This window comes from Nonomuraea antimicrobica, from assembly GCF_039536965.1.
GTDB lineage: Bacteria > Actinomycetota > Actinomycetes > Streptosporangiales > Streptosporangiaceae > Nonomuraea > Nonomuraea antimicrobica.
The window spans coordinates 1-57,284 of the sequence record NZ_BAAAZP010000226.1 but is presented as its reverse complement, the minus strand read 5'-3'; the positions used below and the strand labels follow the sequence as shown (position 1 = coordinate 57,284).

At 72.2% G+C, this 57,284-nt stretch carries 51 protein-coding genes and 1 pseudogene (1 of these 52 running past the window's edge); 32 read left to right on the top strand and 20 right to left on the bottom strand.

Features of this window, described 5'->3' with window-relative positions:
• The 5 genes from ABD844_RS48360 to ABD844_RS48340 form a co-directional block, all read right to left on the bottom strand.
• Positions 1-128, bottom strand: partial view of an RNA polymerase sigma factor gene (locus ABD844_RS48360; protein ID WP_344895325.1) — the 5' end (the start) only. 1,132 nt of this gene lie to the left of the window's left edge; only the first 128 of its 1,260 coding nucleotides appear in the window; it begins with the start codon at positions 126-128; the stop codon falls past the left edge of the window.
• A 116-nt stretch (positions 129-244) separates the two neighbouring features.
• Positions 245-1,162, bottom strand: a complete 918-nt coding sequence (locus ABD844_RS48355; protein ID WP_344895322.1) for a nitroreductase family protein — start codon at positions 1,160-1,162, stop codon at positions 245-247.
• Positions 1,159-2,256, bottom strand: coding sequence for a hypothetical protein (locus tag ABD844_RS48350; RefSeq protein ID WP_344895319.1), 1,098 nt, complete (start codon positions 2,254-2,256; stop codon positions 1,159-1,161). The genes ABD844_RS48355 and ABD844_RS48350 overlap by 4 nt, the downstream gene beginning before the upstream one ends.
• Positions 2,253-2,699 carry a DUF4188 domain-containing protein gene (locus ABD844_RS48345; RefSeq protein ID WP_344895316.1) on the bottom strand — a complete coding sequence of 149 codons (447 nt, stop codon included), beginning with the start codon at positions 2,697-2,699 and terminating at the stop codon, positions 2,253-2,255. The genes ABD844_RS48350 and ABD844_RS48345 overlap by 4 nt, the downstream gene beginning before the upstream one ends.
• A gap of 6 nt (positions 2,700-2,705) precedes the next feature.
• A complete protein-coding gene (locus tag ABD844_RS48340) occupies positions 2,706-4,244 on the bottom strand; it encodes a phenylacetate--CoA ligase family protein (protein ID WP_344895313.1) in 1,539 nt (512 codons plus the stop codon).
• 157 nt (positions 4,245-4,401) lie between these two features.
• Here ABD844_RS48340 and ABD844_RS48335 point away from each other — a divergent pair, with 157 nt between their 5' ends.
• The 3 genes from ABD844_RS48335 to ABD844_RS48325 are packed head-to-tail and all read left to right on the top strand — an operon-like array spanning position 4,402 to position 6,357.
• The gene (locus ABD844_RS48335) at positions 4,402-5,550 is read left to right on the top strand and encodes a winged helix DNA-binding domain-containing protein (RefSeq protein WP_344895310.1); all 1,149 of its coding nucleotides are present in this window, start codon (positions 4,402-4,404) and stop codon (positions 5,548-5,550) included.
• A 34-nt stretch (positions 5,551-5,584) separates the two neighbouring features.
• Entirely contained in the window at positions 5,585-5,986 is a 402-nt protein-coding gene (locus tag ABD844_RS48330) for a helix-turn-helix domain-containing protein (RefSeq protein WP_344895307.1), read from the top strand.
• 35 nt (positions 5,987-6,021) lie between these two features.
• Positions 6,022-6,357, top strand: a complete 336-nt coding sequence (locus tag ABD844_RS48325; protein ID WP_344895304.1) for a DUF4180 domain-containing protein — start codon at positions 6,022-6,024, stop codon at positions 6,355-6,357.
• 4 nt (positions 6,358-6,361) lie between these two features.
• Here the strand turns inward: ABD844_RS48325 and ABD844_RS48320 are convergent, their stop codons facing one another.
• The 4 genes from ABD844_RS48320 to ABD844_RS48305 form a co-directional block, all read right to left on the bottom strand.
• A complete protein-coding gene (locus ABD844_RS48320; RefSeq protein ID WP_344895301.1) occupies positions 6,362-7,141 on the bottom strand; it encodes a TetR/AcrR family transcriptional regulator C-terminal domain-containing protein in 780 nt (259 codons plus the stop codon).
• 164 nt (positions 7,142-7,305) lie between these two features.
• Positions 7,306-7,749: a hypothetical protein gene (locus tag ABD844_RS48315; RefSeq protein ID WP_344895298.1), complete on the bottom strand. Its 444-nt coding sequence runs from the start codon at positions 7,747-7,749 to the stop codon at positions 7,306-7,308.
• Between the two features lie 209 nt (positions 7,750-7,958).
• Entirely contained in the window at positions 7,959-8,588 is a 630-nt protein-coding gene (locus ABD844_RS48310; protein ID WP_344895295.1) for a GNAT family N-acetyltransferase, read from the bottom strand.
• 2 nt (positions 8,589-8,590) lie between these two features.
• Positions 8,591-9,031, bottom strand: coding sequence for a MerR family transcriptional regulator (locus ABD844_RS48305; protein ID WP_344895292.1), 441 nt, complete (start codon positions 9,029-9,031; stop codon positions 8,591-8,593).
• A 28-nt stretch (positions 9,032-9,059) separates the two neighbouring features.
• Here ABD844_RS48305 and ABD844_RS48300 point away from each other — a divergent pair, with 28 nt between their 5' ends.
• Positions 9,060-10,277, top strand: a complete 1,218-nt coding sequence (locus ABD844_RS48300; RefSeq protein ID WP_344895289.1) for an MFS transporter — start codon at positions 9,060-9,062, stop codon at positions 10,275-10,277.
• Between the two features lie 54 nt (positions 10,278-10,331).
• Here ABD844_RS48300 and ABD844_RS48295 read toward each other — a convergent pair whose 3' ends face one another.
• Complete coding sequence (locus ABD844_RS48295) at positions 10,332-11,543, bottom strand: Cmx/CmrA family chloramphenicol efflux MFS transporter (RefSeq protein WP_344895285.1); 1,212 nt, start codon at positions 11,541-11,543, stop codon at positions 10,332-10,334.
• Between the two features lie 135 nt (positions 11,544-11,678).
• Here ABD844_RS48295 and ABD844_RS48290 point away from each other — a divergent pair, with 135 nt between their 5' ends.
• Positions 11,679-12,257 (top strand): TetR/AcrR family transcriptional regulator, encoded by a 579-nt coding sequence (locus ABD844_RS48290; protein ID WP_344895282.1) that lies wholly within the window; start codon positions 11,679-11,681, stop codon positions 12,255-12,257.
• A 119-nt stretch (positions 12,258-12,376) separates the two neighbouring features.
• Complete coding sequence (locus ABD844_RS48285) at positions 12,377-12,721, top strand: winged helix-turn-helix transcriptional regulator (RefSeq protein ID WP_344895279.1); 345 nt, start codon at positions 12,377-12,379, stop codon at positions 12,719-12,721.
• A gap of 48 nt (positions 12,722-12,769) precedes the next feature.
• Here ABD844_RS48285 and ABD844_RS48280 read toward each other — a convergent pair whose 3' ends face one another.
• Positions 12,770-14,329, bottom strand: coding sequence for an endonuclease/exonuclease/phosphatase family protein (locus tag ABD844_RS48280; protein WP_344895275.1), 1,560 nt, complete (start codon positions 14,327-14,329; stop codon positions 12,770-12,772).
• A 232-nt stretch (positions 14,330-14,561) separates the two neighbouring features.
• On the opposite strand from ABD844_RS48280, the gene ABD844_RS48275 reads away from it, so the two are divergent.
• The 4 genes from ABD844_RS48275 to ABD844_RS48260 all read left to right on the top strand — a co-directional run bounded on the left by ABD844_RS48275 (position 14,562) and on the right by ABD844_RS48260 (position 18,288).
• The gene (locus tag ABD844_RS48275; RefSeq protein ID WP_344895272.1) at positions 14,562-16,283 is read left to right on the top strand and encodes a SpoIIE family protein phosphatase; all 1,722 of its coding nucleotides are present in this window, start codon (positions 14,562-14,564) and stop codon (positions 16,281-16,283) included.
• Positions 16,284-16,444: 161 nt separating this feature from the next.
• Positions 16,445-16,789: a hypothetical protein gene (locus ABD844_RS48270; protein ID WP_344895269.1), complete on the top strand. Its 345-nt coding sequence runs from the start codon at positions 16,445-16,447 to the stop codon at positions 16,787-16,789.
• Positions 16,790-16,803: 14 nt separating this feature from the next.
• Complete coding sequence (locus tag ABD844_RS48265) at positions 16,804-18,009, top strand: hypothetical protein (RefSeq protein WP_344895266.1); 1,206 nt, start codon at positions 16,804-16,806, stop codon at positions 18,007-18,009.
• Positions 18,010-18,087: 78 nt separating this feature from the next.
• A complete protein-coding gene (locus ABD844_RS48260; protein WP_344895263.1) occupies positions 18,088-18,288 on the top strand; it encodes a hypothetical protein in 201 nt (66 codons plus the stop codon).
• A 21-nt stretch (positions 18,289-18,309) separates the two neighbouring features.
• On the opposite strand, the gene ABD844_RS48255 is transcribed toward ABD844_RS48260, so the two are convergent.
• Complete coding sequence (locus ABD844_RS48255) at positions 18,310-19,698, bottom strand: APC family permease (protein WP_344895260.1); 1,389 nt, start codon at positions 19,696-19,698, stop codon at positions 18,310-18,312.
• Between the two features lie 499 nt (positions 19,699-20,197).
• On the opposite strand from ABD844_RS48255, the gene ABD844_RS48250 reads away from it, so the two are divergent.
• From ABD844_RS48250 to ABD844_RS48235, 4 genes are all read left to right on the top strand, one after another.
• Positions 20,198-21,646 carry a serine/threonine-protein kinase gene (locus tag ABD844_RS48250; RefSeq protein ID WP_344895257.1) on the top strand — a complete coding sequence of 483 codons (1,449 nt, stop codon included), beginning with the start codon at positions 20,198-20,200 and terminating at the stop codon, positions 21,644-21,646.
• Between the two features lie 123 nt (positions 21,647-21,769).
• Entirely contained in the window at positions 21,770-22,546 is a 777-nt protein-coding gene (locus ABD844_RS48245) for an LLM class flavin-dependent oxidoreductase (RefSeq protein ID WP_344895254.1), read from the top strand.
• Positions 22,547-22,965: 419 nt separating this feature from the next.
• Positions 22,966-24,174, top strand: coding sequence for a cytochrome P450 (locus tag ABD844_RS48240; protein WP_344895250.1), 1,209 nt, complete (start codon positions 22,966-22,968; stop codon positions 24,172-24,174).
• Positions 24,175-24,330: 156 nt separating this feature from the next.
• The gene (locus ABD844_RS48235; RefSeq protein ID WP_344895247.1) at positions 24,331-25,110 is read left to right on the top strand and encodes an aminotransferase class IV family protein; all 780 of its coding nucleotides are present in this window, start codon (positions 24,331-24,333) and stop codon (positions 25,108-25,110) included.
• Here ABD844_RS48235 and ABD844_RS48230 read toward each other — a convergent pair.
• The 3 genes from ABD844_RS48230 to ABD844_RS48220 form a co-directional block, all read right to left on the bottom strand.
• Complete coding sequence (locus ABD844_RS48230) at positions 25,107-27,089, bottom strand: APC family permease (protein WP_344895244.1); 1,983 nt, start codon at positions 27,087-27,089, stop codon at positions 25,107-25,109. The genes ABD844_RS48235 and ABD844_RS48230 overlap by 4 nt on opposite strands.
• 132 nt (positions 27,090-27,221) lie before the next feature.
• On the bottom strand, positions 27,222-28,139 hold the full coding sequence (locus ABD844_RS48225) for an RNA polymerase sigma-70 factor (protein ID WP_344895241.1): 918 nt from the start codon (positions 28,137-28,139) through the stop codon (positions 27,222-27,224).
• Positions 28,140-28,212: 73 nt separating this feature from the next.
• Positions 28,213-28,518 carry a hypothetical protein gene (locus tag ABD844_RS48220; RefSeq protein WP_344895238.1) on the bottom strand — a complete coding sequence of 102 codons (306 nt, stop codon included), beginning with the start codon at positions 28,516-28,518 and terminating at the stop codon, positions 28,213-28,215.
• An 83-nt stretch (positions 28,519-28,601) separates the two neighbouring features.
• Here ABD844_RS48220 and ABD844_RS48215 point away from each other — a divergent pair, with 83 nt between their 5' ends.
• The 3 genes from ABD844_RS48215 to ABD844_RS48205 are packed head-to-tail and all read left to right on the top strand — an operon-like array spanning position 28,602 to position 36,078.
• On the top strand, positions 28,602-28,982 hold the full coding sequence (locus ABD844_RS48215; RefSeq protein ID WP_344895235.1) for a YbaB/EbfC family nucleoid-associated protein: 381 nt from the start codon (positions 28,602-28,604) through the stop codon (positions 28,980-28,982).
• The gene (locus ABD844_RS48210; RefSeq protein ID WP_344895232.1) at positions 28,982-35,551 is read left to right on the top strand and encodes a hypothetical protein; all 6,570 of its coding nucleotides are present in this window, start codon (positions 28,982-28,984) and stop codon (positions 35,549-35,551) included. The genes ABD844_RS48215 and ABD844_RS48210 overlap by 1 nt, the downstream gene beginning before the upstream one ends.
• An 11-nt stretch (positions 35,552-35,562) precedes the next feature.
• On the top strand, positions 35,563-36,078 hold the full coding sequence (locus ABD844_RS48205; protein ID WP_344895228.1) for a hypothetical protein: 516 nt from the start codon (positions 35,563-35,565) through the stop codon (positions 36,076-36,078).
• Positions 36,079-36,104: 26 nt separating this feature from the next.
• On the opposite strand, the gene ABD844_RS48200 is transcribed toward ABD844_RS48205, so the two are convergent.
• Positions 36,105-38,162, bottom strand: a complete 2,058-nt coding sequence (locus tag ABD844_RS48200; protein ID WP_344895225.1) for an amylo-alpha-1,6-glucosidase — start codon at positions 38,160-38,162, stop codon at positions 36,105-36,107.
• An 89-nt stretch (positions 38,163-38,251) separates the two neighbouring features.
• On the opposite strand from ABD844_RS48200, the gene ABD844_RS48195 reads away from it, so the two are divergent.
• The 4 genes from ABD844_RS48195 to ABD844_RS48180 are packed head-to-tail and all read left to right on the top strand — an operon-like array spanning position 38,252 to position 42,252.
• Positions 38,252-39,241: a LacI family DNA-binding transcriptional regulator gene (locus ABD844_RS48195; protein ID WP_344895222.1), complete on the top strand. Its 990-nt coding sequence runs from the start codon at positions 38,252-38,254 to the stop codon at positions 39,239-39,241.
• Entirely contained in the window at positions 39,238-40,461 is a 1,224-nt protein-coding gene (locus tag ABD844_RS48190) for a sugar ABC transporter substrate-binding protein (RefSeq protein WP_344895219.1), read from the top strand. Before ABD844_RS48195 ends, ABD844_RS48190 begins: the two co-directional genes overlap by 4 nt.
• A 4-nt stretch (positions 40,462-40,465) precedes the next feature.
• Positions 40,466-41,449 (top strand): carbohydrate ABC transporter permease, encoded by a 984-nt coding sequence (locus ABD844_RS48185; RefSeq protein WP_344895216.1) that lies wholly within the window; start codon positions 40,466-40,468, stop codon positions 41,447-41,449.
• Positions 41,446-42,252, top strand: coding sequence for a carbohydrate ABC transporter permease (locus ABD844_RS48180; RefSeq protein WP_344895213.1), 807 nt, complete (start codon positions 41,446-41,448; stop codon positions 42,250-42,252). Before ABD844_RS48185 ends, ABD844_RS48180 begins: the two co-directional genes overlap by 4 nt.
• 135 nt (positions 42,253-42,387) lie before the next feature.
• On the opposite strand, the gene ABD844_RS48175 is transcribed toward ABD844_RS48180, so the two are convergent.
• Positions 42,388-42,822, bottom strand: a complete 435-nt coding sequence (locus tag ABD844_RS48175; protein ID WP_344895210.1) for a CBS domain-containing protein — start codon at positions 42,820-42,822, stop codon at positions 42,388-42,390.
• 415 nt (positions 42,823-43,237) lie between these two features.
• Between ABD844_RS48175 and ABD844_RS48170 the strand changes: the two genes are divergently transcribed.
• From ABD844_RS48170 to ABD844_RS48135, 8 genes are all read left to right on the top strand, one after another.
• Positions 43,238-44,242, top strand: coding sequence for a serine hydrolase domain-containing protein (locus ABD844_RS48170; RefSeq protein WP_344895207.1), 1,005 nt, complete (start codon positions 43,238-43,240; stop codon positions 44,240-44,242).
• A gap of 166 nt (positions 44,243-44,408) precedes the next feature.
• A complete protein-coding gene (locus tag ABD844_RS48165; protein ID WP_344895203.1) occupies positions 44,409-46,538 on the top strand; it encodes a PP2C family protein-serine/threonine phosphatase in 2,130 nt (709 codons plus the stop codon).
• A 20-nt stretch (positions 46,539-46,558) separates the two neighbouring features.
• On the top strand, positions 46,559-46,921 hold the full coding sequence (locus tag ABD844_RS48160; protein ID WP_344895200.1) for a DUF488 domain-containing protein: 363 nt from the start codon (positions 46,559-46,561) through the stop codon (positions 46,919-46,921).
• A gap of 210 nt (positions 46,922-47,131) precedes the next feature.
• Entirely contained in the window at positions 47,132-47,935 is an 804-nt protein-coding gene (locus ABD844_RS48155) for a putative protein N(5)-glutamine methyltransferase (RefSeq protein WP_344895197.1), read from the top strand.
• Between the two features lie 198 nt (positions 47,936-48,133).
• Positions 48,134-48,700, top strand: a complete 567-nt coding sequence (locus tag ABD844_RS48150) for an RNA polymerase sigma factor (protein WP_344895195.1) — start codon at positions 48,134-48,136, stop codon at positions 48,698-48,700.
• Positions 48,701-48,702: 2 nt separating this feature from the next.
• Positions 48,703-49,818, top strand: a complete 1,116-nt coding sequence (locus ABD844_RS48145; RefSeq protein ID WP_344895192.1) for a CU044_5270 family protein — start codon at positions 48,703-48,705, stop codon at positions 49,816-49,818.
• Between the two features lie 197 nt (positions 49,819-50,015).
• Entirely contained in the window at positions 50,016-50,192 is a 177-nt protein-coding gene (locus ABD844_RS48140; RefSeq protein WP_344895189.1) for a hypothetical protein, read from the top strand.
• Between the two features lie 202 nt (positions 50,193-50,394).
• Entirely contained in the window at positions 50,395-51,273 is an 879-nt protein-coding gene (locus tag ABD844_RS48135; RefSeq protein WP_344895186.1) for a glycosyltransferase family 2 protein, read from the top strand.
• 29 nt (positions 51,274-51,302) lie between these two features.
• Here the strand turns inward: ABD844_RS48135 and ABD844_RS48130 are convergent, their stop codons facing one another.
• On the bottom strand, positions 51,303-52,514 hold the full coding sequence (locus ABD844_RS48130; RefSeq protein WP_344895183.1) for an acyltransferase family protein: 1,212 nt from the start codon (positions 52,512-52,514) through the stop codon (positions 51,303-51,305).
• A gap of 286 nt (positions 52,515-52,800) precedes the next feature.
• Between ABD844_RS48130 and ABD844_RS48125 the strand changes: the two genes are divergently transcribed.
• Together ABD844_RS48125 and ABD844_RS48120 are read left to right on the top strand one after the other, a co-directional pair.
• Complete coding sequence (locus ABD844_RS48125) at positions 52,801-53,397, top strand: TetR/AcrR family transcriptional regulator (protein ID WP_344895180.1); 597 nt, start codon at positions 52,801-52,803, stop codon at positions 53,395-53,397.
• Positions 53,394-53,879, top strand: a complete 486-nt coding sequence (locus ABD844_RS48120; RefSeq protein ID WP_344895177.1) for a DUF6653 family protein — start codon at positions 53,394-53,396, stop codon at positions 53,877-53,879. Before ABD844_RS48125 ends, ABD844_RS48120 begins: the two co-directional genes overlap by 4 nt.
• A gap of 196 nt (positions 53,880-54,075) precedes the next feature.
• On the opposite strand, the gene ABD844_RS48115 is transcribed toward ABD844_RS48120, so the two are convergent.
• Together ABD844_RS48115 and ABD844_RS48110 are read right to left on the bottom strand one after the other, a co-directional pair.
• A complete protein-coding gene (locus ABD844_RS48115) occupies positions 54,076-55,059 on the bottom strand; it encodes a CU044_5270 family protein (protein ID WP_344895174.1) in 984 nt (327 codons plus the stop codon).
• Positions 55,052-55,642: an RNA polymerase sigma factor gene (locus tag ABD844_RS48110; RefSeq protein WP_344895171.1), complete on the bottom strand. Its 591-nt coding sequence runs from the start codon at positions 55,640-55,642 to the stop codon at positions 55,052-55,054. Before ABD844_RS48110 ends, ABD844_RS48115 begins: the two co-directional genes overlap by 8 nt.
• A 617-nt stretch (positions 55,643-56,259) precedes the next feature.
• On the opposite strand from ABD844_RS48110, the pseudogene ABD844_RS48105 reads away from it, so the two are divergent.
• A pseudogene (locus ABD844_RS48105) lies at positions 56,260-57,284 on the top strand (hypothetical protein); the annotation flags it as partial.

Below are 57,284 nucleotides of genomic sequence, written 5' to 3'. Positions count from 1 at the left end.
TGGACGGCGTCCTCGCACGTGTCGAACTGCTCGTAACGGCGTACGAGCGTGCCGAGGACCTGTGGCGCCAGCTCGCGCAGCAGGCGCTCGACGTCGTGGGCCCGCTCACCCTGCAGCACGTCGTTCACGGACCTCATCCTAGGGCCCGTGGGAGTGCGGCCACCCGGAAAAACCCAGCTCACAACCCACATGCCAGGCACTCCAGCGATCCGGGGCCGCGTCACAGGCCGGAGCGCCGAAGCGGTCAGGTCCTGAGGCGGGCCGACGGGGCGGCGGCCGTCTTCGGGCGGCCCACCCTGGCCACGTGCAGGAGCGTACGGGGGTCCGCCACGCCCAGCCGTGCCGCCAGCTCCCGCCGGGTCGGCGCGCAGTCGATGATCTGGCTGAGCGGATGCGTGGTGTAGCCAAGCGCCGACAGCCGCAGCCAGTGACGCATCAGCAGGCGTCCCGTCTCCACCTCACCGTCCGCCGGGCCGACCAGCACCAGCACGTCCCCGTCGTAGTCCAGCAGCCCGCGCGAGGCCCCGGCCAGCGCGCGGGGCAGCCCCAGCCGCCGCAGCGCCGGGTAGAGCGCGAGCGAGGCCCGCAGGCCCAGCGTCTGCGCCCTGGTCAGGGCCAGGGCCCGGTCGCTGAGCCCGTCGAGGAGGTAGCGGCGGTGCCGCCGGGTCAGCCGCAGCCAGTCGCGCAGCTCCCGCGTCACCTCCCTGTCCCCGAACTGGTGCAGGTCCGCGGCGTGCAGCAGGTCGGCCAGGTCGCGGCAGGGCAGCCGCCGGGTCCCCTCCAGCGTGGCGGCCAGCTCCTCCGGCAGCCGTCCCGCGTGGTATTCGCCGCGGTTGACGCCCCTCGCCCGCACGTCCGCCGTCGTGAAGGGCGTCTCGTACGGCCGCCCGGCCGCGTACAGGAAGCCCACCCGCTGCGGGCCGGGGTCGGGGCGGAAGGCGACGCCGAGGCCCGCGTCCGCGCACACGATGAGGCAGCACTCCACGAACGCCCCCAGGCTGAGCCGCAGGTCGCGGCCCGTGGGGTCGCTGATGGGCAGGGCCCTGGCCGGGTCCCAGCCGACGGCCGCCTCGTCCCCGGCGTAGGTGAGCGTCCACGGCTGGGTGTTGTGCGCGCTCGGCGCGCGCCAGAAGTCGGGCTCGAGCGCCCGCAGCTCTCTCACGGCAGTTCCCTGTCGTAGAACGTGTAGCCGTGCAGCGGGCGGCCGCCCATGGCGAGGTACTGGGCGGCCGAGCCGGGGTTGGTCCGCTCCACGTACGTGCTGCGCAGCGTGTGGTAGCCGCCCCGCCGCAGCCCGTCGTGCAGTTCGCGGGAGAGCAGGCGCATGTAGCCGCGTCCCTGCTCGTCCGGGACCGTGCCCTTGACGACGAGCACGGCCTCGCGGCGGTAGCGGGAGCGGGTGGCCAGGAGGCGGAGCTGGTGCAGCGGGTGCAGGTTCCCGCGGACCCTCGCCACGAACGCCGAGATGTCGGGCAGGCACAGCACGAACGCGATGGGCCGCCCCGCCTTGGTCAGGTACAGCAGCAGCGCCTCGTCCAGCAGGTGCGCCAGCCCGTCCGTCTGGGCCGCGAGCTGCTCGGCCGAGATCTCGGTGTAGTAGCCGAGCCGCGCGAAACTGGCGTTGAGCATGCCCCGCAGGATCGGCAGTTGCTCCTTCACCCGCCGCCGGTCGCCCCGGTGCACCTCCAGCTCCTCGGCCGCGATGCGCCCGTCGTCGAAGGTGAAGACCGGTTCGTCCGGCACCGGGCAGATCCAGGTGTCGGACTCGAAGCGGCGGCCGAAGCCGTACGCCTCGTACGCGGCCGGACAGTACGGATGGTTCCACGCGCTGTCGATGAACCCCCGCTCGCCGAACCCGGAGGTGATGACCCCGCCCGCCTGGTTGGGGAGCAGCGACACGGGCCCGAAGGCCGCCTTCCTGCCGTCGCGCGCCCCCGCCGCGCAGATCGCGTCGAACAGCTCCTCCGCCGCCTCCTCGGCGAACTCCGTCAGCCCGAACAACTGGGTCTCGCGGCCGAGCCTGGCGTCGAGCGCGGCGTCGGTGTGCAGCGTGGTCCTGCCGACCACCCGGCCGCCGCGCCGCAGCAGGAACATCGGCACGCCCCGCCGGTGCCAGGCGCGTACGGCGGCGTGCAGCGGCGGCACGAACCGTTCCCCGCCCGCTCCAGTCTCACGCGGATAGAGGCGGTCGGTCAGGGCGAGGAACTCCCGCAGGTCGCGGGCGGTCTCCACCCGCCGCAGGCCCGACGGGCTCACGTGCGCCTCACCCGCGGCCCCTCGCCCTCCTCCGTGGACAGCGGCGTGAACGTCTCGATGTGCGCCATCGGCCCGCCCTCGGCCCGCCACACGCCGTTGCTGTAGCCCTCGGGCTCGGCGTGGTAGAGCCGGATGTAGCCGCCGGTCGCGTTCCTGGTGCCGTCGGTGACCCACCGCATGAGCCGGCGGTGGTGGCGGCTGCGGGCGAAGCGCAGCAGCGCGTCGCGGTCCTCGAAGAAGGCCAGCGTGCCCAGCGTGTACGGGAACTCCCAGTAGACCTTGTGCCAGCGGTATCCGCGCATGCGCTTCATGTCGCGCACCATGCGGAACCACGTCAGCGTGAGCGTGAGAATCGACAATGGCCCGCGGTAGCGGGTCGCCCCGACGAACATCGCCGTCGCCTGCCCCTGCGGGGGCGCCTTGCTGAAGTCGGTGGTCCTCATGAGTGCCTATGCGTCCTTCACCAGGTAGACGTTCTTCGTCTTCGTCATGCTCGCGAACGGCCCCTCGCCCGGCCCGAACACCTTGATCCGCAGGTCGGCGGCCGTCGGGTCCTCCTTGAGCGACTCGGCGAAGTCGCGCGAGACGGCGCTCAGATGGGCCACGACACCCTTGCGGCAGATCGCCGCCAGCTCCCGCGCGTCGACGTCGCCGCGCACCTCGAGGTTGATCACCGGCCGGTACTCCAGGCCCGGCAGCTCCTCCAGCGACAGGCAGAAGCGGTTGATCGCGGCGGCGTACGGGTTGGCCTGGTAGAGGCCGTACTCGACGTCCTGCGGGTAGAGGTTGGCCCCCATGTAGGAGATCGTCGAGTCCTTCCTGCCGTACAGGAACAGCAGCGGCAGGCTCATCCGCTCGTCGGTCCACATGCGCTCGTAGCCGTCGTCGCCGAGCGCCCGCCTGACCTCGGCGAGGGTGTGTAGGCGGGCCTCGTCGCCGATGTTGTAGCGCAGCTTGGGCTGCAGGCAGTTCTTGGAGTTGATGGTGCACAGCAGCTCGCCGCCGGCGTTCACCTCCAGGAACGTCTCCAGCGGGTTGTAGTGGAAGATCATCGGTAGTCGCTGCTCGCCCGGCCCGAGCAGGCGGTCGCGCAACTCCCGGTCGGTGGCGAGGCGCTTGCGCAGCCGTACGCTGAACCCGCTCTCCGCCCCCATCCCGATCGTCAGGTCGCTGGCGCCGTAGCCGGAGCGGACCTCCTCGAAGCGCTCCTCCAGGTAGTCGCGCAGCGCCTCCGTCATGCCCTCGCCGCCGACCATGCCGCGGATGCGGTAGTCCGCCCACGGGAAGCCCGCCTCGTCGAGGCGGTCGCGCAGGTGCTTGAGGAACGGCGGGTACGCCGCCACCACGTAGTCGTAGCCCGGCCCGAAGTGCTCCAGCGTGTCGGCGATCTTCTCCAGGTCGGGGCCGGTGTTCTTGACCATCGCGACGCGGGCCATGGCGGTGCCGGTGGTGGTGCCGGTGGCCCACGCGCCCATCGAATACGCGTTGATCACGAACAGCCGCCTGCCAGGGAAGACCAGCTCGATGTACCCGGCGGCGTTGCGGTAGATGCCCTTCAGCTCGCGCGGCCCGCGTACCCAGTTGTACGGCTTGCCGCTCGACCCCGACGACTCGTCCACGATCACGCCGGGCCGGTGCAGTCTGCCCTCCTGGCAGCGGCTGGCCTCGTCGTACACGGCGGCGTAGCTCTGCTTGGCCGTCTCGGGGAAGTCGGTCAGGCGGCGGGCGTGCTCGGCGCCGCGCGTACGCAGGAAGTGCCGGTAGGCGGGCACGTCCACGGCCGCGAACTGGCAGGCCACCCGGGCGTGCCGGGCGGCCACCCGGTCGAGCGCGGGGTGGTAGCCGCGGGCGACCAGCCGCCAGATGGCGGGATGCAGGGCGCCCAGCCGGTACGCGCCGGTCAGCATCCAGGAGTACGCCTGGAGCCGGGCCCGTCGCCAGCGCTGGCGGGGGGTGAGCGGCCCGAGAACGGGGCTGAGACGGGTCATGACGGGTGACACTAGTGGGATTGAATAAAGAATGGCTTTATATCCGCTTTCACGGATAAGGCGGGAGTTGCGATCTTCCTGTGGTCCGGGCGTCAACGCGGCACGTCCTCTTCCGCGTTTCCCCCTACCGTGGGTGCGGAACCACGAGGAGGACTTGGTGATCGAACTGTCATGGCCGCAGGTCAGCGCGAGGCGGCTGGAACGCGCCGGGCTGGGCGCACGACCGGCGGGACCGGCGGAAGCCGCGGGCCCCGCCGAGACGGTCGCCGCCATGTGCGGGGCGCACGCCCAGGTGATGTCGGCCGGCGAGGCGTCCGTCGGACTGCGGCTCGACGGCGTCACCAGGACCGGCGTGCGGCGGGCCCTCTGGGAGGAGGGCAGCCTGGTCAAGACGTACGGGCCGCGCGGCACCGTGCACCTGCTGCCGTCCAGCGACGTGCCGATGTGGGTGGCCGCGCTGTCGACGGTGCCCGCCACGCACCGGGTCGCCTCCCCGGAGATCAGGATGACCGCCGAGCAGAGCGAACAGGTGGTGGCCGCCATCCGGGACGTGCTGGCCGGGGCAGAGCTGACGATCGACGAGCTGAGCGACGCGGTCGTCGCCGCCACCGGGCCGTGGGCGGGCGACCTGGTCATGCCCGCCTTCCAGGGCATGTGGCCGCGCTGGCGGCAGGTGATGCACCTGGCGGCGCACCGGGGAGCGTTCGTCTTCGGGGCCGGTCGCGGGCGCAAGGTCACCTACACGGCCTCGCCCGCCGCCGCGTCCGCGCCGTACGCGGGTGACGGGGCGGGCGATCTGGTCAGGAACTACCTGCGCGCGTACGGGCCCGCCACGCCCGCGCACTTCGCCCAGTGGGCGGGCGGGCCGGTGACCTGGGCGGCCCAGGCGTTCAAGCGGGTGGAGCTGGAGGAGGTGCGGCTGGAGGGGCAGCCGGCGTGGGTGCTCGCGGGTGACACGGAGGTGCCCGGGGAGCCGCCGCGAGGGGTGCGGCTGCTGCCGTACTTCGACGCGTACGTGGTGGCCGGGCGGCCCCGCGAGCTGCTCTACCCGGGTGCCGCGGCGGGGCGGGCGCTGGCCGGCGGGCAGGCGGGGAACTTCCCCGTGCTGCTCGTGGACGGCGAGGTGGCCGGCGTCTGGCACCAGCGGCGTTCCGGGAAGCGGATGGACGTCACGGTCGAGCCGCTGCGCGACCTCACCGCGGCCCAGTCGCGGGAGCTGGAGGAGCAGGTGGAGCGGGTGGGCGCGGTGATGGAGGCCACGCCGCGCCTGACGATCGGAACGGTCACCGTGGGGGCACATGCCTGATTGCTCCCTATCGCGGTGCATAATAGGGAGCGATATGGAGCAATACACCGTGGAACAGGTGGCCGGACTCCTGGGCCTGCACGTCAAGACCGTGCGCAACTACGTACGCGACGGGCGGCTGCCCGCCGTGCGCGTCGGCAAGCGCTACCTGATCGCCAAGGAGGACCTGGCGGCCTTCACCGGGCTGCCGGTCGCCGGGCCCGATCGTCCCCGCCGCGCCGAGGTGTCCGCGATCGCGCAGGTCGACGGCGTCTCCCGGAGCGAGATGGACCGGGTCAGCACGATGGTCCTGGGCTCGCTGTCCGGCCGGTCGAGCGGGCTGCGGGTGGAGTTCGCGTACGACGCGGAGCGCGAGCACCTCAAGATCATCGTGCTCGGCGGGCTGGAGGAGACCGCCCAGGTCCTGCGGATCATCGACGCCCTGGTGCGGCCGTGACCTGTTCCCCGGTCATCGACGTCTGGAGATCGCGAATGCCCGACATCCACTGGTACGACCAGCACGGCGAGCCCCTGCGGGAGACCCGCGACGTGCTCGACCTCATCGGCGAGGCATGGTCGCAGAAGGCCGCGTGGGTGGCCGTGCCCGCCGACCGGCTGCCCGGCGGGTTCTTCACGCTGAGCACCGGCGTGGCGGGCGAGATCGCGCAGAAGTTCGTCAACTACGGGATCGGGCTGGCCATCGTCGGCGACGTCGCCCACCACGCCGAGGGCAGCTCCGCGCTGCGCGCCTGGATGCTCGAATGCAACCGCGGCCGGCACATCTGGTTCGTGGCCGACCCGGCGGAGCTGACCGCCCGCCTGGAGTAGCGCTCTATCCGGCCGTGACCGCCGCCTCGATGCCGTCGAGCAGCAGGGCCAGGCCCGTCGAGAACGTCTCGCTGACCCGGTGCTCCGTGTATGACCCGGCCTCACCGGGCTCGTCGTCGGCCGACTCCACCCACGACACCATGGGGTAGCGGGCGGCGAACCCGGGCGCCACCTCCTCCAGCAGGTGCGAGCGCGCCTGCCACCACTCCTCGTCCGACACCCCGGTCGCCGACGGGGCCAGCCGCGACTCCGCGACCGTCGTGGCCGCGCCCCGGACGAAGTCGAACAGCAGCGCCACCATCCCGCGCACCCCGCGCGGCCCCGCCCCGGTGCCGCGCAGGATCGCCACCAGGCTCTCCAGCACGGCGAACTCGTTGGGCCCCAGCACCGGCCGCGCCTGCGACACCTGCAGCACCCACGGGTGCCGCAGGTAGAAGGCCAGCGTCTGCTCGGCCCACGACGCCACGGCCGGCCGCCAGCCCTTGCTCACGTCGTGGTCGCGGGGCAGCTCGGCCAGGGCCCGGTCGTACATGAGATCGACCAGCTCGCCCTTGCTCGGCACGTAGGTGTAGAGCGACATGCCCGTGCGGCCCAGCCGCTCGCCGACCCTGCGCATGGACAGCGCCGCCATGCCCTCGCCGTCGGCCACCGCGATGGCGGCGTCGACGATCGCGTCGACGCTCAGCCCAGGTTTGGGGCCCGGCCGCACCTCGCCCGGCTCGCCGTTGCGCCACAGCAGCGCCATCGACCGTCGCGCATCACCCTGGCCAGCGAAGACGACCAACGCGGAACTCCCCGTGCCGGACAATTCTTTGCGGAACAAGGCTATCAGCGGCTGAGGGCTCGATCGGCGATCGGCCCGGATCCGCGGGCGCGTGCCGGGGCGGGCCGGAAACGCGCCGGTCCCGGCACCCCACTGGGGCACCGGGACAGGACTGCGGCAAGGGGCTAGCCCAAGAGGCCGCCCGCGCCCGGGCGGTAGCCGTGGCCGATCCAGTTGCCGTTGCCGCTGGTGGGCCAGTTGCCCCGCTCCCACTTCCGCCACTCGTCCCCCCAGCCGTGGTGGTGGTGCCCGTGGTGGTGCCCGTCGTGGTGCCCGTCGTGGTGGTGCCCATCTTGATGGTGCCCGTCGTGATGGTGGTGCCCATCGTGGTGGTGGCCCCAGCGCCAGGCGTCGCCGTGCTTGCAGCCGTCGGCGTCGCGGGTGCCGGCGAAGACGCCGTGATCGGTGACGTGGTGATAGGTGACGTCCTCGTTCACACCGAGGCCGCAGTGACGCGGGTAGGTGTGGTTCCAGTCGGTCCAGATGTCGGCGGCCGCAGTGCCGGTTGTCCCGGACAGCGCGGCCGCGGTGAGCAGCGCACCGCCGGCGGCGATGAGGGTCCTTCTCATGATCTCCCCCTGTAATCACGAAGTGACATCGGCCATCACTATACGTAGCGATCTTGTGGTAAAGATGCAGCGCCACGTCCGCTTTCGCCCAACAGGGGGCCGTTGAGCAGCAAACTCGGAGGTGTCACCGGTCGAGGCCCTACGCCCGGACCGGCCGCAATGACTGCCTTGCCCCACCGGCGAACGGGACGCCCCGGCAGGCGCCGGTCTCAGGGATTTCCGGGAAGGAGCACCTCCGCGCCCACGGGGACGTACCCGGCCGCGAGGAACGCGCGTACGCTGGCCGCGTTGCCCGGCGCGATCTGCGCCCACACCGGCTCGGGGACCAGGTGCCTGGCGGCCCCGGCCAGCAGCCGGCCCAGACCTCGCCCGCGGTGCTCCGGCTCGACCTCGACCGCCGCCTCCCACCGGCCCGCCACGCCGCGCCCCAGCGCCAGCAGGCCGCCGTCCGCGGTCGTCCACACGCGTACGCCGTCGCGGTGGCGGTGGGCCCGCTCCACCCGGGGGTGCTCGCCATCGGTGATCTCGTCCAGCGCGACAGGCGGCGGGCCGGGCAGCGGCCCCGCCAGGCCGAGCAGGTCGAGGTCGCCGATGCCGCGGCCGGTCCGGCGGGCCAGCGCCTGGAGGAACGGCGGCGACAACGGCGCGGACAGGTCGCCGGGCGGGATCAGGCCGCGGATCCAGCCGGGCTCCACGTCGGCGAAGACCACCGCGTGGGCGGTGAAGGAGAGCACGCCCACGTCGCGGGGCGAGGGCTGGGGGACGACCGTCAGGCCCCCGTCCGACTCGGGGAAGCGTCCGCTCTGGGCGTCGGAGATCAGCTCTGCGAGGGGGCGCACGGTCAGCCCCGCAGCGCGCGTACGGCGGCGAGGTAGGCGTGGATGGCGTCCCGGTTGCGCGACAGGCACTCGACGCGCTGCTGGATGCGGGCCGCCTCCGCCTCCAGGAGGCCGGCCAGCTCGGGGGTGAGGCACTGGGGATCGAGGTGGATCGCGTCCGTCCGGTCCAGGAACGGCAGGATCCGGCGGATGATCTCCGTGGTGAGACCGGAGTCGAGCAGCCCTCGGATCTGCTGTACCCGGTAGACCGCCGACTCGGGATACTGGCGGTAGCCGTTGTCGGCGCGCTCGGGGTGGAGGAGGTCCTGCTCCTCGTAGTAGCGCAGCATGCGGGTGGGCACGCCGGTGCGTTCGGAGAGCTGTCCGATCCTCATGCCGCCGCCGTTCTGCCGCCGCCGTTCCCGGCCGGCCTCGCGCGGGCGTCCGGCCGGGCTTGCCTTCACACTGATGTGAAAGTTTGAGCATGGTCGCATGTCTGATGTGGTGATCGCCAGTGCCACCGGTACGCGCCGGATGCCCTGGGCGGGGTTGCTGGCGTTGTTCGCGGCGGCCTTCACGGCGGTGATGACCGAACTGCTGCCCGCCGGGCTGCTGCCGCAGATCGCGGGCGCGCTGGGCGTGCCGGAGGGGCGGGCCGGGTTCCTGGTGACGGCGTACGCGGTGGCGTCGTTCCTGTCGGCGGTCCCCGTGACGGCGCTGCTGCGCGGGTTCGACCGGCGGCCGGTGCTGATCGGGGCGCTGGCCGGGTTCGCCGTGCTCAACGGGGTGACCGCCGTCTCGTCGTCCTACGCGGTGACCTTCGGGGCGCGGGTGCTGGCCGGGGTCATGGGCGGGGTGCTGTGGGCCATGCTCGTCGGGTACGCGGCCCGGATGGTGCCCGTCGAGCGGCGCGGGCGGGCGATCGCCATCGTGTCGGCGGGGATCACCGTGGCGCTGTGCGCGGGCATCCCGGCGGGGGCGGCGCTGGCGTCGGTGTCCGGGTGGCGTGCGGCGTTCTGGCTGCTGGCCGTGGTGGCCGTCGTACTGATCGGGTGGGTGCTCTGGCGGGTGCCGAACTTCCCCGGCGAGCGGGCGGGGGCGCGGATGCCGTTGCGGCGGGTGCTGCTCGTGCCCGGGGCGCGTACGGTCCTCGGGGTGACGTTGCTGGTGCTGGTGGGGCACCAGGCGGTCTACACGTATCTGGCGCCGTTCGTGGCGGCGTCCGGGGGCGGGCGGGCGAGCGTGGTGCTGCTGGTGTTCGGCGTGGGCACGGTGGCGGGGATCTGGGTGGTCGGGGCGGTGATCGACCGCTTCCCCCGGGGGACGCTGCTGCTGGCGCTGGGCGTCGTGGCGGGCGCGATGGCGGTGCTGGGCGTGCTCGGCGGGTTCGCGGTGCCGGTCGCGGCGGCGGCGTGGGGGGTGGCGTTCGGGGGAGTGCCGACGTTGTTGCAGAGCGCGCTGGTGAACGTGGCGGGGGCGGGGAACGCGGACGTGGCGACGTCCTTGCAGACGACCGTGTACAACGCGGGCATCGCGGCGGGGTCGCTTGCCGGTGGGGTGGTGCTGGAGGGCGCGGGGGCAGGGGCGCTGCCGTGGACGGCGTTCCCGCTGGTGGCGGTGGCTCTCGCGGTCGCGGTGGCGGCGCGCCGCCACGCCTTCCCCGGCTCGCCGCCGGCCCCGGGACAGCGGCCGGTGCCCGACCTGCCCTGAGCGGCGCCGGGCGCGCGGCCGTCTCTTCCGGAGGCCGCCTCAGGAGTGGGCGCCTCAGGAATGGGCGGTGGTGTGGCTCCGCTGGGGAGCGGCGCTCAGGGAGTCGCCGCCACGGGAGGCGCGGTACTGCAGGTGACCCGCCCACAGCGCGCCGAGCAGGCCGACGGCGCCCAGGGCGGCGCCGACCCAGGCCACGGAGGCGTAGCCGAGGCCCGCGCCGATGGTCAGGCCGCCGAGGGCGGGCGCGAGGGTGTTGCCGACGTTGAAGGCGGAGGTGTTTCCAGCGCCGACGAGGGTCGGGGCGCCGGGCGCGACGACGAAGACGCGCGACTGCAGGATCGGATTGGTGACGTAGCCGGCCACGCCGAGCACGAACACCAGGACGACGGTGGCGACGGTGTTCTCGGCGAGGACGGCGAGCAGCGCGGAGGCCACGACGAGGACGCCGGTGCCGAGGACGAGGGTGCGGATGGGGTACTCCTGCGCGACCCTGCCCCCGATCGCCATGCCCGCGAGGCCGCCGGCGCCGAACAGCGCGAGCAGGACGGGCACCCAGCCGTCGGCCAGGCCGGTCACGTCCGTGAGGAGGGAGGCCAGGTAGCTGAAGGTGACGATCACGGAACCGAAGGCGAACCCGGTGATCGCGTAGGACAGCCACAGTTGGGGGCGGGCCATGGCGCGCAGCTCGGCGCGGACGGTCCTGGGCTCCTCGGCGGCGCCGTGTCCGGCGGGGATGGCGAACAGCGAGCAGACGAGGCTGATCAGGGTGAGGACGGCGACGGCCCAGAACGCGGCCCGCCACCCGGCGAACTGGCTCAGCACGGTGCCCGCGGGCACGCCGACGATGGTGGCGAGGGTGAGACCGCCGGCGACCACGGCGACGGCCTTGCCCTTGGCGTCCGCGGGAACGAGGGAGACGGCGACCGCGACGGCGACGGCCCAGAACCCGGCGTAGGCGAAGGCGCTCACCACGCGGGTGGCGAAGAGCAGCCCGTAGCCGGGGGCCAGGGCGCCGACGACGTGGGCGGCGATGAACACGGCCTGCAGCCCGGCCAGGGCGGTGCGCCTGGGCCAGCTCAGGGTGGCCACGGCGAGCAGGGGAGCGCCGACGACCATGCCGATGGCGAAGGCGGAGATGAGCAGCCCGGCGTCCGGGATGGACACGCCCAGGTCGTGGGCCAGGCCGGGCAGCAGGCCGGAGAGCATGAACTCCGAGGTGCCCTGGGTGAAGATTCCCAGGCCGAGGATGTAGACGGCGAGGGGCATGGACGCGCCTCCAGATGATGTGGGTGAGCAGCGGCTTTCCGAGCCGCCGGAGCGAGGCTAACATGTTTTGAAGTAGTCGCTCCAAAACGCCCCCACGTTTTTGTGCGATCGCTTCAAAACGTCTACAGTGCAGCCATGGCGAGGCCCAGGAAGTTCGACGAGACGCGCGCCGTGACCGCGGCGATGAACGCGTTCTGGCGGCAGGGCTACGAAGCGACGTCCACCCGCGACCTGACCGACCGCACCGGCCTGGGGCCCTCCAGCCTGTACAACACCTTCGGCGACAAGCGGCAGTTGTACCTGCGCGCCCTGCGCCGCTACTACGAGACCAACACGGGCGAGCAGACCGTCCTGCTGGCCGAGCCGGGCCCCGCCAAGGACCGGCTGCGCGCGTGGATGGTGCAGGCGATCGACGTCGACCTGTCAGACCCCGAGACCGCCGGGTGCTTCGTGCTCAACGCCATGGTCGAGAAGGCCGACCAGGACCCCGACATCAAGCAGGAGGTCCGGCGCCACGTCACCACCATCGAGCACGCGCTGCGCGAGACCGTGGCCCGCGGGCAGCGCGCCGGAGAGTTCGGCCCGGAGCGCGACCCGGCCGCGGTCGCCCGTCAGGTGCTCAGCGCCTACTACGGGCTGCGCCTGCTGACCCGGGTGTACGACGACCGCCAGGCCCTGCTCGACGTGGTCGACGGCACCCTGAACGCCTTGTAGGGCCGCCCGCGACGCCCTTCAGGGCCACCCGCGATGCCTTGCCGGGTCACCCGCGACGGCTTCAGGGCGCCCGCGACGCTTTGCAGGGCCACCCGCGCGCAGCCGATAGCATGAGTTGAGTGCGCAACCCGCCCTATATCTGTGCCCTCGACGCCGCGATGGACGTCGTCGGGGGCAAGTGGAAAGCACTGATCCTCTGGGCGCTCGACGTGCGCATCCACCGCTTCGGCGAGTTACGCAGAAACCTGCCGGGCGTCAGCGAGAAGGTGCTCGCCCAGCAGTTGCGCGAGCTGGAGGCCGACGGGATCGTCGAGCGGACCGTCTACGAGGAGACGCCGCCCCGGGTCGAATACTCCCTGACCGTCGAGGGCGCCGCCCTCTACGAGGCGCTCGGCGCCCTGGGCCGCTGGGGCACCGACCGCATGCGCAAACTCGACCTCGTCCCCACCCACGGCCAGGAGTGACCCCGCCCCCGGCCCGGGTCCGGAGGGGGACCCGGGCCGAGGCGGCGGTCAGGAGGTGCGGAACGTGGTCAGCACGGCGGCGTGGTCCGAGGTCCAGGCGTTGCCGCGGTGGTCGGGCACGGGCGCGGGCGTGCCCTCGACCAGGGCATCCGAGCCCGTCACGCGCAGCGGGCCCGCGTAGTAGACGAAGTCGATCCGGTCCTGCGGCTCGGGCTCGCCCTTGTGCGAGTCGTAGCCGTAGCCGCCGGTGAAGACCGGATAGATCGGCGACCAGGTGATGCCGGGCACGGCCACCGGGTCCGGGTGCGCGATCCTGAAGGAGTCCCGCAGCCCCGCCTGCGTCGGCAGCACCGAGGCCGGCCACGGGACCGCCGTGTACCCGCAGCGGCGGGTGGCCTGCGTCCAGTCCAGGTGTGACGGGGCGTTGAAGTCGCCCGTCAGCAGCACCGGCGTACGCCGCGCCGCCGCCAGGTCGGGCCGCATCTCCTCCAGCACGGCCTTGATCTGGGGCGTGCGCCCGGAACGCTCCTCATAGGCCAGCAGTTGTTCCTGCGTCAGTTTCCCGAAGCACGCGTCGTACGGGCCGTACGGGGTGTAGCCGAGGTGGACGTTCCACACCACGACCTCCTGGCGCTCGCCGATCCGCACTCGGACCTTCGTCGCCACCGACAGCGGGCCGCCCGTCACCGGCTCCTTGCGTTCGGTGATCGGGTAGCGGCTGATCACGCCCAGGTCGGTGCCCGCCTGGTGGTAGTCCCAGCCCAGCGCCTCGGCCAGCTCGCGGGTGGACGTGGCCGAGGTCTCCTGGAGCCCGACGACGTCCACGCCCGACCGGAGCAGGAAGCGCAGCTCCTTCTCCCGCCCGCCGTCGACCTGGCTGCCGCCGTGCCACAGGTTGAAGCTCATGACCTTGAGCTCGGGCACCAGGTCCTGGCCCGGCCTGCGGACGGTCACGCCGACCGTCGCCGTGCTGGTCTCGGCGCGGGCGTTGCGGGCCTCGACGCGCAGCGACGCCGGACGCAGCGCGTCGGGCACCCGGGGCGTCCCCGTGACCTCGCCGTCCGCCGACACCTTGATCCACTTGGGCCCGCTGACCTTGCGGAAGGTGAGCCCGTCGGTGTCCCCGCGGACCAGCCCGCCCACCGCCGCCCGGTACGGCTCCATGGCGCGGGCGTTGCGCAGGCCGAAGGCGTCGGTGACGAAGTGCAGCGGGGCGCTGCTGGTGATCCGTACCTTCACCGGCGTGGCCAGCCACCCGTAGCCGTCACGCGCCAGGGCGAAGACGATGTAGTCGCCCGGCTCCAGCCCGTCGGTCGGCAGCGTGGCCTCGCCGCGCTCCCCGGCGATGTACGTCCATCGCAGCGACGGGCCGACGTACTTCTCCTCCACCGGGCCGTTGCCCGGGTCGGTGTAGAGGCCGAGCCAGTTGGTCGGGTCGGGGCGGGGGGTGCCGTAGGTCAGCTTGATCGGCTCGCCGCCGCGTACCGTCGCCGAGGCCACCTCCAGCGTGCCGTCCGCGGACGCGGGAGCCGAGGGCGACGCCGACGCCGGTGTGACGTATGTGAACAGGACGAACATCGCCATCCCCAGCGACTTGAGCCAACGCATCCCTGCCTCCTTGACCGACACCGTGCAGCGTGAGCCGGACGGGTGACGATCATGTGTACGGACCGTGGCAGCAGACCGGCTGCCGGAGGACATGCTGGTGAGCCCTCCGGCACGGCGGGCGAGAGATCCCTTCAGGAGGCCGATGGGAAAGCCACCCTTCCCGATGACCGGACGCGTGACGCCGCCGCCGTTATCCGCGGGCGTTGTCCGGGCAGGTCAAAGGGGGAGTGCCATGGAGACCAGTGACAGAGTCGCCGACGAGGAGCGGCACGAGCTCAGCGGGGAGCTCGTGCGCGCGCTGTTCCATGGGCTGCGCGTGGGCATCTACATCGTGGACGCCGACGGGAAGATCATCATGGTCAACCCCACCGCCGAGCGGCTGCTCGGCCGCTCCGCGGGTGAGCTGATCGGGGCCGACTCGCACGACCTGCTCCACAGGAACGCCGACGGCAGCCCGATCCCGAGGGAGGACTGCCCCCATCTCGCCGCCGTCAGCGCGAACACGAGTGTGCGCACCGACGAGGCGTACTACACGCTGGGCGGCGGCGGGCTCATCGCGCTCGGCCTGTCGATCGCGCCGATGCGACTGGGCAAGGAGGGTGGCCGCGGAGGGGCGGTCCTGCTCTACGACCTGAGCAGGCACAAGGCCGTCGAGCGGGAACAGGCGGCCCACCTGACGGCCCTGGAACGGCTGACCGGGCGGCTGTGGCTGATGTCGGAGATCACCACCGTGCTCGCCTCCACCCTGGAGGTGAAGGAGGCGCTGCGGCGGCTCTCCCGGCTCGTGGTGCCCCGTCTGGCCGACTGGGCCGTGATCGACCTGCTCGACCAGGACGGGACCCCGCGCAGGGTCGCGGTCGTCTCGCGGCACGCGCCCGGCGGCGTGGGGGAGGAGGCGGAGCGCCCCCTGCCGCGGGCCACGGCCGCCAGATCACCGCTGGTACGGGTGCTGCACGGCGCCCCCGCGCTGCTGCTCGGCGCGCAGGACCTGGCCGGGCTGGACGACGACGCGATCTGCGCGCGCAGCGGGCTGCTGGCGGAGATCGAGGCCACCTCGCTGATCATCGCCCCGCTGGGTACGCCCCGCCGCGTGCTGGGCGCCCTCACCCTGGCCCGGTGCGGCCCCTCTCCCGCCTACGACGAGTCCGACCTGGCCTTCCTCCGCGAGATCGCCGCCCGCGCCGGGCTCGCCGTGGACAACGCCGAGATGTACGAGCAGCAGCGCCGCATCGCCGAGACCATGCAGCGCCACCTCATCGCCCCCATCGTGGACATCGAGGAACTGGAGGTGGCCGTCCGCTACCGGCCCGCGCCCCCCGGCTCCCAGGTCGGCGGCGACTGGTACGACGTCTTCCGGCTCCCCGGCGGCGCGACCGCCCTCGTCATCGGCGACGTGATGGGCCACGACCTCCAGGCGGCGGCCCAGATGTCGCAGATCAGGAACATGCTGCGGATGGTGGCCTGGGCCGAGCGCACGCCGCCCAGCCTGGTGGTCGGGAGGCTCGACGACGCCCTGCCGCACATCACCGACGGCCTGATGGCCACGCTGGTGCTGACGCTGGTCGAACAGCACCAGGACGGCACCTGGTGGCTGCGCTGGACCAGCGCGGGCCATCCGCCGCCGCTGCTGGTCGACGACGACGGGTCCGCCCGCTTCCTGGAGGAGGGGCAGGGCCTGATGCTCGGTACGGGGCTGCGTACCGACCGGCCCGACGCCGGAGTGCGGATCCCGTCGCGCGGCACCATCGTGCTCTACACCGACGGCCTGATCGAGACCATGGAGGCCCCTCTGGAGGTGGGCATGAACCGGCTGCGCATGCACGCCGGCTCGCTCGCAGGGGAGCCGCTGCCGTACTTCTGCGACGAGCTGCTCGCGCGGATGCGGCACGACGTGATCGATGACATCGCCCTGCTCGCCGTCCGCCTCCCGTGGCCGCCGGACGACCGCGGCTGACCCACCCGCCAGGCCAGGCCGCAAGAGGCCGATGATCTTGCTAATACGCATTATTACTGGGGTTTCACTCTTGACGGGGTGACCGGTGAGGTCGGAGACTCTCCCACTGATGCGCATGGCCGACGAGACCGGCCCTGGTGATCAGAGAAGGTGATGTGTCCGTGTTGTCCGATCCATCGCGTCGTGCCTTCGTCGCGCCGGCGGCGAGTGTGGCCGCCATCGACGAGGCGTCCAGGCGCGGCATCGCCAACAAGCTCGGCGACATACTGGGCGGCGCACGGGACTTCCCGTACGGTGACGGCGGCGGCGTCGTCCTCGTGCCGGAGGGCGTCTACCGGCTGTCGGCCGTCGTCAACGTGCGCGACTCCGTACGGGTGATCGGCTTCGGGCGCCGCCGGCCCCGGTTCGTCCTGGGCGCGAACACGCCGCCCAGCTCTGCCTGCTCCAGGACCTGGACATCGACGTCGGCGACGGCCGTACGGGCATCGACCACAACGCCAACCTGATCCACCGCGTACGGGTGCGCGGCGGCGACGTGGGCCTGTACGCCTACGCCGCCTCGGCCGGATGGGAGACCACGCTGCTGGACTGCCGATTCGAGGGCCAGCGCCGGGCCTCGGTGGCGATGTTCAACGACGCCAAGCTCGTCGTCGTCCGTGCCGTCTTCGCGGACGCGCCGCGGGCGTTCGAGTCGGCGCCCGACCAGTGGCAGCACCTCTACGTCCAGGACTCCTGCTTCCAGGACCTCGGCGACGTGGCCGTGGCGCTCAACGACAGCGCGTCGATCCCCGGCGCGGACGACGAGCGGATCCTGCGCAGCAACCAGCTCACCCTGCTGAACTGCGCGGCCTCCGGGACCCGCGACCTGCTCCTGCTGACGCGGAGCGGATCGCGCACCTCCGGCCCGGCGGCCTCGGCCAGGATCCGCGAGCTGACCTACGGCCTGCGCGTCGAACGGGCACTCGGCGCACGCGAGTCCAGGCGCGAGGGCGTGCACGCCGACGTCGTCCCCGGCGCTCCTGCCACATGGATCCGGTCGCTGCTGCGCTCCGACACGCCCGCGCCCCCGCCGACGGGGGAATGGGTGAGCGTCGCCGACGTCGCGGCCAGGATGGGCCGCACCATCGGCAAGGGGCAGGACGACCTGTCCGTCTTCCAGGCGTCCGTGGACCGCCACGACACGGTCTACGTCCCCATGGGGCAGTACGTGATGTCCGGCACGCTCAGGCGGCGCCGCACCTCCACGCTGATCGGCCTGCACCCGCGCCAGACCTGGCTGCCGGCCGTCGACGGGCACCCCGGCTTCAGCGACCCGGCCGCGCCGCGCGCCCTGGTGTCGACCCCGCGCGGCGGCCGGAACACGGTGACCGGCCTCGGCCTCGACACCGCCCGCCAGACCCCGGGCTCGGTCAACCTGCTCTGGCAGTCGGGCGCGGGCTCCTACCTCGCCGACATCACCACCCAGTTCGTCAAGTGGCACCCGGCGGACGCCCCGACCGGCAATCCCGGCTACACCTACCGGGGCGCCCACAAGCACGGCATCTGGGTACGCGGCGGCGGCGGCACGTTCGCGAGCGTGTGGAGCATCAACGGCTGGGCCGAGAACGGCCTGCTCGTCGAGGACACCGACGTCCCCGCCCGCCTGTACGAGCTGTCCGTCGAGCACCACGAGACCCGCGAGGTGGTGCTGCGCGGGGTGTCGGGCCGGCACTTCCTGGGCCTGTAGACCGAGGACCACATCTACGGCCGGCGTTCGCAGGCCGTCAAGATCGAGCGCGCCCGTGACATCCTGCTGGCCAACTCCGTGTTCTTCCGGGTGGCCACCGTCCTGGGGCCGCACCCGCACGCGGTGAGCGTGCGGGACGTCGAACGGGTCCTGCTGCGCGGCAACCGCGGCTACCGGGACAAGACCCCCGAGTTCACCCAGTGGGGCGTGGCCGTCATCGACCACGCCACCGGGCGGACGGTGCCCGAGATCGAGTTCACGCTGGTGGAGATCGGATAGCCCGCCGCAGGGCGCTGTCGGTCACGCCGTCTTCCTCCGGGACAACCAGGTGATCACCCACAGGATCAGCCCGATCGCCAGCAGCACCCCAGCGATCTGGTACTGGCCCACCGGGCGCCCGGACGACCACGGCAGCACCAGGTAGAGGCACGTGATCGTGCCCAGCACGGGAAGGACCCGGCCCGCCTTGAAGTGCTCGGTGCCGGTGTCGTCCCTGCGCAGGACGAGCACGGCCACGTTGACCCCTGCGAAGACCGCGAGCAGCAGCAGCGAGGTCGTGCCGCCCAGCAGCGCCACGACCGGGCTGTCGGGAACCAGCGAGACGAACGTGATGAGCCCGATGGCGATGACGGTGGTGAACACGATCGCCCCGTGGGGCGTGCGCCGGGAGAGGTTCACCTTGGCCAGGAAGGGCGGCAGCACGCCCTGCTTGCTCATGCCGTACAGGAGCCGGCTGGCCATCAGCATGTTGATCAGCGCGGAGTTGGCGACCGCGAACATCGAGATGAACGGCAGCAGGTCGGCGATCGGCACGTCGGGGGCCGCCGTCTGCACCACCGTGACCAGCGGCGTCTCGCTGTCGGCCAGCGTGCCGACCGGCACCACGGCGACCGCGCAGATCGACACCAGCACGTAGATCACCCCGGTGATGCCGAGGCCGGTGAGCATCATGCGGGGGAAGATCCGCGCCGGGTTCTTGGTCTCCTCTGCCATGTTGACCGAGTCCTCGAACCCGACCATCGCGAAGAAGGCCAGCGACGTCGCGGCGCTGATCGCGAGGAACACGCTCTTGTCGGCGGGGGTCTCGAACGCGACGACGCGGGAGAAGTCGGCCTGCCCGCCGAGGATGAAGAACATGCTGAGCACGATGACCAGCAGCAGCCCCGACAGCTCGACCGCGGTGAGCACGACGTTGATCTTGACGCTCTCACCGACGCCCCGGAGGTTGACGGCCAGCACCAGGAGCATGAACGCCACGGCGATCAGCAGGATGACGCCGTTGCCCACGTCGAGGCCGAAGCCGGTGGCGAGGTTCGCGGCGAAGGCGCGCGAGGCCGCCGAGGCCGAGGTGATGCCCGAGCACATCACCGCGAAGCACACGAGGAACGTCAGCAGGTGTTTCCCGAAGGCCTTGTGCACGTACAGGGCGGCCCCGGCGGCCTGCGGATATTTCGTGACGAGTTCCAGGTACGAGCACGCCGTGATCAGCGCGACGATGAAGGCGACGGCGAAGGGCAGCCAGGCGGCGCCGCCCACCTCGCCGGCGACCTGGCCCGTGAGCGCGTAGATGCCGGTGCCGAGGATGTCGCCGATGATGAACAGCAGCAACAGGCCCGGCCCCATCACGCGCTTCAGGCTGGGCTGATCACCGCCGGCCTCGACGGGAGTGGGAGGACTGATCTGAGCCATGAGGGGGTTGTTCCTTGTCGTACGTCAGCCCGAGGGCTGCATGGACATGTACCGGCGTCGCGGGCACGGAAGGCGAGGACGCCACTCGGCGGCTTCGTGATCTAGGCAGTCATCCTGACACTTTACGGTCACCTCCAGTCATCTGTGAACACGTCGTCACGCTGGGCTGACGAAGGCGGGCCCGACGAGGGCCGGAGGGACGAGACCGGACAGATCCGGACGAGGCGGGTGGGGGAGCGGCGGGGGCGGGCTTTCCGGGGCCGGGCATCGTCCGGCGGGGCTCCCGTGGCCCTCAGCGGCGGCGCACTCGGCCAGATCTTCGCTTACTGTGCATCTCGGGGGGACGCTGCGGGACAATGTCCAGGCCCGAGCGAGCGGGTTTGTACGCATTCGGGCCTGTGGACGTACGGGCTTGTGGACTTACGGACATGTGGGCGTATGGGAGCACCGGGCGCGCGGGAGCACGGTGCGATGGGGAACACGGAGGATGACGTCGGGAATGAGCACGCAGACGCAGGAGCATCTCGGCCCTTACCGGGTGATCGGGAAGATCGGGGAGGGCGGCATGGGCGTCGTCCACCTCGGTGTCGACCCTGCGGGCCGCGAAGTGGCGATCAAGGTGCTGCACCCGCACGTGGCCGCCGACCTCAAGGCGCGCGACCGGCTCTTCCGCGAGGTGGAGACCATGCGGCGGGTGCGCAGCCCGTACGTGGCCGAGGTGATCGACGCCGAGTTGGCGGGCGGGCAGCCGTACGTGGTGACCAGGTTCGTCGCGGGCCGCACGCTGGAGGACACCGTGCTGACCGAGGGCCCGCTGGCGGCGCGCGAGGTCATCAAGCTCGCCCAGGGGCTGTGCCGGGCGCTGGTGGACGTGCACGCGGCCGGGGTGATCCACCGTGACCTCAAGCCGTCCAACGTCATGCTGGTCGACGGCGAGCCGCTGGTCATCGACTTCGGCATCGCCCACCTGGTGAACGCGGCCAGGCTCACGCAGACCGGGATGTTCGTCGGCACGCCGGGCTACCTCGCGCCCGAGATCATCCGCGACTCGCAGATCACCCAGGCGGCCGACGTGCACGCGCTGGCCTCGACGGTGTTCTTCGCGGCCACGGGGCGGCCGCCGTTCGGCACCGGGACGTTCGAGGCCGTCTGCTTCAACACCATGGAAGGCCGGGCGCAGCTCGACCAGGCGCCCGCCTGGCTGCGCGACTGGCTCGGCCGGGCGCTCCAGGTCGACCCCGCGGTCCGGCCCGGCGCGCGGGAGCTGCTGCGGATGACCGGGGCGCTCGATCCGGCGGCCCGGCCCGGCGAGGGCGCGCGGCTCGGCAGCCGTACGCTGACCATGCACACCGTCTCCGACCTGCTCCCGCCGGTCGAATACGGCCCGGCGCAGCGGGAGGAGGAGCACCCGGCCCCGGCGCCGACCGTCCAGGCGGGCCGGCCGGAGGAGCGCCGCCCCGCCCCGCGTCCCGCCGAGCCCTTCGACCTGCGGCGGTTCCTGGCCGGGAGCGGGTTCGTCGGGGTGCTCGGGCTCGTGACGCTGGCGGCGCTGACCGTCGTCATGCCGGTCGTCGTGGGGCTGGTGGTGGCGGGGCTGACGCTGGCGCTGCGCGTCGGCGACCACTACTTCGGCGACACCGGGCGGACGCTGTCGAAGTCCGCGCTCGTGGCGGCGGGCCATCTGGCGCTGTCGCTGGCGGTCGGCCTGGCCGCCGCGGGCTTCCTGAACACGGCCGGGCGTCTGAGCGCCGGGCACGCGGAGTCCCTGGCCGCGGGGGTGTTCACGCTGGGGCTGTTCGTGCTGCCCGGCGCGGGCGCGGTGCGCCGCACCGCCTCACGCACCCTCGCCCGCCTCCTGCCCGGCCACCGCGCGACCGTGGTGAGCGTGGCCGTGATGGGGCCGATCGCGCTGACCTCGGTGATCGTGGCCCTGGTCGAAGGGTTGTAGCGGGACGGGGACGCGATGCGGCAACCCCGCGGACCTCGACGCCGTCCCACGCGGCCGGTCGACACGCCGTCCGCGGGGGGCGTGTGAGGGGCGGCCGGATCTTCGGGAGCATAGCCTTGGGGCATGGTGCGATTCGCGGTCGGGCTGCCCAACGTCGGAGCGTTCGGGGATCCCGCGCTCCTGGTCGATCTGGCCGTCGCGGCCGAGGAACACGGCTGGGACGGGGTCTTCCTGTGGGATCACCTGATCTACCCCGATCCCGCATGGCCGGTCGTGAGCCCGACGGTGGTGCTGTCGGCGATCGCGGCCCGTACCCGCCGGGTCCGGATCGGCGTGCTGATGGTGGCACTGCCGCGGCGGCGTCCTCAGATGGTGGCGAAGGAGACCGCGACGCTGGACGTGCTGTCCGGCGGGAGGCTGGTCTTCGGCGCCGGGCTCGGGTCGCAGGACGCCGAGTACGCGGACTTCGGTGAGGACCCCGACCTGAAGGCCCGGGCCGCCCGGCTGGACAGCGGCCTGGAGGAGGTGACCCGGCTGTGGGGCCGGCTGCCGCCGTCGCCGGTCCAGCGGCCGAGGATCCCGGTCTGGTGCCCGGGGCGGTGGCCGACGCGGGCGGGGTTCCGGCGGGCCGTATGGTGGGACGGGGCGATGCCCACCTTCCGCGACTACGGGCAGGAGCGGGCGGTGCCGGTCGCGGAGTTCGCGCGGGTGGTGGACTTCCTGCGGGAGCAGCGGGGCACGCTGGACGGGTTCGACGTGGTGCTGGAGGGGCGGGCGGCGGACGGCCTGGTCGACGGCTACGCGGCGGCGGGCATGACGTGGTGGGTCGAGGCGATGGGCTGGTGGCGCGGCGGGCCGGAGGAGGCCCTCGCGACGATCTCCGCCGGCCCGCCCCGCTGACGGCCCCGGTGACCCGGTCCGGTCTGCAAGTACGGCGGCTCATGGGCCGATGCCCAGGTCGAGGAGGAGGGCCAGGACCCAACCGGGGGCGATCGTGGTGACGTCTGTCACGCATGTCTGGCGGAGCCGGTCGAGCGCTGTTACCGTCGATGGTGGAGCGCCGGGAAGTCTGGTCGGCAATGTGATGTCGGGCTGACTATGGGGAGGCGCCCGTGCCCACCGAAGATCGCCATCAGGCCGTCCGAGCCGTCGCGTGCCGGGGGTCGATGTCCCACCTCCGTGCCCGCGGGCACAGGTTCGTCCCGCGTTAGCAACCCACCGAACCCCGCGACCGACCGCGGACAGGGATCGGTGTGTGCTCGTTCTCCGTCCGTGGAAGGTCATCACCGAAGAAGCGGATCTACGACTGAGGAGAGGCGATGGCGACCATCGTCGAGCGGTACGACATCTCCAAACAGCACTTCTGGCTGCACGGCCCGCGATCGGGCCCGGCGGTCGAGTTCGATCCCACCACCGGAATCTGGAACGTCTACGGCTACCCCGAGATGCACGACATCCTCGGTGACCCCGCGACGTTCTCCTCCGACACCATGCGCGTGCTCCCGAAGGGGCTGATGCCCGACGACGAGGAGTTCTCGCTGTCGGGTTTCCTCACCCAGATCGACCCGCCGGAGCACGGCAAGCTGCGCAAGCTCGTCAGCAGCGCGTTCACCCGCAGGATCGTCGCGGACCTGGAGCCGCGGATCGCGGCTCTCACGCACGAGCTGCTCGACGCGGCCCGGGAGCGCGGACGGCTGGAGCTGGTGACCGACCTGGCCTACCCGCTGCCGGTCATCGTCATCGCCGAGCTGCTGGGTGTGCCCAGCAGCGACCGCGCCCTGTTCAAGCAGTGGGCCGACGGGCTGTTCGAGCGCGACCAGAAGATCTCACTGAAGGAACCCGCCGAGACCCAGGACGTGGACCTCCAGGCCGCGTTCGCGCCGTGGCGGGAGATGACGAGGTACCTCGCCGACCACGCCGCCGAGCGCCGCCGACGGCCCCGCGCCGACCTGCTCACCAAGCTGGTCGAGGCCGACGTGGACGGCGAACGGCTGCCCGACGACCAGGTGGTCAACTTCGCGATCGTGCTGCTGCTGGCCGGGCACATCACCACGACGATGCTGCTGGGCAACACCGTGCTGGCCCTGGACGCCTTCCCCGAGCAGCAGGAGCGGGTACGCGCCGACCGGTCCACGATCCCGGCGGTCATCGAGGAGTCGCTGCGCTTCTTCACCCCGTTCGCCGCTCTGGGCCGCTCCACCACGCGCGAGGTCGAGATCGGCGGCGCGACCATCCCGGCCGACCAGATGCTCCTGCTCTGGGCCGCGGTGGCCAACCGGGATCCACGCCAGTTCCCCGACCCCGACGTCTTCGACCCCGGCAGGGACCCCAACCCGCACCTGGCCTTCGGCCGCGGCATCCACTTCTGCCTGGGCGCGCCCCTGGCCAGGCTGGAGGGGCGGGTCGCGATGGAGATCCTGCTCGACCGGCTCCCGTCACTGCGCACCGATCCTGGCGACCCCGCGGTGTTCATGCCCACGCCCACCATGACGGGCGTGCGCAGGCTCCCGCTGGTCGTCCAGCCGTAACTGACCGTGGAGGTCCGGCCCGCTCACGTCCGCGTGAGCGGGCCGGAACGGGGGCACCGTGCGCGACGGCCCGCTCAACCGGCCGGGCGGCCGGGTGAGCGGGCCGTGACCGGGGCCGGTGACCTCTTCGGTGAGGGCGGTCGCGATACTCGCGCCATGGCGCTACTCGACGGGACACCCGTCTCCGCTGACATGCTCCAAGCCCTCGGGCTCGCCAACTACGGCCACTTCACCACGCTGCGGGTGGACGGCGGGCGCGTCCGGGGCCTGCCCCTGCATCTGGAGCGGCTCGGGCGTGACTGCCTGGTCACGTTCGGGGCCGACCTCGACCAGGAGCGGGCGCGCGCGTACATCAGGCAGGCGGTCGAGGGCGACGACGGCACGATCGTCGTGCGCGTCACCGTCTTCGATCCCGACCTGGAGGTGAGCCGCCCCGGGGCCGCGGCGCGCCCGCGCATCCTGGTCACCACCCGGCCCGCGCCGATCCTGCCGCTCCCCCCGCTGCGCGTCCGTACGACGCGGCACCAGCGGGCCCTGCCGCGGGTGAAGAACGTGGGACTGTTCGGCGTGCTGCACAGCCGCCGAGCGGCCCAGCTCGACGGCTTCGACGACGCGCTGTTCCTCGACGACGCGTCCTTCGTCTCGGAGGGCACCACCTGGAACGCCGGGTTCTTCGACGGCGAACACGTCGTCTGGCCGCGCGCCGAGGTGCTCGACGGGGTCACCATGCGCCTGCTCCAGCGGGCCCACGACGCCACGGTCGTGCGGCCGGTCCACTCCGGAGACCTGCCGGGCATGCGGGCCGCCTTTGCCACCAACGCCGCGATCGGCGTCCGTCCCATCAGCCTCATCGACGACCTCGTCCTGCCCGGCGAGCACCCGATCCTCGACACCCTCCGCGAGAAGTACGACGAGATCCCCCCTGAACGCCTCTAATCCGAGCCGGGGTCGCGCGGTGGCGTGCGCCCGGCCAGCAGCGCGAGGCGGGTGGCCAGGCGCGGCGGGCGCGGTTCCGCGGCGCGGCGCTCGCCCGAGGCCAGCCGGTACGGCACCAGCGTCACCGTCACCCCGCCGACCAGCAGCAGCCGCTTGCGCAGCCGTGCCGTCATGCGGTTGTGCAGGGCCCGCTCCCACCAGCGTCCGATCACGTACTCGACGATGTAGACGGTGACGAGCTGCCCGGCGTGCCGGGCCCGGCGCTTGCGTATGTGGTCGAGGATGGGGCCCACGATGCTCCGGTAGGGCGAGTCGATCAGCGTCAGCGGCACGTCGGGGGCGTACCGCTGCCAGCCCTCGCGCAGCTCGCGGGTCTCCTCCTCGTCGACGCACACGTGTACGGCCTCCAGCCCGGCCGGCCGGGACACCGACGCGTACGCGACCGCCTGGAGGGCCGGGGCGCTCAGCCGCGACACCAGCACCATGGCGTGGCCGCTGGCCGGACGGTCCACGGCCGCGCCCGGCCGGGTCGCCACGCGTACCTGGTCGTAGTGCCGCCGGATGCCCTTCATGGTCAGGAACAGCGCCGGCATCGCCAGGCACACCAGCCAGGCGCCGTTCAGGAACTTGGTGGTCAGGACGATCACCAGCACCACGGCGGTCACCACCGCGCCGACCGCGTTGATCGCCTGCCGCGGCAGGACCCCCGGCGCGCGCGGCCCGCCCGCCCGTTGCCAGTGCACCACCATGCCGGTCTGACTGAGCGTGAACGAGACGAAGACGCCGATGATGTAGAGCTGGATGAGCCGGGAGCTGTTGGCGTCGAAGACGACGAGCAGCACGGCCGCGGCGGTGGCCAGCAGCAGGATCCCGTTGCTGAAGACCAGGCGGTCACCGCGCTTGTGGAGGTGCCTGGACAGGAACGAGTCGGCCGACAGGATGGAGGCCAGCATGGGGAAGCCGTTGTAGGCGGTGTTGGCGGCCATGATCAGGATGGCCGCGGTGGTCGCCTGGAGGAGGGCGTACAGGATGCCGCCGCCGAAGACGGCCTGGCCGATCTGGGCCAGCGCCGTGGGCTCGACGTAGTCGGCGGGCGCTCCGGCGATCCGGCCCGGATGGTCGGGGTCGATCATCCGTACGCCCGTGAGCAGGGCCAGCGCCGTGATCCCGGAGAACATGGTGATCGACAGCGCGCCCATGACGGCCAGCGTGTTGGCCGCGTTCCTGCTCTTCGGCGGGCGGAAGGCGGGCACGCCGTTGCTGACCGCCTCCACGCCCGTCAGCGCGGTGCAGCCCGAGGCGAACGCCCGCAGCACCAGGAAGATCGCCACCAGACCCGCGGGCTGGAAATAGGGTTCGATGGTGAAGTCCGCGCTGGTCGCGCGCGGCCGTTCGCCGGTCAGCAGCCGCCACGCCGCGAAGAGGAACATCACGTAGACGGTGGCGATGAAGGCGTAGGTGGGCACGGCGAACCCGCGCCCCGACTCGCGGGTGCCCCTGAGGTTGACCACGGTGAGCACCGCGATGCAGGCCACGCTCAGGGCGACCGACCAGGGCTGGAGGCCGGGCGCGTACGAGGTGATCGCGTCCACCCCGGCGGCGACCGAGACGGCCACGGTCAGCACGTAGTCGACCAGCAGCGCGCTCGCGGCGACCAGGCCGGCGTTGACGCCCAGGTTCGAGCGGGCGACGACGTACGCGCCGCCGCCGTTGGGGTAGGCGTAGCAGGTCTGCCGGTAGGACAGGACGATGACGGCCAGCACGCCCACGATCGCGACCCCCACCCAGCCCGTGAGGTGCAGCAGGGCCAGGCCGCCGAGGGTGAGGGCCATGATGATCTGCTCGGTCGCGTACGCCACCGACGAGATCGGGTCGCTGCAGAAGACCGGCAGCGCCAGCCGTTTGGGGAGGAGCTGCCGATGGAGGCTCGTGGTCCGCAGCGGCCGGCCGACCAGGAGCCGCTTCGCCCACTCGGTCACGGGGCGGCGGTCACATGCATCGCGGTCTCCCTTCGTCACTCAGCGTAATCGACTGGGTGATCGCGGAGCCTGGTGGCGCGCCGCACGCGACCCACTCGCCGGCCAGGGCAGGGGGGCTGCGCCGGCCGGGCGTCAGCCCTCGGCGGAGACGGCGGTGATCTTGTCGGGGTTCATCATCCACAGCACCTGGTCGATGCCCTGCGCCGAGGCGTCGACCGTGAGCACCGTGAAGACCACGCCGTCGCGGCTCAGCAGCGCGGAGGTCTGCCCGTTGGTCTGCGCCCACGCCACCTCGACGCCCGCCCAGAAGTGGCGGGCGAACGCCCTGACGTACTTCGCCACCCGCGACGCGCCCACCACCGGGAACCGGGTGGCGCGCGCCTTGCCGCCGCCGTCGGAGTAGCTCGTCACGTCCGCGGCGAACAGCTCCTCCAGCGCGGCCAGGTCGCCGGAGCGGGCCGCGCTGACGAACGCCGTGAGCAGCCTGCGCTGTTCGGCCTTGGGCACGGGCGTGCGGCGCTCGACGCGTACGCGCTTGCGGGCCCTGCTGACGAGCTGGCGCACGGCCACCTCGCTGAGCCCGACGATCCCGGCGATCTGGCCGTAGGGGTAGTCGAACGCCTCCCGCAGCACGTACGCGGCCCGTTCGGTGGGGGAGAGCCGCTCCAGGAGCAGCAGGACCGCGAACTCCAGCGCCTCGCCGCGCTCGGCCCCGAGATGCGGGTCGGCTCCGGTGTCGACGGGCTCGGGCAGCCACGGGCCGAGGTAGGTCTCGCGGCGGACGCGGGCGGACTGCGCGGCGTTGATGGCCAGCCGGGTGGTCGTCGTCGCCAGGAACGCGGCCGGGTTGTCCACCGTGGCCCGGTCGTAGCCCTGCCAGCGCAGCCAGACGTCCTGCACCAGGTCCTCGGCCTCGCTCACGCTGGCCAGCATCCGGTACGCGATCCCGAACAGCCGCGGGCGCACGCCGTCGAACACCGCCGCCGCCCGGTCGAGATCGCCGGGTTCGCCGGGATCGCCGGATCCGTTCGCCGGTGCCGCGTCCGTCACTGTCGTCGTCCCCCTGTCCCGGCGATCGTTCCCGTCCGCATACCCGGAAAGGGGCAGATCACGGCGGCGGCCGTCAGCCGCGCAGGGTGCTGGCGTCTTCGCAGGCTTCGTACGTGGCCGAGGCCCGTCCGAGCTTGTTCTCGTGCTCCAGCAGGGTGGCGACCAGCAGGCTGAGCCCGGTGGCGATGCTCTCCACCCGCCCGCCCTTCGCCTGGAGGTACGTCCGGGCGTAGTCGTCGTCGCCCAGGGCGGTACGGGTCACGCCCCACGACGTCTCGAACCCGGACCGCACGCCGAACACGTCCCCGGCCATGCCGTCCGCCGCGCACGCCAGGCGGTTCAGGTTGCTGGGGCTGTAGGCGACGCCGTCGAGGTCCACGGGTAGGCAGCTTACCGAAAGTACCTAAACAATGGTGTAAAGGAGACTTTTGATGCTTAAGTGATGATTGTGAGGGACGGCGGATGACGGCGGATGAGTCGTGGCGGCTGCTGGAGCAACTCGTCCAGGAGGTCAATCAGCAGACCGAGCAGCTCAAGGAGATGCAGCGGAAGGCGCGGGAGCTGTCGGCGACCGCGACGTCCGAGGACGGCATGGTGACCGTGACCGTCGGCCCCCGTGGCGAGGTGCGGACGATCGAGTTCGACCCTCGCGTCTATCGCCGGCTGTCGCCGTCCGAGCTGTCCGCCTGCGTCGTCGAGCAGATCGGGCACGCGACCCGGCAGGTCTCCGCCGGGATGAAGGAGCTGATGGAGCCCTTCGTGCCTGACCTGCCCTTCGACGACCTCTTCGGAGAGGGGACGGACTTCGAGTCGTTCCTCCCGCGGCCGCCCGGCACCACTTGATGGGGCTCGACCTCAGCCTGGTGCCCGAGGTGGTCAGGCCGCTGGCGCTGCCGTTGACGGGCGGGGCGGTTCCCGAGGCCGACGTGCCCGGGATCATCGCCGAGGCGCGGGCGCTGGAGAGCCTGGCGGACGATCTCGCCGCGATCGAGGTGGAGGGCGCGGGCTCGGTCGTGCGGCTGCTGAGCGGCCATGAGTGGCAGGGAGCGGCCAAGGACGCGTTCGAGCGGTTGTTCGCCATGCTGGGTGGTGAGCAGGAGGGTGGTGGCGAGCGGCAGACGTTGATCGATCTGCTGGAGCGGGCGCTGCGGGAGGAGGCGGCGTCGCTGCGGCAGCACGGCGTGCGGATGGAGCACACCGAGTGGATGATCTACGCGTCGCTGGCGCTGCTCGGTCTGATGATCGTCCGGCTGCTGGTGTTCATCGCGGTGAACGGTCCGGGGGTGTTACGGCTCATCCAGCATCAAGCGCTGATGACGCGGATGAGCATTCAGACGTTCAAGAAGCTCGTGCTGCGTAACACGTTGTTGTTCGGCGGGATCATGGGCGGGCTGGACGCCCTTGTGCAGCTTCTGCAGTGGGGGTTCGGGGTGCGCGAGCCGGGCGACATCGACTTCGGCTCGCTGGCGGTGTCGGTGGGGAGCGGGGCGCTGACCGGGGTGCTGTTCACCGGTGTGAACGCGGGGTTGTCGCGGTTGCTGAGCCGGCAGATGGTGTATCTCGGGTCGAAGGCCGAGCTGGCGGTGCGTGACAGGGTTGTGGCGATCACGCAGAGCTTGTACGGGCAGGCGCTGGTGGGCGGGGTGGCGGCCACCGGGGGTTCGGTCCCGGGGCTGGCGCTCAGCGGGCGGCTCGATGCCGAACATCTGGCCTATTCGTTCATCTCCGGTGTCGCGGGGGGTGTGGACGTCCCGGCGGCGGCTCGGGTGGGCTACCTGCCGATGATGAGTACCGCCGCGATCGGCGGTCATCCGTCCGGTGCCGGCTCGGCGTACGCTCCGGGCGGGGAGACCGGCACGATGCTGACCTCGGGCGATGACCCCGGGCCGCCGCCTCCCGGCCCGCCGCCACCCCCGCGGGGCGCGGACGGCGGGACTCCCGACGACCTGGGCAAGGTCCCCTCAGGAACGCTGATCTATCTCTCCCAGCCTTACCAAGGTGAGTCGGTCGCGGGCAAGGTCGTCGGGCGCAGGGAGACGCCCGTGCCCGACGGCGGCGGGCACAGCACCGCCCAAGGCGCACCACCGCCCCGCCCACCGGAACCTCCGACGGCCGAACGCGCCCAGTCCGGCCGGCCTCCGGCCGACGGCTCCTCGGCCGACGGTGCCACGGCCGGGCGGGTCCCCGCCGACCCCACCCCGGCCGACCCCGTCTCGGGCGAGCGGGCCCCGGGCGACGGCGCCCCGGCTGACCGCGTTCCAGGTGAGCGGGTTCCGGCTGAGCGGGCCCCGGGTGGGCGTGCGCCTGCCGAGCTTGCGCCCGCTGACGGTACGGGCCCCGCCGCCCCGCGGGCGGAGGCCGGGAGCCCGGCGAGTCTGCCGCGCAGTTCGCTGCTCCCGGCCACCATGTCGGCGAACAGCCCTCCCGCCCTCGACGGCACCACGGACAGTGCCTCCGACAGGGCCTCCGACAGCGCCTCGGAACGGGAGGCGGCCCAGCCGAGTGCCCAGGGCCGCACGGAACCCAGGAGCGGCGCGGCCGAACCGCCACCGGCCGGTCACGACCGGACCCACGACCGGGCCGGTCAGTCCCGCACGGACGATCCCGCCCTCCCTGCGCCCCACGCGCCACGCGCGCAGGACACCGTACGGGACACCGCGCAGGCGGGCGATCCGCAGGCGTCGCCGCTGACCAGGACACCTTCCCCGGACCCGGCAGGACGGCTCCCGGACCCGGTGGGACGTCCCTCCGACCAGGCAGGACCGCTCCCGGACCGGGGAGGACCACTCCCGGACCGGGCAGGACATCCCTCCGACCAGGCAGGACCACTCCCGGACCAGGCAGGGCCGCTCCCGGATCGGGCAGGGCCGCAGCCGGATCCGGGAGGACGGGTTCCTGACGGGACGGGCGCGACTCAGACGGCGGTGGCGGGGCCCGTCACGGTCCGTCCCGCCGAAGCGCCGACCGGTGTGGATCGTCCGTCCGAGGCCGCCCTCGCGGATCCCCCTCCAGCGACCGTGGCGGACGTGGCGGCGGTGCGGCCGCGTCCCGCTGACCCGGGAGGCCCGGGGAGGCCCCTGGACACACCCGTCACCGGCCCCCTCCGCCAGGGCGACCCCGGCCCGTCCGCGGCCCGCTCCAGGGCGCTGCCCGACGACCTGGGCCAGATGGAGCCCGCGACGCGCCGGGTGGCGGCCCTGCTCAGCCAGGACGGCCAGTACCGCCCGGTCAGCGCTCTCGCCTGGCAGACCTCCTACGCCACCGCGGTCAAGGGCCTGATGGACTCGATGCGTTCGTCCACGAAGGACATGCTCGCCGGAGGTCAGAAGCAGGGGCTCCGCGAGCGGGTCGGCGATCCGGGGTTCTACCTCGTGCTCACCGAGCGGCACGTCGTGGGCAGGACCATCAGGACCTGGCTGGCGGTCGACAGGAACTCCCTGACGGACCTGGCGGGCGGCCCAGGCGAGCCCGCGCAGGACCGGCGGATCCTCCGCCAGATGCCGTTCGACTCGCCCGAGGCGCTGGAAACGGCCAGACGCCTGGCGGTCGATGAGCTTCTCAAGTCGTGGGGATTCGGCGCGGGCGAGATTCTGCCGCCGCGGCTGGCCATGAACCTGGCCGCGGCCGACGAGTTCGGTCTGACCAACCTCGTCGACCTGCAGACGTACGGAGATCCCAGCCGCAACAGGACCGCCAGGAAGTACCACGCGAGCAACGGCGACATGCGGCGCGACTTCCTCCGCCGGCAGTACGAGCTGAGCCAGCGCGAGCTGGCCCGGTACGGCATCGAGGAGTTGGTGCTCTACCGGGGGATAAGGCTCGACCAGGGCCACCCGATCGCGGGCCTGAACGGCGTCGCCGACGGCGAGGTCGTCCAGGCTCCACCGGGTCTGCCATTGCAGTCGTGGAGCGCCACGCCGGGCGTCGCCAAGCGGTACACCCTGGGCGAGGGTGTGGTCATGGCAGGCGTCTTCCCCGCCTCGCGCGTGCTGGCCACGCCGTGGACGGGGATGGGCCAGCTTCCGCTCGGCGAGTTCGTGCTGCTCGCCGGGCCGGGCGAGGTGACCGTGCGGCACCCGCCGCACGTCGTCCCGGCCGATCCCGGCGCGGCCAGCCTCCCGCCCGGCTGGCAGGTCGCCCAGTCCGGCAACCGATGGACGGAGTGCGCGCTGGGACACAGTCACCAGGGGACCGAAGGGCGGGCGGGTCTGCTGGCCTACCACCGCGTCTCCGGTGACGACGTCCGCGTCCTCATGCAACTGCGTTCCATGGAGACGGACCATGGGGGGACCTGGGATCTGCCCGGCAGCCCGCGCGACGGCGGCGAGGACCCGGTCCCCGCCGCTCTCCGCGGGGTCGCCGAGCGGAACCGGCTGGACCCGGGCGAGGTGACGGTGCGGGGCGTCCATCGGGACGACCACGGCGGCTGGGTGCACGACACGGTCATCGGCGAGATGTTCGGCCTGGCCGACGTGTGGCCCGCGTCCGTGGAGTCCCTCGACAACGTGTGGGTGCCGCTGCGGGAGGTGTCACGCCTCGACCTGCATCCGGACCTCGCCCACGCCTGGCCCGGCCTGCGCGCGGAGCTCGAACACGTCCTGGTGGGCCACGAACCGGCCGCGACCACCGCAAAGGCAACAAACCCGGACGTGGCCGCTCCGAAGGCGGCGACCTCGGACGTGGCTGCTCCGAAGGCGGTCGCGCCGGAGGAGGCCACCGTAGGGGCGGCTGTCCGGGAAGGGGTGGGGCGGGTCGGGCAGGACCCCCGGGTGCCCGGCCCTCCGTTCCCCGGCGACCTCTGGGGGGTGGCGGACGCGCGGCCCCGCAACTTCGCCGAGGCGGCCGCGATCGTCTATCGCTGGACGCCGGGCGACCCTCCGGGGCCCGCCGGACCGGCCCAGGACGGCCCGGCGAACCGGATCGAACGGCTGCTCAACGGCGCCCCCGAGAACCGGGACGGCGGGCCGGACGAGCAACTCCTGGACGAGGGCCGCCGCCTGGCCGAGGTCCTGCCGGTCACCGACAAGAGCGACAGGACGGCGCTGGCCCTGGCGTCGATGAGCCGGGCTCTCGGCGACCCGAACCCGCGACGGGCGATCAGCGACGTGGCCGCCGAGTTCGACATGGCACTCGAAACCGACGCCCTGGTGGATCTCTTCCACGATGCCCGGATGGCCGACCTGTCCCCGGAGAGCGCGCGCGGCCGGGCAGCCCTGGTCGCCGTGCTCACGCGGGCCATGGAGGTCGACCGGCTCCGCTGGTCGGGACGACAGCACCGGTCCGTGTTCGGGCTGAGGGAGGTCACCCCCGGGCAGGCGCGGACCGTGGGGCTGCTGCTCGCGATGACAGGGGAGCCCTACACCCGGAGCAGGGCGGAGAGCCTGGTCCGACCCTTGCGGCAGCAGCACGGCCTCCGGACCACCCGGGAGCTGATCCCGGTGGTCCAGACGGCCTTCAACGAAGGGCACCTCCTGGCGGTGCGGACCAGCGCCGCGGACTTCCTCGCGGCCATGGACCGGTTCCGGCTGGAGGACCCGCGCCTGTGGGAGGGCGCGCTGCTCGCCGACAGGTACGCCCTGACCGACCCCACCGTGGAGGCGACCCGCACGCTCGCTCTCCTGGACGAGCTCGTCACCCGCCGCCGCGACACGGTCCCCGACTCCTTCCTCTCTCCGCTGGAGCGCCTGGCCGAGCAGGTCGGGCAGGGACGCCACGTGGAGCAGCTCGTTCGCCTGGCCGAGGACGCGCGGGCGCACGGCGCCGATCTCACCCGGGTACGCGGCCCTCAGGAGGCCGCCGGCCTCCTCGCCGCCCACCGGGCGCGGGACCCTTACCTGTGGGACGGGCTGCCGATCGCGGTCGATCGCGGCATCCGGAGCCCGGGGAACGACGAGGCGCGAGCGCTGGCCCGGCTGACCGAGATCACGGGCTCCGAGTCGCTGTCGCGGATGTGGGCGCTGGACCCGCTGCGCCGCCTGGCGGGGGACGCGGGCCTCGACCATTCCGCGCCACGGCTGGCGGCACGGGCGGCCGAGATCCAGCGGGCGGGCTTCGACCTGTTCGGGCCGGTCGATCGGAGTCAGGTGCTCGACGCCCTGACCCACTACGCGAACCGGCCGGAGCCGGTCGGGCCGCAGGGACTGGAGACGCCGGGGCCGCACGACCTCTCCCCGTCGGCCGTCCGGGACGCCCGTCAGGCGGCGGTCCGCGAGCACGCGCAGGCGCGGGAGGCGTACGAGCGGGCCCATCCGCTCCGCCGCGGTGCGTTGTCGCGGTTGCCCGTCAGGGACCCCCTGGTCGCGGTGGCGCGGGACCGGGTCGCCGCGCTGGAGGCTCGGGCCAGGTCGTGGCAACGCTGGCCGGACCACCCCGAGGTGTCCTACACGAGGGACTTCGCGGCGTACCGGCGCGCGTACGAGGCGGCGGTGCAACGCGCGGTCAGGGGAGAGCAGGTGGTCCCCTACATGATGGAGGACGCCACGGCGTCCCTGGGGGCCCGCGAAGGCGGGCGCGGGTTCGGCCCGGAGATCGAGTTCGAGCTGCCGCCCAGCGGTCTCGGCCAGCGCAGGCTGGCTCTCGCCCATGACCTGCACAAGGCCGGACTCACCGCCGACGCCCAGGCGCACTCGTACCACGCCATGAAGGATCGGGGCTACCGCTCGGGACGCCCCGGCGACGGCGGGCGCGGCCTGTGGCTGCTGGAAATGGACAGCTCGGTCGGAGGCGAGCTGGTCCCGCCCATCCTGTACGACGAGCGGGCCACCTGGCAGAACCTCGCCCTCGCCTGCGAGATCATCCAGTCGCACGGCGGATGGGCGAGTGTCAGGACCGGTGGGCACAACCACGTCGGCACGTTCGACTACGACCACCTCGTGCCGAACCACGTCACCCTCGTGACCTACGTCCAGCGGCACACCGACACGTTCTTCCGGCTCGCGCACAATCCCGAGCTGGAGAGCCACCGGGGCCTGGAGTACTGCCACCCCAACGAACTGCCCGGCACGGGCTACGCGTCGGTGAGCGCGGTGCGGCAGGCCGACACCCGCCGCAACGTCGTGCTCAACCTGGACGGCGTCAGGGGGTCGGCCAAGGACCACGTCGAGTTCCGGGTGTGGGACGGTTCGCTCGACCCGGCGGTGATCCAGGCCCATCTGAAGCTCTCTCTCGCGACGGTCGAGGCCGGTCTCCGGCTCGCGACGCTGGGCCTTCCGCCCAACGGCGGCCACCACGACCGGCTCGGCACGCACGCCGAGCGCCTCCGTGGCGTCCCCGAGCCGGACCTCACCGAGGAGGGCAGCCTCTCCTTCCGCCGTATGGTGGACGAGCTGTTCTGGCGGGAGGCCGACAAGGCGCAGATCACCGCCCTGTACGCCGCCACCCGCTGGGCGCTCCCCCCGGTGGGCACCGAATGAGAGGCCGCCCGATGGCTGTGATCATCCGTAACACCTCGGCGACGGCCCCGCCGCCGGTTCCGCCCGCCAAGGACGACGGCCGGCCGTACCGCTTCGAGATGATCCACGCGGGCGGCACCCGCCGCGGCTACGCCGACGAGCCGGTCGAGCTGGTCGGGATGCTCGTCCCCGGCTACGACGGGCTCGCCACCGGCGCGGAGCGCGCGGCGGCGCGGGTGCGGCTCGCCCTGGACGTCCAGGTCAGGCTGCAGGCGTGGCTCGCGGACGAGGGGCGGCTGGACGCGTGCGGCCCGGCCGAACGCGCGGTGATCCTGGGCGGACGGCACGAGCCGCCCGCCCCCGTACGCTGGCAGGCGCCGGTCCCCCTGGTCCTCGTCGCGACCTACTACGAGCCCCACGGGGCGCTGCCCCGACCGGGCGGCCCCGCGGACCTACAGGTCTGGCTCGACCCGGCCGACGACTGGAGCCTGCTGACCAGCCTGCACACGGCCGGGGTGATCACCGTGAACGCACGTACCGGCCCCTGAGACCCCGACCGCAAGCCCCGCCGTGCTCAGTCGCCCGGCTGCTGCGCGAGCGAGACCCCTGAGGGCAGCCCCGTGACGCGCACCGCCCCGGACCCGTCGACCGCCACGTCGACCGGCGCTCCCGCGACCCGCAGCCCGCGCACCGCGAGTGCGCCGAGCGGCGCCCCGGGCAGCGGGCGGACCACCGCCCGGCCGCCGGGAACGTCCGGATACAGCCCGACGGCGGCCTGAAGGAGGGCCACGGCCGCCGCCGCCGACCACGCCTGGGGCCGGCACGACGCCGGGTACGCGATCGGCCGCCCCATGAGCGCGCGATCGTCCCCGGCGTGCAGTTCGGGCAGGCGGTACCCGAACGCCTCGGCGGCGGACAGCACCCCCTCGGCCAGGTCGGCGGCGAGCGCGGCGGGCACCTCGCCGTGGCGGGAACGGGCCAGCCCGGAGATGACGATCGCGGTGTCGTGCGTCCAGACGGAGCCGCAGTGGTACGACAGAGGGCTGAACGCGGCGTCGGCCGTGGACATCGTCCGCAGCCCGAAGGCCCCCGACATGGCCGGGTCCCGCAGCGTCTCGGCGATGCGCAGCTCCTCGGCGGGGGTGAGGATGCCGGTGCCGAGCAGGTGCCCGATGTTGCTGGTCAGCGCGTCGACCGGCCGCTTGTCGCGGTCGAGGGCGAGCGCCGGGTAGCCGGCGTCCACCCAGAACCGCTCGCGGAAGCGCTCCGCCATCCGCCCCGCGTAGTCGCGCCAGCGCTCGGCCCCCGGCCTGCCGTACGCCTCCAGCAGCGCGGCCCCCGCGACGGCCGCCTCGTACGCGTAGCCCTGGACCTCGACCAGGGCGATGGGCGGTTCGGCCTGCCTGCCGTCGTGGAAGCGCATGGCGTCGCCGGAGTCCTTCCAGCCCTGGTTGGCCAGGCCCCGCGAGCTGGTGTCGATGTACTCGAGGAAGCCGTCGCCGTCGGCGTCCCCGTACTCGTCCAGCCAGCCGAGCGCCGCCTCCAGCACCGGCAGCAGCGCGCCCACCTCGTCCTGCGGCATGCCCCAGCGCCAGGCGTCGTGCAGCAGGCTGATCCACAGGGGGGTGGCGTCGATGGTGCCGTAGTAGGCGGCGGGCAGGCGCAGCCCGTTCCCCTCGACGGTGAACTCGCCCCTGCGCAGCTCGTGCATGATCTTGCCGGGGGCCTCGCCGGAGCCCGGGTCCACCTTGACGCCCTGGCGGCGGGCCAGCACGCGCAGGGTGCCCGCGGCCAGCTCGGTGCCGAGCGGCAGCAGCATGCGGGCGGCCCAGATGCTGTCGCGGCCGAAGAGCGTCAGGAACCAGGGCACGCCCGCGCCGAGAAAGGTGTCGCCCGGCGCGGCGGTCTCGGTGAGGCGCAGTGACTCCAGGTCGTCGAGCGACTGGCGGATCAGCCGGACGAGCCGGGCGTCGTCGGCCTCGATCTCCGGGCGGCTCCACTCCGGCGGGCCGGGCGGCGCGGTCACCGCCGCCTTCGGGTCCTCCACGCTGACGCCCCACCGCAGCGTGACCCGCTGCCGGGGCGCGACCGTCACCACCCGCCGCAGCCCGGCGCCGTCCGCCTCGAAGCCGGGACCGGCGACGGTGACGCGGATGCCGCCGGTCTGCCAGGTCAGCTCGCCGCCGCTCACGGCGGGCGGGAGCGGGTCGGCGGCGCCGCCCGACTTGACCACCTCGATGGGCGCGAAGTCGCAGCTCAGCGTGATGGAGACGGTGCAGGTGACGGGCTCGGCCGCGGTGGAGGCGATCGTGATCTCCTCGTCCATGGCGCCGGGCGTGACCACGCGTACGCGGTCGATCCGGACGGTCGGGTCGGGTCCCGGGTCGCCGAGCCAGCGGGCCAGGCCGACGAAGCGGGAGACCCCGGGGGCCGGTACGGCATGACCGATCGGCTCCGGCTCGCGGCCGTCGATCTCCAGCCCGGCCCGGGAGAGCACCCGTGCGTCGGCGTGGAAGAGCCCCTGCACCCCGGCCGCCCTGATCTGGCCGTCGGTGCCGCTGAGCGCGGTCGTCGGCGCCAGGACGGTGCTGACGAGGTCGTGCAGCAGCGGTTGCAGGTGATGGTCGGCCACTGTGAGAACCCCTTGACACTCCGTTGATTTGAACGATCTAATCCTGTCATATATCAGTTTGATCGATCAAACCCCCAGAAAGGTCATGAATGGCGGAAAAGGCGACGATCGCCGATGTGGCCCGTTACGCCAACGTGTCCCGCCAGACGGTGTCGAACGTGCTGAACTCCCCCGAGGTGGTCAAGGAGGAGACCCGGCAGCGCGTGCTCGCCGCCGTGGAGGCGCTCGGCTACCGGGTGAACGCCGCGGCGAGGCAGATGCGTACCGGCAGGTCGCGGCTGCTGGCCACGCGGATCGAGACGACCCAGGACGGGATCAACGTCTACGACCGCTTCCTGCACGGTCTCACCGAGTCGGCGGCCAGGTCCGGCTACCGCGTGCTGCTCTACACCGCCATTGACGACCGTTCCGAGATCGCCACGATCGATCAGCTTCTGGGGGAGTTCGAGCCCGACGGGTTCGTGCTGACGGGCACCCACCACGGCGACGCGCGTACCTCCTGGCTGGCCCGGCGCGGACTGCCGTTCGTGACCTTCGGCCGGCCCTGGGGCGCGGCGGAGGCCGGCCACCCCTGGGTGGACGTGGACGGCGCCGCCGGGACCGAGGCGGCGACCCGTCACCTGCTGGCCGGCGGGCACCGCCGGATCGGCTTCGTCGGCTGGGAGACCGGCTCTGGCGTCGGCGACGACCGCCGGTCGGGCTGGTCCAGGGCGCTGGCCGCGGAAGGGCTCGACACCGGCCTGGCCCTGGAGACCGACGGCACCACCGCCCAAGGGCGGGTGGCCGCGCAGGAGCTGGTGCGGCGCGGGGCGACGGCCCTGGTCTGCGTCAGCGACGCCGTGGCGCTCGGCGCGCTCCAGGTCACCCCCGCCGTCGTCGGGTTCGACGACACCCCGGTGGCCGCCGCCATCGGGCTCACCTCGCTCGGCCAGCCTCTCGCCGAGGCCGCCGCTCGCTGCGTGGAGCTGCTCACGGATCAGCTCTCGGGCCGGATCGGGGACCGGCCCACGGAGGCGCCCGCCTCCTCCCCCCTGTTGCTCAGTCCCACCCTGGTCATTCGAAAGGACCCCCGCCCATGAAACGTCTCGCGATCCCCGCGGCGGCCGCCGTGCTCCTGTCCGCCACCGCCTGCGGCAGTGGCTTCGACGATCAGCAGGCCGCGCCGCAGCAGCAGTCCAGCGGCCCGGCCGCGCTGCAGGTCCTGATGGCCTCCTCCGGCGACGCCGAGACGAACGCGGTCAAGCAGGCGGCCGAGACGTGGGCCAAGGCCAGCGGCAACACCGCGGTCGTCACCCCGGCGCAGGACATCCACCAGCAGCTCGGCCAAGGGCTGGCGGGCAGCAACCCGCCGGACGTGTTCTACGTCGACGCCTCCCGCTTCGCCGACTACGCCAGCGTGGGCGCCCTGGAGCCGTACGGGGACAAGATCTCCGACAGCCAGGACTTCTACCCGAGCCTGCGCGAGACGTTCACCTACGACGGCAAGTTCTACTGCGCGCCCAAGGACTTCTCCACCCTCGCCCTCGTCGTCAACGACACGGTGTGGAAGGAGAACGGGCTCACCGACGACGACATCCCCACCACCTGGGAAGAGCTGGCCGCCGTCGCCAAGAAGATCAAGGACGTGACGCCGCTGGCGTTCAACGAGAGCCGCGACCGGCTCGGCGTCTTCATGGTGCAGGCGGGCGGCTGGATCACCAGCAAGGACGGCAAGCAGGCCACCGGCGACAGCACGGAGAACCTCGCCGCGCTGGAGTACGTCAAGGAGCTGCTCACCGGCAAGCAGATCCAGTACGCCAAGGCGCTCGACACCGAATGGGGCGGCGAGGCGCTCGGCAAGGGCAAGACCGCGATGACGATCGAGGGCAACTGGATCAAGGGCGCGATGACGGCCGACTATCCCGACGTGGCGTTCTCCGCGCACGAGCTGCCCGCCGGGCCCGCGGGCAAGGGCACGCTGTCGTTCACCAACTGCTGGGGCATCGCCGCCAAGTCCAAGAACAAGGCCGCGGCCATCGACTTCGTTGAGGCCATGACCAAGGCCGACCAGCAGCTCACCTTCGCCAAGGCGTTCGGCGTCATGCCGTCCCGGCAGTCGGCCAAGGACGCCTACCTCAAGGAGTTCCCCGCCGACGCCGCGTTCGTCAACGGCGCCGAGTACGCGCAGGGCCCGGTGAACGTCCCCAAGATGGACAGCGTCCTGTCCGACTTCGACGCCGGGCTGCAGCAGCTCGCCGACCAGGATCCCAAGGCGATCCTGGCCAGGCTGCAGAAGAACACCGAGAGCGCGATCGGCTGACATCATGCGCAGCCGTACCAGGGAGAACCTCGCGGGGTGGCTGTTCGTGGCGCCGGTGGTGGTGATCCTCGGGCTGTTCGTGCTGCTGCCCATCCTGATGGCGTTCTGGGTGAGCCTGACGGGATGGAACGGGCAGGGCAGTCCGTTCCGCGCCGGCGTGCCGTTCGTGGGCGGGGAGAACTACGCGCGCCTGTTCGCCGAGGAGGGGCTGGCCCGCGAGAACTTCATGACCAGCATCCGCAACAACATCTACTACGTGGGCGCGGTCGTGCCCCTGCAGACGGCGCTCGCGCTGTTCCTGGCGCTGGCGGTGAACAAGCGCAAGACGTTCTTCCGGACCGCGTTCTACTTCCCGTCGGTGACCAGCTCGGTGGCGATCAGCGTGGTGTTCCTGTTCCTCTTCGCCAACTCGGGGGCGGTCAACCAGCTCCTGGCGTTCGTGGGGGTGGACGGGCCGCAGTGGTTCTCCGACCCGCGCGGGGTGATCCACCTGCTGCTCGGCGAGCCGCCGGCGGCGCTCACCGAGCACGGCCTGCTGGGGCTGACCTGGTGGGACTGGCTGTCGGGGCCGAGCGTGGCGATGTGCGCGATCATCGTGCTCGTCGTGTGGACGACGGCCGGGACGTTCATGCTGATGTTCCTCGCGGCGCTGCAGAACATCCCGAAGACGCTCGACGAGGCCGCCGAGATCGACGGCGCGAGCCGTCGGCAGCGGTTCTGGCGAGTGACGTTGCCGCAGCTCAAGCCGACGATGTTCCTCGTGCTGACGCTCGGGCTGATCGGCACGTGGCAGGTGTTCGACCAGATCTACGTGATGAGCCAGGGTGATCCGGCCAAGACCACGCTGACGCCCGCGTTCCTGTCGTACCGGACGGCCTTCCGCGACTTCGACTACGGCGCGGGCACGGCGATCTCGTTCGTGCTCTTCCTGATCATCGTGCTGCTGACGTTGTTCCAGCGGTGGGTCATGAGGGAGCGCAGGGCATGAGACGTGTCGTCCTGGCCGTCTTCTCGGTCATCTTCATCTACCCGTTCGTCATCCAGATCGCCAACGCCTTCAAGACCGACCCCGACGCCGCGGCCAACCCGCTCTCGCCCATCCCGCACCCGGCCACGCTGGCGGGCTTCGAGCGGGTGTTCCTCGGCACGGACATGCCGATCTGGCTGGGGAACTCGCTGCTGGTCACCGTCGTGGTCACGCTGGGGCGGGTGCTGCTGGACTCGATGGCCGGGTACGCGCTGGCCCGGCTGCGCTTCCGGGGCCGGCGCGGGCTGTTCGTCACGGTGGTCGCGGTCATCGCCGTGCCGGGCGTGGTGCTGTTCATCCCGAAGTTCCTGGTCCTGAACCAGTTGGGGATGTACGACTCGTACCTGGCGCTGATCCTGCCGCTCGTCGCCGACGCCGCCGGCGTGTTCGTGATGAAGCAGTTCTTCGAGTCGATCCCGCACGGCGTCGAGGAGGCGGCGCGCATGGACGGCGCGGGCACGTTCCGCGTGTTCTGGTCGGTGGTGCTGCCGATGGCGCGACCGGCGCTGGTCACGCTGACGATCCTGTCGTTCCAGAGCTCGTGGAACGAGTTCCCGCACACCCTGGTCGCCGTGCAGGACCCGGGGCTGTTCACGCTTCCGCGCGGTCTGGCCGACCTGGTCAGCGGCTCGCTCGGCGGCGGCTCCCAGTTCCCGCTCAAGCTCGGCGCCGCGCTCCTGGCCACCATCCCGGTCGCGATCATCTTCGTCGTCTTCCAGCGCTACTTCATCCGCGACCAGAACGAGGGCGCGGAGAAGGGCTGAGGCGGGCACACGACGACGAGCCGTACGGGGGCGGTGAGCCGCCCTGGGGTGGCTCACCGCCCTTGGAGTGGCTCCCGCCACGCCCCCGTTCCTCGTGGTACGGACGTTCCGGCCGATCGGCGGCCGGGACGTCCGTCAGGCCGAGGCGTACACCCGGTGGACGAACTCGGCGAGCTTGGCGTCCGGCAGCTCCTTTGCCAGGTCGGCCTCGCTCACCATGCCCACGATGCGGTGCCCGTCGATCACGGGCACGCGCTTGATCTGGTGCTTGTGCATCTTCTGCAGGGCCTCCTCGACGTCGGCGCGGGCCTCCACCCACACCAGCCCGCGAGCCAGCTCACCGGCCGTGGTCCCCTCGAGGTCGCGGCCCTCGGCGCAACATCTGATCACGATGTCCCGGTCGGTGATGATGCCCTTGAGCCGGTCGTCGTCGCCGCAGATCGGCAGCGCGCCGACCGACAGATCGCGCATCATCTGTGCCGCTACGCGCAGGGTTTCATGCTCGCCGATGCACTCTGCTCCCTGGTGCATGACGTCCTGGACGGTCTTGCCGGATCCTGAAGTGTCCATGGGATGCCTCCCAAGACGATGGACGGCCATTCCTCCTCGCCCTCCTACCCAGCCGACGGGGCCTCACCCCGTGCCACCGGAAATCGCGCGGAGGCCCGCCACGCCGGGCGGGCGCGCTCGGGCGGGCGGGCGGTCGCCGGATCCCGGACGAAACAGCCCTGGGACCGGTGTGGACCGTGGTGTCCGAGGGAAGGAACAGGGAGGCGCCGCCCTCGCTCACGCACTGACCGGGGCGGCGCTGTCCTTTTGCCCCCCGTGAGTTGCCCCCGTGAGGTTCCCCGAAATACGTGCGCCTTCGTCGCCGCTACGCGCCCATGCTAAGCAACTCGCGTTGACTAATTGGGGATTAGTCAACTAGCGTTGCTTGTGCAGCGTGTCGCTGCGGTTCCCCCTTTCCTGCCCCGGGAGGCAAGACATGTCCGTTCTCCATGCCCGTACAGACCTTCAGCGCGCCCTCGACCGGGCCGTGGCCGACGGCGGCGGTCCCGGCATCGTCGCGGAGTCGCGGGACGGGGGCGGCGAGCCCTGGTTCGGCACGGCGGGCGTGGCCGACCTGGGCACCGGCCGCGCCCGCCGGCCGGGCGAGCACTTCCGCATCGGCAGCTTCACCAAGGCGTTCACCGCCACGCTGGTGCTGCGCCTGGTGGCCGACGGCGGGCTCACCCTGGACGACACGGTCGCCACATGGCTGCCCGGCGTGGTGGAGGAGCACCTGGGCGCCGACGGCACCAGGATCACCATCAGGCACCTGCTCAACAACACCAGCGGCCTGCCCGACGCCCTCCCCGGGCAGCAGCCCCCCGGCCCCGAGGAGCCGGGAAGGCGGTTCATCTACTCCAAGGTCAACTACAGCCTGGCCGGCATGATCATCGAAGGCGCGACGGGCTCGACCTTGGCCGATGAGATCGACCGGCGCATCGCCCGCCCCCTGGGCCTCACCGGCACGTACCTGCCCGGCGACGGCCACCCCCTCCGCGACCCGCACGCCCGCCACTACTCGAAGGCCGACGAGATGGGCCGTCCCGTCGAGGTGCACGACGTGACCGGCGCGGACCTGAGCTGGGCCGGGGCGGCGGGCGGCATGGTCTCGACCACCTCCGACCTGCACCGGTTCCTGCGGGCCCTGCTGGGCGGCGGCCTGCTCCCGCCCGCGCTGCACGAGGAGATGTTCACCACAGTCCCGACGGAGGGCGCCGACTGGCTGCCGGACACCCGGTACGGCCTCGGCGTCTACTGCCAGCGGCTTCCCTCCGGGCGCACGCTCTGGGGCGGCGGCGGGTACATCCAGGGCTCGATGACGTACGCCATGGGCGACCGCGACGGGGCCCGTACGCTGGTCGCCAACCTGAACGGCGACTGGAACGACTTCCTGGCCACCTTCACCGACCTCTACGAGGCCGGTTTCCGCCCGTCACCCTGACGCGCGACCGGGCGGCGCCTCCGGGGATGTTCCATGGTCGTGCCAAGCGCCAATCAGGATCCGCCCATGGACGGTTTCCCTTCGCCCGAAGACGCCTATCGTGGGCGATATGACTGGTTCATCGGGAGGGCTGTCCACCTCGCCGCGGAGCGGAGCCTGCTGAGCCATGTCAGGCCAGGACGACTGGACCGCTCAACGGTGTGTCTCCGAGCTGGACGACGTGTTCGACACGGCCGTCCGGGCGGCGGGAGCCATCTCCAGCGCCTTGTACCTGATGGCGGACGCCGGTCAGGTGCTGCTCCTGGACGCCGTGACCGGGCTGCCGCGACGGCTCGTGGACCCCTGGCTCAGGCTCAGGCTGGACGCCGCCGCCCCGGCCCCCGCCTCCGTCCGCGATGGCCGGCTGGTCTGGGTGCCGAACCGGGAGGAGATGGTCTCCAGCTTCCCCGCGACGGCGCTCGCGCTGCCGTACCGCTTCGCCACGGCCGCGGTCCCCGTCCGGAGCGGGGCCCACGTGTGGGGCGCGTGGGTCCTGCTCTGGCCGCCCACGCACCCCGCCGAACTCGGCGCGGACGAGCGGGACGTCATCTCCCAGGGCTGCGAGAGGATCGCCGAGGTGCTGGCCCGCGCGGACGAGGCGGGGCACCCGTTCCGGCCCTCCGGCGAGCCGCGCGTCCTCATCCGGCGACGGCGGCGGGAGCCGGATCCCGTGTACGCGGCCGACGCCTTCGACTACGTCGACCGCCTCGACGAGGGCTGCCTCGCCTTCGACCTGGAGGGCCGCATCACCTTCGTCAACGAGGTGGCGGCCGGCCTGCTCGGCGGCGACGTGGCCGGCCTGCTGGGCACCTCGCTGTGGGAGGCCGCCGACTGGCTGCACGACCCGATGTTCGAGGACCGCTGCAGGAACGCGCTGGTCAGCCAGGAGATCGTGTCCTGTACAGCGCACTGGGCCGACGGCCGCGACCTGGAGGCCCAGCTCTACCCGGACGACCACGGGCTCAGCCTGCGCATGAACCTCGTCCCGCTGGACCGGGCGCTGCAGGCGCACCCGCAGGCACGCGCCCGTGGCCTGTCGAGAAGCGATGTCTTCTATGACTTCGTCCCGTTCGCGGCGGCCCTGACCCGGGCGCTCAAGGTACGGGAGATCATCGACCTGTTCGCCGAGCACGTCATGCCCGCCTTCGAGGTGCAGGCGATGGCGGTGGTGGTCGCCGAGGGCGGCAAGCTGAAGATCGTCGGCTCCCGTGGGTACGACCGCGAGGTGCTCGACCGGTTCGACGGCGTGCCCCTGACCCAGTCCACCCCCTCCGAGCACGTCCTGCGCACCGGGGAGCCGGCGTATTTCGCCAACCGCGGCGAGATGCACGAGCTGTATCCGTACGCCGCCAAGCACGACCAGATGTCCGCCTGGGCCTTCCTGCCGCTGGGCGGCTCGGAGGGCCGGGTCGGGGTGTGCGTGCTCGCCTTCGACAAACCCCGCTCGCTCACCGGCGAGGAGCGCGCCAGCCTGGTCACCCTGACCGGCCTGATCGCCCAGGCCCTCGACCGCGCCATGCTCTACGACGCCAAGGAACGGCTCGCGCACAGCCTCCAGGAGACGCTGCTGCCGCGCAGGCTCCCCGACCTGCCCGGTCTGGCGGCGGCGGCCCGCTACCTGCCCGCGACCCGGGGCGTGGGCGTCGGCGGCGACTTCTACGACCTCATCCGCCTCAGTGACACCCTGGCCATGGCGGTCATCGGCGACGTCCAGGGCCACAACATCACCGCCGCCGCCCTCATGGGCCAGGTGCGTACGGCCATCCGCGCCCACGCCGCCGCCGGCTCCGGTCCCGACGAGGTGCTCACCTACACCAACCGGCTGCTCATCGAGACCGAGACCGACCTGTTCACCAGTTGCCTGCTCGTCCACGTCGACCTGCGGCTGCGTACGCTGCGCGCGGCCAGCGCCGGACACCCGCCGCCCCTGCTGCGCCCGCCCGGCGGCCGGGGGGAGATCATCGACGTGCCCGCCGGGCTACCACTGGGTGTGGACGCCGACGCCCACTATCAGACGCTCGAAGTCCCGTTCCCGCCGGGTGCCCTGTTGACCCTGTACACGGACGGACTCGTGGAAACACCCGAAGCCGACCTCGACCAGGCCATCGCCGAACTGGCCGAGCACCTCACCGACGCGGCAGGCCAGGCGCCGCCCCAGCTCGTCGACACCCTGCTCAGCCACGCGCCGCACACCACGCAACGCGCCGACGACATCGCCCTGCTCGTGCTGGAACATCGGGTCAACCACCCTGGATGAGGAACGAGGGAGGACCACGGATGGCAGGCACGGACGGGATCCGGGTGCGCCGGGTGTACGAGGAGCGGGACACGGACGGCGGCACCAGGGTGCTGGTGGACCGGCTGTGGCCCCGGGGGATGAGCAAGTCCGCGCTGCACCTGGACGAATGGTGCAAGGAGGTCGCTCCCTCCACGGAGCTGCGTACCTGGTACCAGCACGACCCCGACCGCTTCTCCGAGTTCGCCCGCCGCTACCGGGGCGAGCTGGCCGACCCCGAACACGCCGACGCCGTGGCGCACCTGCGCGAGCTGGCCGGTTCCGGGAGGCTGACCCTGCTCACCGCCACCAAGGACACCGAGATCAGCGCCGCCGCGGTGCTCGCCGACCTCCTGCGAACCTGAACGGCCGGCGGTGAGCGGGAAAAGGCGAGGTGGGGCGAGGGACATGAGAAGCGCTCTGATACTGTGACGGTCTCGGAAGTGATCGTCCACGGGAGGTGAGACCCATTACCGCTCTGTCAGGCCGGGTGCTCTCCTCCCACGGCCGCGCGGCCCGCCGGGTCTAGGCGACCGCGGGGGAGCGCCCGTTCGGTCTCCCCGAAAGGCTGCTCAATGCCGGTTTTCCCATCACCCGTTCAAACCTCGTCCATCGTCACCCGCCTGCGCACCGCCGGTTGCGTCTTCGCCGAGGACGAGGCCGCGCTGCTCGTCTCCAGCGCCGCCACGCCCGGCGACCTGGACGTCATGGTGGCGCGTCGCGTCGCGGGGGAGCCCCTGGAACACGTCCTGGGCTGGGCCGAGTTCTGCGGGCTGCGGGTGTCCGTGGAGCCGGGGGTGTTCGTGCCCCGCCCCCGTACGGAGTTCCTCATCGACCAGGCGATCACCCTGGCCCGCCCGGTCAGGGGCACACCGGTGGTCCTGGACATGTGCTGCGGCACGGGCGCGATGGGCGCGGCCGTCGCGGCCGGGCTGGAGCGGATCGAACTGCACGCCGCCGACCTCGCCCCCGCCGCCGTACGCTGCGCCCGGCGCAACCTGCCCGGCGCCCGCGTGTACGAGGGCGACCTGTACGAGCCCCTGCCCCGCGCCCTGCGCCGCCGGGTGGACATCCTGATCGCCAGCCCGCCGTACGTGCCGTCGGAGTCGGTCCCGCTGCTGCCCGCCGAGGCGCGGCTGCACGAGCCGCTGATGGCCCTGGACGGCGGCCACGACGGGCTCGACGTCGTCCGCCGGCTGATCGCCGGGGCGCCCGGCTGGCTGGCCTCCGGCGGACACCTGCTGGTGGAGACGAGCGAACGCCAGGCGGCGGCGACGGCGGAAGCGGTGTCCGCCGCCGGCCTGACCGTCAGGGTGGCCACCTGCGACGAACTGGACGCCACCGCCGTCATCGGCACCGCCCCCGCCCCGGCCCGCTGACGATCTTCGGCGCGGCCGTAACGGCTCACCACGCTCCTCGCGGGTGAGGCCGCGCTGTTCGAGCGGGCCGTCTCGCGATCGTCGAACGGGCAGGCGCGAACACTCTCACGGCGATCGGTGAACAAGGGGCGACGACTCGCACATGGAGAGGCGGCCGATGACACCCAGAACGACGGCGAGAGCCGTGGCATGACCCAGATGACGCAAGAGACGACCGACTCCGAGCTGATCGAGCACTCCTTACACCAGCCGGAGAGCTTCGCCGCGCTGTTCCACCGCCACTTCTCGGCGATTCACGGCTACGCCGAGCGGCGGCTGTCGCGGCCGCTTGCCGATGACATCGCCGCCGAGACGTTCCTGATCGCGTTCGACCGGCGCGACACGTACGACCTGTCCCGCTCGGACGCCCGGCCCTGGCTGTACGGGATCGCCTCGAACCTGATCTCCCGCCACCACCGGACCGAGATCCGCCAGTACCGGGCGCTGGCCAGGACGGCCGCGAACGAGGTCGGCGAGGACCACTCCGGGCGGGTCGCGGACGCGCTCGACGCCCTGGCCGCGCGCGGCCCGCTGGCGGCGGCGCTGGCCGGGTTGCCGGCGGGGGACCGGGACGTGCTGCTGCTGGTCGCCTGGGCCGAGCTGACCTCCGACGAGGTCGGCAGGGCGCTCGGCGTCCCGGCGGGCACGGTCCGCTCGCGGCTGCACCGGGCCCGTACGAAGATCCGCGCTGTGCTGGCCACGGCGCCCGTCAGGAAGGAGCGTTGATCATGGGTGACCACTCGCAGGCCGATCTGGAGGCGCTGCGCCAGGCGTGGCCACAGCCCGCCCCGCCGTCGTCCGATGCCTACACCGCCGCCAGGGACGCGCTCCTCCGCCGTGCCGACACGACGGCACCCCGGCGGCCCGGTCGTGTCCGCCTGCCCGGAGCGCCCCGGTGGCTCGCTCGCTCCGGCCTGCCCGGAGAGCCCCGGTCGGCCGGTCGTTTCCGCCTGTCCGGAGCGGGCCGGCGGGTCGTCGCCGTCGGCGTGCTCGCCGCCGCGATCTCGGGGGTCGCGCTGGTGATCGGCCCGGCGGGGGACGAGGAGCCGCGGTCGGTCGTGCCCGGCCTGGCGCTGCCGGCCGCCAACGCGCAGGCGCTGCTCGGCCGGGCCGCCGAGGTCGCGGGGAACCGCGCGTTCACCGCCCCCCGGCCTGACCAGTGGATCTACATCGAGAGGCGCGTACAGGGCGTGCCGCAGCCCACCCAGGGCGAGGTGCAGACGCCGGGAACGCCGCTGGAGAGCCGCGTGGGCCGGTCGTGGACCCGGGCGGACGGCAAGGAGGTGGCCGTGTTCGAGGACGGCGAACTGGTGCGCTCGCCCACCGGCGGAGGCATGCCTCCCCTGGACTACGCCACGGTGGCGGCGCTCCCCACGGATCCCGGTGCGCTGCTGGCGTGGATGTACGAGAACCTCGGCGACATACCCCGCTCCGACGAGGACCGGCACAACTCGGCCTACCGGCTGCTCGGCTCGTTGCTCGCCCAGAACCTCGTACCCCCGGCGCAGGAGGCGGCCGTCTACCGGGCTCTGGCCAGGATCCCCGGGGTGACGGTGAACCCGGACGCGGTCGACGTCGACGGGCGTCCGGCGGTGGCGGTGTCCAGGACCGAAGACGGCTGGGTGAGCCATGAGTTGCTGCTCGACCGCTCCACCTACACCTACCTGGGCGAGCGTTCGATCGCCAGTGCCGACCACACCGCTCCGGGACCTGGCACCCGTGTGGAGGAGGGCCGGAAGATCGTCAACATGGGGCACGCCTACGCGATCAAGAAGGGAACGATCATGACGCTCGCCGTCCGCCTGGACATCGGGGTCACCGATCGCCCCGGGGTCAAGCCCTGAACGGTGGGCGCCGGTGGGCCGGGGCGTCGCTGCTGCTGGCCCTGCCCACGGTCGCCAACCTGGCCGGTGGGTTCGGCTGGATCTGGACGCCGGGGCTCCCGCCGCCGCTGCTCGACCTGCTGGCGCGGACCGCACTGCTCGACGCGTGGCTGCTGGCGGATCTCCTCGCCGCCTCGGGCGTCCTCGGGGCGGCCGGGGTGGCGGCGCAGGCCGCGCGGGAGCCGGCCGTCGGCGCGCTGCTGCTCGCCGTGGTCTCGGCGGTCAGCCTCGCCGTCGCCGTGATCGGCGGCGGATGGCTCCCCGCATGGTATGGCGTGACGTACGCCGCGGCGCTGACCCTGCTGCGAGCCTCAAGACCGCCGGCGGGTGCTTGATGTGACCGGACGGGGATCGGCCTGGCAAAGGCGCGGCCAAGTCGGTCTCCGCCGATCACCGCCGCCCGTTAAGGTGGGGCATCCGTAGCGTGACCGCAAGATGGCGGCACGGTGAGCAGGCATGGTGAGCGGGCACGGTGAGCGGGGCACGACGCGCGACGTCATCGGGCCCGGCACGCCCTGAGGCAGCAAAGGACGAACGGTGAGCACTGGCACCCCGCGCCCCACGATCGGCGCCGTGGTCCTGACCATGAACGACCGCCCTGCCGAGTTCACCGCCGCCATGCGCTCCCTGCTGGCGCAGCGGGGCGTCGACCTGGACGTGGTGGTCGTCGGCAACGGCTGCGTACCCGACCAGGTGCCCGGCGGCGTACGGACCGTCGAACTGCCGAGAAATCTGGGCATCCCCGAGGGACGCAACGTCGGCGCCGCCAACGTCGAAGGTGATCTGATCTTCTTCTTCGACGACGACGCCGTGCTCCCCGACCCCGACGCCCTGCTCCGCCTCGCCACGGAGCTCACCAGCGACCCGCGCAGGGCGTTCGTCCAGCCGCGGATCGCCGACCCGGTCACCGGCCGCACCCTGCGGCGCTGGGTGCCGCGCCTGCGGGTCTCGCACCCCGGACGGGCCGGCACCGTGACCGTCATGGCCGAGGGCGTCGTCATGGTCCGGCGCGAGGCGTTCGAGGCCGTCGGCGGGTGGCCCGGCCACTTCTTCCTCTTCCACGAGGGGGTCGACCTGGCCTGGCGGCTGTGGGACCGCGGGCTCATCGGCCACTACGCGCCCGACGTCATCGTCCATCACCCCGCCACCAACCCGGCCCGCCACACGGACTTCTACCGGCTCAACGCCCGCAACCGGGTCTGGCTGGCCCTGCGTAACCTGCCCGCCCCGCTGGTCCCGCTCAACCTGGCCACCTGGGCCCTGGTGACGCTGTGGCGCTTTCGCGAACCCGCGGCGCTGCGCGCCTGCCTGGCCGGGCTCGCGGAGGGGCTCGGCGGGGGATACGGTGCCCGGACCCCGATGCGCTGGTCGACGGTGGCCCGCCTGGTCCTGGCGGGGCGGCCGCCCATCTGCTGAGCCGCGCCCGAGGGCCCTGCCGGGATCGTTCACGGGGAGCGGGAGCCGGTACGCGCCGAGCTGAGCCGCCTGCCCAGCCGCTGCCCGGGAGCCTCCACGAACCGCCAGGTCAGCGCGCTCAGGCCGAGCAGCAGCCCGATCACGCCGGTCAGCGCCACGAGCCGCGGGCCAAGCGGCACGGCCAGCGGTTCGGGCCAGAACCTTTCGACTCCTTCGAGCAACAGCGGGTGCAACAGGTAGATCGAGTAGCTGATCACCCCTAACCAGGCCAGCACCCGGGGCACTTCGCGATCCTGTGCCGCCATGCCGACGGCGAACGCGACCCAGGCGACGACGATCGCCGTCTGCAGGCCCGGCTGGTCGCGCGCCACCCAGACCCCCACGATCGGCACCAGCACCACCCAGCCGCCCTGTCTCCAGGAGATCTCGCCCTGCCGGGCCCGGTACAGCGCGGTGCCGGCGAACATCGTGGCCAGGATGAGCAGCCCCTGCTCCGGCACGGGAAAGCTCTGGTTGAGCGCCAGCAGTCCCAGCACGGTGACCCCGATGACCAGCGCACCGGCCCGCCGGACCGCCGTCCCGCCCCTGAGCACGGCGAGCAGACCCGCCGCGAGCAGTACGGTCACGGCCACCACCACCGTCAGCATGCGGCCGGATCCACCGGTGGAGAGCAGCGCGGCGGGCAGCACGCCCGCGCCCAGCAGGGCGGCCGTGGCCAGGCCAAGAGCGGTGGCCGTGCTGCCACGGTGCAGGCCGAGCGTGAACAGCGCGGTCACCAGCAGATAGAAGGCCATCTCGTACGACAGCGTCCACAGCACATTGACGAGGTTCGGCACGTGCAGCAGGTTCTGCAGCATCGTCGCGTGACCGACCACCATGGAGACCGGACGATCGCTCCACCAGACGTGCAAGCCGTCCCAGCCCGCCAGCATGAGCAGCCCCACGCCCGCCGCGCACACGCCGAGCAGCGGGTAGAGCCGGAAGACACGGGAGATCCAGAACGCTCGCACGCTGTCGCGCCGCTCCAGCGAAGCGGGCACGATATAGCCGCTGACCAGGAAGAACACCATCACCCCGCACCAGCCGGGTTCGAACACCGCTTTGACCGGCAGCCGCGCCTCGGGTAACAGGAACTTGAAGGCGTGTTCGAGCACCACCAGCATGGCGGCGAGGCCGCGCAGAGCGTCCAGCCAGGCCGCACGCCTGCCGGGAGGCGGACACTGTACGGGGGCGCTGAGCATCCGGCAATTCTAGCGATCAACCCGCAGTCGCCATTTTCAGAGATGTAACCGTAGGTAACGGTGTCACCCCTGGACAGTGACCTACATCTCCCCATTCGGCTAGACCCTAATTTCGGGCATGGTGCGTCTCCGGCGGGACGAAGGCCGTCTCGACGACCAGCGGCCGCCGGTACGGCACGGTCTACCTGCTCTACAGTCGCGCTCCCAGCACGGCCGGGGAGGTGCGGCGGGTTTCGCGGTGGGGTAGTAGGCTTAGCTATGACCGAATGACTAAAGGAGTCATAGCATGGCAGTCGCGTTCACGGCCGAGGAGAGGGCGCGCATCGCTCGCGTACTGCTCGACGCCGGTGAGGAGCTGTTCACCACGCAGGGTCTGAAGAAGACCTCGCTGGAGGAGCTCGTCGCCCCGGCGGGCATCGCCAAGGGCAGCTTCTACGCGTTCTTCGACTCCAAGGAGTCGCTCTACCTGGAGGTCATGCTCGGCCGCGCCCCGCGCGTGGCCGCCCGCGTCACGGCGGCCCTGGCTGATCCGCCCGGAGAGGAGAGCCTGGTCGCCGTCATGCACGCCATCACCGCCGTGCTCACCGGCGACCCCCTCTACCGGCGGCTTCTCACCCGGCCGGACGAGCTGGAGGCCGTGACCAGGCGTGTCGGCCCCGAGCAGATCGCTCGCGTCACCCCGCTGATCGTCACGCCGCTGCTCGACTACCTGGCCGCAGGACAGCGCGCCGGGGTGCTGGTCGCGGACATCCCGCCGGAGACCCTTGTCGGGGTGATCCGCGCGGCGGGCCTCGTCGTCGTCGCCCGCGACCGCTTCGGCCCCGCCTACGAGCAGGTGCTCGAGGCCACCATCAGGACACTGGCAAGGGGGATGCTCGCATGAGCGTTCTGGACAGGTACGCGCGGATGGCCGGGATGAGCGAGGAGGCGTGGAAGCGGCACGCCAACCCGTGGAGCGTCTGGACCCGGTTCGCGGCCATCCCGCTCGCCATCCTGGCGATCTGGAGCCGCGCGTGGATCGGCTGGTGGGCGCTGGTGCCGCTGGCGCTGGTCGTCCTGTGGTTGTGGGCCAACCCGCACGCCTTCCCGCCCGTCGACAGGCCGGCCGCCTGGTCCTCCCGGGGCATCTACGGCGAGCGCCTGTGGTTGCGGGACCGCTCGCGCATGCCCGCCGGGTTCGCGGTCGTCCAGCGGATCTGGATCCTCGGCGCGCTGGCCGGGGCCGCCCTGCTGACGTGGGGGCTGATCGCCCTGGCGGTCTGGCCGGCCGTGTTCGGCGCGACCCTCATCGTGTACGGCCAGCTCTGGCGGATCGACCGGCTGGGCGTCTTCTACGACCAGGTCACGTCCGGACCCCGGCACTAGCTCGGGGGCGTCGTCCGGGCGGTCGGCGCGGATCGACCCGCGGCCGCCGGGGTGCCGGCGGCCGTGGTGGTCGCGATGGAGCGGTGTCCCGTCTCAGGCGACACCGCCTCATCAAGAGCCGTATCCATGCGGCGTCAGCGCCGCATGAGCTGCTTCGACGGTGGCCGGAGGTTCCGCCCTTTCGGGGGACGCCAGGCTATCGGGGAAGCGCCGGCCGATCGACGATGCCCCTCGCCAGTTCGGCGGAGAGGTAGTCGGCTCCCCTGGGGACGGCTACCTCACCGTCAACGATGTAGTCCTGAAATTGCACGACATGTCTGCCCAGATACGCGTAGGTCGTGGGATCGAGGATGATGTAGGAACGCTCGATCAGCAGGCCACGCCCGTTGTAGCAGCGTGGACAGGCGGCGGGGCCGGGCTCGTAGGCGATGCCGATGCCTGCCCTGCCCGCCGCGTCACGCACGCCCGCGTCCACCCGCACGCCAGGGATCTCGGCCATCGCGCGAAAGATCGCCGCATGCAGCTCGGGCGGCAGGGGGACCTCCTGGTCCAGGTAGACCGACAGCACGCGGAAGGCACGCACGTCCGCGGGTTCGGCCGGTCGGCCTTCCGGCTCGGCCGCCCACAACGGGTCGGCCTTCACCTGGGCCAGGAGCTTGCGCGGGTCGGTGGGCAGGGCCGCCAGCTTGGCCGCGAACTCCTGCGGGGTCAGGTCGTCGTCCGCGGGATCCGGCGTGTACGTGCGCGTCTCGATCGGTCCTTGCCCCTGCCGGTGGGCCTGCCGGAGGCCGTCGTAGCGGGTCCAGTACTCCTCCACCTTGTCGCTGCCGCCGGGTTGCCGTACGACGCGTTTGCGGTAGATCCACTGCTCCGGGCGGGGCGCAGCGGCCGGCCGGCGGCGCTGGACCACCCAGGCGGCCTGCTGGAGGACGGCCTGCGCGCTCACCGTCTTCGTCCGCAGGGTCGCGGTCGGCCCGGCCGGCGGGGATCCCGCTCCGGTCATGGCCACCGCCCCCACGAGCACCGCCGCCACCGTGACCGTCGCGGCCGTCAGCAGGAACGGGACGGCACGCAGGCGAGCCCGGCGCCGCAACGCACGGGCGCGCACGACGCGCAGCCGTTCCGCGCTGGGTGCGGGAACGTCCGCCCGCAGCTCACGCAGCAGTTCCAGGTCATCCACGAGCGGCCTCCTCTTCGACGGCGGACGGGTCGCTTCCGCCCAGGGCTTCCCGGGTCTTCCTCCGGGCACGATGCAGCCGTGATCGCACGGTGCCGATGGGTATGCCGAGAGCCCGCGACACCTCCTCGTAGCTGAGGTCCGCCCAGGCGATCATCAGCAGCACCTCTCGGTCCTCGGGCGACAGCACCGCGAGCGCTCCCGCGAGCTCACGGTGTGCGGACGAGGCCGACACCCGGGCCTCCACCCGGTCGGTGTGACTCTCCGCCACCTCGTCCGTCCCGATCCTGGACAACGCCAGGTATGCCCTGACCTCGGTACGCCGGTGCTTGCCGATGAGGTTGGCGGCGATGCCGTAGAGCCACGGGCGGGCGTCGCGGTGAGTGGTGTCGTAGCGTTTCAGCCTGCGAAAGGCCGCCATGAACGTCTCGGCCACGACATCGTCGGCCAGGGAGTCGCCCAGTCGCCGGGCGACGTAGCGGTGAAGAGCGGAGGCGTGCCGATCGAACAGCGCGGAGAACGCGGAGGGGTCGCGAAGGGCACGGTCGATCACCTCCGCGTCATCCGGCTCGTTGTCTGTGATCAAGCTTGAGCTCCGTTCGGGTGGGTCTGATCACCCCTCTTTCACCCGATGCCGGGAATCGAGTTCTCGGGGCCCGAGGCCCGCACCGGGCGTCCGCTACGGCGGGCAGAAAGTTTCAGAGGCGTACGTACGCCTGAAAGAAACTTTGAGCAGAAGGCGCAAAAGTCTGGACCAACGGCTTCCCGGGGGTGACGATCCGATCATCGATCGATGACCGCGGATACGCCCGGGTGCCGTCGTCCCGGGCGTGACCCCTGCCCAGGATGGCCAATCGGCGGATCGCGCACCGGACGTCGCTCGCATCGCGGCGGCGGAGAACAGCCGGTCGCACCGTCGAGATCGTCTCCTCGAACAGCGAGACCCGCCGGGTCTTCGCGCCTCCGATGGAGGCTGAGCACCGCACAGCTCGTTCAGCCAGTCGCCCCATGAGCCCCTGGAGGAGCTTAATGGACCTGCCGAGTGAGTTAGACCTGCCCAACTCCCGATGGAACGGCCTTCAACGAACCCCACAAGAGCCGGACAGCCCGGACACGTCGTGGAATCGTTACGCGACGGAAAGAGCCAAGCCGGAATCGCGCTGGCCACGCAGGCTGGCCCCGGTTCTCTCGATCGTCCTCGTGGTGGAGATGGCGTACGCCATGCCCGCCTACGCGGCCCCGCGCTCGGCGCCGGCCGTGCAGAACGAAACGCCGGTGACGGGCGGGAAGGTGCCCGTCAAGCCGCCGCTGGCGGATCCCGCCACGGCAAAGGCGTGGAAGGCGCCCCCCAGCGTGAGCTGGCCCAAGCCGCAGAAGGCGGAGCTGGGCGGCTCCGTCTCCACCCTGGCGGCCGGTTTCCCGGTGAAGCTGGCTCCGGAGCCGGCCAAGGCCGAAACGGCCAAGTCGGACACGGCCAAGTCGGACACGGCCAAGTCGGACACGGCCAAGTCGGACACGGCCAAGTCGGACACGGCCAAGTCGGACACGGCCAAGTCGGACACGGCGCCGCAGGCGGAGACCCCGATCAGCGTCGAACTGCTCGACTCCGATCTGCTCGGCCTGGCGATGCGGGTGTCGCCGGGGCAGGGCGTCGCGGCGGCCAAGGCCGACAAGAAGACCCGGCTGGAGATCGATTACTCCGGCTTCCGGTACGCCTCCGGCGGCGACTACGGCTCACGTCTGCGCCTGGTGAAGCTGGAGGAGTGCGCGCTCACCGGCGCGGCCGGCTGTGCCCAGCCGGAGCCGGTGAAGAGCGACAACAACCTGACGAAGGGCACGGTGACCGCCGAGGTCGAGACGAGCGGCCTGTACGCGTTGACCGCGGCGGCCTCCGGCCCCTCGGGCGACCACGCGGCCACCTCTCTGGCGGCCTCGTCCGACTGGAGTGTGGGCACCCAGTCGGGCGACTTCACCTGGGGCTACGAGCTGCGCACCCCGCCGTCGCTGGGCGGGGACGAGCCCGAGCTGTCACTCGGCTACTCCTCGCAGAGCGTGGACGGGCGCACCGCCTCCACCAACAACCAGGCGTCCTGGGCCGGTGAGGGCTTCGAGCTGAACCCGGGCGGCTACATCGAGCGCAAGTACAAATCGTGCATGATCGACGGTAAGAAGACCGGCGATCTGTGCTGGGACCAGGACAACGCCGTCATGTCCCTGGGCGACTCGTC

Coding starts and splice junctions, on each gene's coding strand:
- ABD844_RS48345 (WP_344895316.1), bottom strand. CDS start 2,699: ATGAGGACCACCGACTTCAGCAAGGCGCCCCCGCAGGGGCAGGCGACG.
- ABD844_RS48340 (WP_344895313.1), bottom strand. CDS start 4,244: ATGACCCGTCTCAGCCCCGTTCTCGGGCCGCTCACCCCCCGCCAGCGC.
- ABD844_RS48330 (WP_344895307.1), top strand. CDS start 5,585: ATGGAGCAATACACCGTGGAACAGGTGGCCGGACTCCTGGGCCTGCAC.
- ABD844_RS48325 (WP_344895304.1), top strand. CDS start 6,022: ATGCCCGACATCCACTGGTACGACCAGCACGGCGAGCCCCTGCGGGAG.
- ABD844_RS48315 (WP_344895298.1), bottom strand. CDS start 7,749: ATGAGAAGGACCCTCATCGCCGCCGGCGGTGCGCTGCTCACCGCGGCC.
- ABD844_RS48300 (WP_344895289.1), top strand. CDS start 9,060: ATGTCTGATGTGGTGATCGCCAGTGCCACCGGTACGCGCCGGATGCCC.
- ABD844_RS48295 (WP_344895285.1), bottom strand. CDS start 11,543: ATGCCCCTCGCCGTCTACATCCTCGGCCTGGGAATCTTCACCCAGGGC.
- ABD844_RS48290 (WP_344895282.1), top strand. CDS start 11,679: ATGGCGAGGCCCAGGAAGTTCGACGAGACGCGCGCCGTGACCGCGGCG.
- ABD844_RS48280 (WP_344895275.1), bottom strand. CDS start 14,329: ATGCGTTGGCTCAAGTCGCTGGGGATGGCGATGTTCGTCCTGTTCACA.
- ABD844_RS48275 (WP_344895272.1), top strand. CDS start 14,562: ATGGAGACCAGTGACAGAGTCGCCGACGAGGAGCGGCACGAGCTCAGC.
- ABD844_RS48255 (WP_344895260.1), bottom strand. CDS start 19,698: ATGGCTCAGATCAGTCCTCCCACTCCCGTCGAGGCCGGCGGTGATCAG.
- ABD844_RS48250 (WP_344895257.1), top strand. CDS start 20,198: ATGAGCACGCAGACGCAGGAGCATCTCGGCCCTTACCGGGTGATCGGG.
- ABD844_RS48245 (WP_344895254.1), top strand. CDS start 21,770: ATGGTGCGATTCGCGGTCGGGCTGCCCAACGTCGGAGCGTTCGGGGAT.
- ABD844_RS48240 (WP_344895250.1), top strand. CDS start 22,966: ATGGCGACCATCGTCGAGCGGTACGACATCTCCAAACAGCACTTCTGG.
- ABD844_RS48235 (WP_344895247.1), top strand. CDS start 24,331: ATGGCGCTACTCGACGGGACACCCGTCTCCGCTGACATGCTCCAAGCC.
- ABD844_RS48215 (WP_344895235.1), top strand. CDS start 28,602: ATGACGGCGGATGAGTCGTGGCGGCTGCTGGAGCAACTCGTCCAGGAG.
- ABD844_RS48210 (WP_344895232.1), top strand. CDS start 28,982: ATGGGGCTCGACCTCAGCCTGGTGCCCGAGGTGGTCAGGCCGCTGGCG.
- ABD844_RS48205 (WP_344895228.1), top strand. CDS start 35,563: ATGGCTGTGATCATCCGTAACACCTCGGCGACGGCCCCGCCGCCGGTT.
- ABD844_RS48195 (WP_344895222.1), top strand. CDS start 38,252: ATGGCGGAAAAGGCGACGATCGCCGATGTGGCCCGTTACGCCAACGTG.
- ABD844_RS48190 (WP_344895219.1), top strand. CDS start 39,238: ATGAAACGTCTCGCGATCCCCGCGGCGGCCGCCGTGCTCCTGTCCGCC.
- ABD844_RS48185 (WP_344895216.1), top strand. CDS start 40,466: ATGCGCAGCCGTACCAGGGAGAACCTCGCGGGGTGGCTGTTCGTGGCG.
- ABD844_RS48180 (WP_344895213.1), top strand. CDS start 41,446: ATGAGACGTGTCGTCCTGGCCGTCTTCTCGGTCATCTTCATCTACCCG.
- ABD844_RS48175 (WP_344895210.1), bottom strand. CDS start 42,822: ATGGACACTTCAGGATCCGGCAAGACCGTCCAGGACGTCATGCACCAG.
- ABD844_RS48170 (WP_344895207.1), top strand. CDS start 43,238: ATGTCCGTTCTCCATGCCCGTACAGACCTTCAGCGCGCCCTCGACCGG.
- ABD844_RS48165 (WP_344895203.1), top strand. CDS start 44,409: ATGTCAGGCCAGGACGACTGGACCGCTCAACGGTGTGTCTCCGAGCTG.
- ABD844_RS48160 (WP_344895200.1), top strand. CDS start 46,559: ATGGCAGGCACGGACGGGATCCGGGTGCGCCGGGTGTACGAGGAGCGG.
- ABD844_RS48155 (WP_344895197.1), top strand. CDS start 47,132: ATGCCGGTTTTCCCATCACCCGTTCAAACCTCGTCCATCGTCACCCGC.
- ABD844_RS48150 (WP_344895195.1), top strand. CDS start 48,134: ATGACGCAAGAGACGACCGACTCCGAGCTGATCGAGCACTCCTTACAC.
- ABD844_RS48145 (WP_344895192.1), top strand. CDS start 48,703: ATGGGTGACCACTCGCAGGCCGATCTGGAGGCGCTGCGCCAGGCGTGG.
- ABD844_RS48130 (WP_344895183.1), bottom strand. CDS start 52,514: ATGCTCAGCGCCCCCGTACAGTGTCCGCCTCCCGGCAGGCGTGCGGCC.
- ABD844_RS48125 (WP_344895180.1), top strand. CDS start 52,801: ATGGCAGTCGCGTTCACGGCCGAGGAGAGGGCGCGCATCGCTCGCGTA.
- ABD844_RS48120 (WP_344895177.1), top strand. CDS start 53,394: ATGAGCGTTCTGGACAGGTACGCGCGGATGGCCGGGATGAGCGAGGAG.